The sequence below is a fragment of the Peribacillus sp. B65 genome (assembly GCF_058513295.1).
This window is the reverse complement of record NZ_CP195840.1, coordinates 5,017,320-5,074,990: the sequence shown is the minus strand read 5'-3', so window position 1 is coordinate 5,074,990 and position 57,671 is coordinate 5,017,320. Positions and strand designations below refer to the sequence as shown.

Below are 57,671 nucleotides of genomic sequence, written 5' to 3'. Positions count from 1 at the left end.
TAAAATATGTAATAAACAACAACTTAAGCACAAGCCAACATTGTTGAAGCTTTTACTTTAGGATATCCTGATTACCACCCTTATCTAAGAAATCTACCAATACATCACTAGTTATATTCTCTTCAAAAAATCCTGTTTAGTCCAATATATATTTTCATCATGTGTGCTATTGGGATAGTCAACTTTTTCAAGCTAGATTAAACAAATCCTGTTGGATAATTATTCGAGATATTGTATAGGTTAATATTAGGATATACTTATCTACTTCTAGAATAGTATTCAAAAAAGTTGCATCAGTAACATTTACTCCAATAATATTCTCAAATTTTATTTTCATTATGTATCCTTCTTCATTATCCAACTCTAAATAAATCATCTTAGTTATTGAATCTACACGATGTATTAACCCTGTTACTCCAAATCAACCCCCTCTTCCCATACAATAAACTTTACGGGGGAAGCAAACTCCATTGCAGTGTGTATCTTGTTTTCAAACACCTCTACTTGGTATTCGTCTAATATTGGTTTAACTTGTCTAAAATAATCTTTGTTTATTTCTTTTTGAATAGCTTTATGTTCGGGTAAAATCAAAGCTGCTTGCCACTTAATAATTCCTCTGTCACGAATTTTCATTTGAACATCTCCATTCATACTGTAATTTATATTATAGAACGAACGTTCTTAATTATACATAAATTTTATACTAAATACCTAACTCCCCAATGCATCATTCTACCTCAAAAAAAACACCGCGAGAAACGGTGTTTAACTCGGATCACTAAGATTAAAGCCTTTACAATTTCATAATTTTCACAAGAGGGGTAACCCGATTTCATCAGAGTTTTAGACAGATCAACATCATTTAACTTGTCGTATCTTTATGCAAAGCATTCGAAGCTTTGTTAAAGTAGGTATTATCTAATTCGAAACCAATAAAGTTACGATTTAGATTTATAGCAGCTTGTCCTGTTGATCCCGAACCCATAAAACAATCTAATACTGTTTCACCTTTATTAGAATGCGTTGCAATGATTTTTTCGAGAACAGCAACTGGCTTTTGACAAGGGTGAAATCTCACTTTTCCACTAACTATAGGTGCTTCATAAGAAGCCCTATCATAATATGAATTAAACGTTCTTTTTGTCCCTTTAGTATAGGAAATAAAATACTCTCTGGAATTTGACAAATAATTCACTTTCGCATTAATTGGGACCGGATTCGTTTTTTCCCAAATCCCTATTCTTTGTTGTTTCAACTTCAGCTTATCTGCAACTTTTGATATATCAGTTATTTTAAAAAATTAAGCATTAAAGGCCAGATAAACTGAACCTGCCTTCTTTAAACGAACACGATACAAAAAAAGGTAAGAGCATACAAGTAGCTCTTACCTTCCTTCATATTATTTTTCACTATTATTATTCTTCACTTTACTCTTCCTTGCCTGCTGCCATATTCATGTTCGCTTCGACATTCTCCTGATTGATGGTGGGAAATGGTAAATTGCGCTTTCCTGAAAAATTCTCAAGCAGATCTTTAACATCAATTCCCGAAGATGCCTTTAATGACTCCTGCAATGATGCCATTAAATCCGTTGCATAGCCAGTCACTTTATTGGCCCCGCCATTCGCACCGCTTCCACCTGTATCCACTACATTGTAACAGGGTTATATTATGGGAGAAATAAAAGAATCTTTATATGGTGTATGGAGTACTCATTAAACCCAAGTGTTTCTGGGAGAAATAAAACCTAAAGTTGTATCTTCTTTATGTATGATTCTAGCCAGTATTACTATAATAAAACTAGCCGTACCATATTAGAAAGATTCCTGTTACTTTTTGTTAATACCTTACTTTATCTCAGGTCTGATAAAGCTATAACTCGGTATATTTCCCCACCTGTATCAAAGAAAAAGAATCGTACAATGAAATCAAAATCAGAGTTTTCCTCTCCTTATAGACGTGTTGGAGAGAAAATTACCATTACTTCTGCTCAACGGAAGGCTTATAAAGAAGCGAACACTTTGTTATAAGGCGTGAACAGAAAGCATAATAAGCCATCTCATCAATGGATTGTAAGAGAGCATTGGAGGTTCAGGCGTATGGTGAGGGATTAAAAGATAGAAAACTCATATGGATTCAACCATATGTAAAAGGAGCAGGCCCACTAGTACAGAAAGATTATGTAATTAAATAAATACAAAACAATATAATCGGGTGCTTTTCTAGAGTAATATAATTATTTATGGGATGATCGTTTTTTACCGTTCAGTCTATGTTTTATCAATAAGTTTTACCGTTTTCAACTACAGCCCCGTTAGTTGAACAAGTAAAAATACACACTAGAGTCATTAAATGCTTTCATAACACAAAACCACAATTACTCAATAACAAAATTAAAAATGTAAATAAAAAAAGACAATTTCCCAAACTTTGAAAATGTCCTTTGATATTTAACGGCTACTACAATAAAAAAAGAACCTCATAAGAGATTCATTAAGGTGTATCTACTAATTTATCCACTACATTTCCATTTTCATCATAAATCACAAGAAAGGGTTTCCCAGTTGTCCAATCTTCACTTGCAGGAATCAAAAACAATGAAAATATTAAAACTATAGATAACCTTAGTAAAATTTTCATTTACATCCCCCTTTTTAATATTTTTCTATATTTTACCATAAACTATCCGGAAACAATTTGAACATTATGTAAGATACAAAAAAGAACCACTAAAGAGATCCTAAATTATATTTTTAGTTGTTTAATTTTAAAAAAGTAATTATGCGGAATTAAAACGTCTAATTCTATTTACTGTAATTTTTTGCATATACTAATAATTAATTACGTCTAATCTGAGTCCGAAAAACGCTCCCGTAGAATTCTCCACAAACCTTGCTGCTAATTTAAATCATTACAGGAATGCTATTCTGCATAAAGAAAGAGCTGCCTTAAAGACAGCTCCGATTTTAGCCTGTTAGTTCTATAAGAAAAGCGAACCTTATTCAAGAATCGCGCCCGAGAACGAATATAAAAACTTGGTGGGCAGGTTTTCCCAAATTAATACATGTCTACTTCTATGGGCGCAATGCACTGTCACTTTTTATTAATAAAGAAAGTTTCATCTCCATATGGTGGTTAGAAGTTTCTCTTGTCTCCATTCTGGAAATTTGGGTGATTATCGTGGAATTTCTAAAAGAAGTGTTGAAAGGGATTGTTTCCAGGCAATCTCATATCTCTTTCTCAGCAAAGAAAACCACCCCGCGTAGGAAACAAAAGGGTGGTTCCCGATCAATCTTTATTCACCAAACATGGATCCTATTTTGCATTCTCATCAGCTTGATGAATTCCGAATATATTCCCTTCGGTATCAATATAGTATCCTTGCCACGCCATTCCAGGCAGTGCATATTTGGGCAATGCGACCTTGCCGCCATTCTCAAGAATTTTGGCTTCCGCTTCGTAATAATTATCGACACCCATTGTACAAGAATCCCCATTGAGAGCTTGGCCAGCTTCCGGCGGAGGACTTTGACGCTGCATCAAAGCACCATTTCCCAGGTTCATTCTCATCGCCAGTCATGCTCCCAAGTAAGGCATTCCTGCGAAATCACTCCAATCTTGAAATGACCATCCAAATACCTCACCTTAAAATTCTTTGCCCGTCCGTTCCATGTCATCCACATGAATTTCGAGGTGAACTAATCTTCCCTTGATTACCTCCTAGTTTTGTTCAAAATTTTTCCTCTTTCCGTAAGTTGATACCTTATGTAGCTTCATGCCTATGGTGTTTATTTATTTTTTTAAGTCTAAGATGAAGCAGGCTTTTCAATTTGAGTTAAGTCACTTCTTTATCATAGGACAGTTGCGGGAATATCTGACAAAAAAGGCAGCTCCCTGATGGGGGATAGCTACCTTCGTTTACGATTACTATGAAAAGGTAGGAGCAGGGAATTCATCAATTCTCATACGAAGTAAACTATATGGTTTTTCCCGCAGGTCTCTTCCATAATGAAATCTCGCCTGCCGATGTAATTGATTCACAATGACATATAAGTATTGATCGGGGCCAATCGAAAAAGTATCCGGCCATAAAATTCTCGGGTCATGTGCGATGGTTTCCATTGCGCCATTCGGCAATATCTTCCGGATACTATTGTTTTCATAGTCTCCCGCATAAACGGTTCCTTTTGCGCCGGTGATCATTCCATCAGACGCACCTTTTTCCCCCCAATACAGCACATATTGGGATAAATTCAGGTCCTGTATCCTTCTGTCTCTTAGAGCTTCTGTTGAAATCGAGAACAGCTGACGGCTGGTTAGCGGAGCATAAAATAAAACCTTTCCATCAGGAGAAATCGCTAAACTATCGGAAGCCAATCTAAATGGGAAAGTCGAGCCGTCCGGGTTTCGATTCATCAAAATTTCACCTTCTACTTTCGGTAAAAAATAGGGATCAGGTGAAGTTGATATTGCCCCATTTAACCGTCTAAACGCGTTCCCATTTTCTAAATCTACGACGATAATAGCCCCTGGCCCTCTGGAAGAAGAATCCGTTATATATGCATAGCCTGCTCTTCCAACCCGAAAATCCAAACGGACATCATTCAGATAAGTTGTTGGCAAGACAACATCTTCTGTAAAGGTATATACTCTCCTTATTGTATTCGTGCTTAAATCAACAGCAACTAATTTTGCTCCCCCTTGAATAGGTTCAGAAAAATTTGGTGCCCCTGTATCTAGTACCCAAAGTGTTCCACTTCCATCAGCAACGATACTTTGGACACTGACGAAAGACATCGTAATATTCCCAGTATTAACTAAATTGGTTTCTACACTGGGATAAGCCTGCAATTCACCCTCAACAATTTCCGCCACAGTAAATTGAACGTCGTCTCCCCATTTCGGAAAGCATACAAAAATACGACCGGTTTCGGAAACGCTGACACCTGTAGGCATAGCCCCATAAAAAGCATGCACCAGTTCAAACTGCCCAAAATATTTTTCCATAGGTAACATAGGTTGCATGATATCCTCCTCATCAAATCCGAACGGATATCACCTATATATGATGAAAATTTTTTGTAGTGCCTGGTTCTTGATAAATTTTTCTATCGTGATGGATGCTGTGGGTTTATTAGTCCAGGAGAAACATGGGAGTTTCGATAAAGTGATTCAAACTTCCACTGGCTCTTCAAAGACGGGGAATGAGAGCATCTGAATTTACGTTTGCAGTCAATTTTAGAACTAACATAAAAACTATTATGATTTGCTCCCGTCCAGCAACCTGGTTAGAAAATAAATCTGTCTCCTTTAAAGGGGAGTATTTTTAAGTTTAGTGTAACTTTTTCATCCTGAGCATATGTAAGAATTTTTAGAAGCCTATAAAGTGGGCGGATATTCATTTAATATAGATTATTTAAGAACCTCATTTACTTATGATACGGTTCCTCGTAACGAATCTAAATGAGGTTATAAAACCATGATATATTTTATTTTTCATTTAAAGATCTACTTTACCACAGTCAAAACTAATACCTGTTTCATTTTATTTGCCATTTTCCAACGTTGAAGTCTTTTACTTTTGAGTAAATAATTTTGGTGTCTAAAAAAGTTTTAAAAATTCATTTGCTGCTTTTGATAAATAACTATTCTTCCTCCAAATTACTTTGGGTTCAGATATTAAGGTCTGATCCTTTAGCTGAATGACTCTCAATCCTCCTAATGAATGGAGGGATAATAACGAGAGCGGTAAGATCGTTGCACCAAACCCCGATGAAACGAGACCAAATTTCTCAATTTAATGCTGAGAAATTGGGCTTTTTAATATTGGTATTTCCTTAACGTTGTAAATTCGCGTTTTGCTGGTGGTACCCCTGTAAGTACGCACTTTATAATTAAATAGTATCAGTAAAATTACATAGTGTAATAAAGTATACCAATTACTGGGTCTTTGTATAATATTCCTAGAAATAGACACTCCTTCATTAAGCTAACCGTACACCACCCTGGCTAGAGATTTGCACCCATGCCGGGTGCATGTGAAAAAGCCAAGGTCAGCGACTATACAAAAATCGCTAACCTTGGCTTTTAATAACTGATTATTAAATGTTATGCTTTTCTCTACCTTAATTTGATACGTGACCATATCAAGGTAAAGAAAAAGGAGAAAACATCTTTGAATAAGGAAGAAGGGATAGTTTTTCTACTTGATATCCTCTTTTCTTTTTACTTGGTCCCCAACATTTTTCTCCATATAATTTTTACCCCAATTATACATCGAATCAAGAATCGGCATCAGGCTTTCTCCTTGTTCTGTCAGAGAGTATTCCACTTTGGGAGGTACAATTGGATAGACTTCGCGATGAACAATAAGATCTTCTTCCAGCTCTCGAAGCTGGTTAACGAGCATTCTTTGAGTGATGCCCGGCATAAGAGCCTTCAGTTCACCAAAACGCTTGGTCCCCTGCTTGCCTAGGTGCCATAAAACAAGCATCTTCCATTTCCCCCCAATAACAGAAAGGGTCAATTCCTTCTCACAATTGAATGTTTTATTCTGTAGCCTTGTCATTCAAACCACCTCCAAATATAAATCCTAAATCACATAGTATACTTTTTAACACTATGTAAAATTAAAGTGCGTACTTACAAAAATATTATACTTAGTATACGATACATTGTACAGTCGATATGAATTTCTTGCGGTGCAATGATTGAGTGCCAGAGGGACATACTTACTGTGCAACAAACTAAAACATACTATTAGGAGTGAAGGATAAATGGAATTACAATTGGCACTGGATTTAGTAAACATTCAAGAAGGTATTGAATTGGTTAAACAAGTGGAGGAATATGTTGATATCGTAGAAATCGGTACACCTGTGGTTATTAATGAAGGGCTTAGGGCTGTTAAAGAAATGAAAGAAGCTTTCCCTTCTTTGAAAGTATTAGCCGACCTAAAAATTATGGATGCAGCCGGTTATGAAGTGATGAAAGCATCTGAAGCTGGCGCTGATATCATCACGATTCTTGGTGCAGCTGAAGATATGTCCATCAAAGGGGCTGTTGAAGAAGCTAGAAAACAAGGCAAAAAAATCCTTGTTGATATGATCGCTGTGAAAGATCTTGAAACTCGTGCTAAAGAAGTGGATGCATTTGGCGTCGACTACATCTGTGTGCACACTGGCTACGATCTTCAAGCTGTTGGAAAAAATTCTTTTGAGGACCTTCAAACCATTAAACGTGTTGTAAAAAATGCAAAAACTGCTGTAGCAGGCGGCATAAAATTAGATACACTTCCGGAAGTCATTAAAGCACAACCTGACCTTGTCATTGTTGGTGGAGGTATCACTGGACAAGCTGATATTAAAGGGACAGCTGCCCAAATACAAAAATTAGTAAAACAAGGCTAATATCCATCATGCAGACTTCTCAATATTTAGCTGAAATCATAAAAGAGCTAAATCGTTCAGTAGACTTAATAGCTAACGAAGAAGCTGAAAAACTGGTTAATGGGATTCTTGAATCAAAGAAAGTTTTTGTAGCCGGTGCAGGCAGATCAGGATTCATGGCCAAATCCTTCGCCATGCGGATGATGCATATGGGAATTGATTCTTATGTAATCGGTGAAACTGTAACTCCCAACTTTGAAAAAGAGGATATCTTAATCATCGGATCCGGATCCGGGGAAACGAAAAGCTTAGTCTCCATGGCTGAAAAAGCAAAAAGCATTGGTGGTAAAATTGCAACTGTCACGATATTCCCTGATTCCACTATTGGACAGTTAGCAGATATCACCATTAAATTGCCTGGATCCCCGAAAGACCAATCAGAGGGCGATTATAAAACCATCCAACCAATGGGCTCACTATTTGAGCAGACCCTTTTACTTTTTTATGATGCCGTCATCTTGAGATTCATGGAGAAAAAGGGATTAGATACCAATAATATGTATGGCAGACATGCCAATCTTGAATAAAACATAGTCCTAAGAATGTAATAACCAAAAGACCGCAGACATACTAAAGAAACTTTGCGGTCTTTTGGTTAGTCTTTAAAATATTATTTTGTTATTATTAACAATTATTCTAAAATTTTTTAAAAAGGAATGATAGCATGATTTCATTAAAAGGAAAAACTGCTTTAATTACTGGGGCAGGCAGAGGAATCGGGCGTGCTACTGCGATTGCTTTAGCAAAAGAAGGAGTTCATTTAGGATTGATTGGATTAACGATGTCAAATCTTGAAAAGGTAACCGCGGAACTAGAGCAATATGATGTGAACGTTTCAGCAGCAACAGCAGATGTAGCCGATCTTGAAGCAGTTCATCAAGCTGTTGAACACATCAAATCAGACCTAGGTTCTATTGATATTTTAATCAACAATGCAGGTATAGCTAAATTTGGCGGTTTTCTTGATTTAACTCCTGAAGAATGGGAAAACATCATCCGAGTAAACTTGATGGGTGTATATAATGTAACAAGAGCCGTTTTACCTGATATGATTGAAAGAAAATCAGGAGATATTGTGAATATCTCCTCAACTGCGGGCCAAAAAGGAGCACCTGTTACAAGTGCTTACAGCGCTTCTAAATTTGCTGTTTTAGGACTAACGGAATCACTCATGCTAGAGGTAAGAAAGCATAATATCCGTGTAACGGCTTTAACACCAAGTACAGTTGCAACTGATTTGGCCATTGAAACCAATCTTATTAGTGGAAATCCTGAAAATGTTATGCAATCAGAGGATTTAGCAGAGCTGCTTGTAGCCGGGTTAAAGCTTCATCCAAGAGTCCTAGTAAAGACTTCAGGATTATGGTCAACTAATCCTTAATTTGAGAAGCGATCGTCTCTTCTTGTCTATATTGGTTAAGAAGTAGGCTTGTTGTAAAGTGTACCCTTTGTAAAGGAAATTTTTAAAAAAGGGATTAGGCAGCCTAAAGAAGATAATCTCTGTATTGTGGAGTGACCCCAGTCAAATAGACAGAAATAAAAAAGACCAATTAAGCAACCTGAGTTCTATATTGATATGGACTCAGGTTGTTTAATTTTTTCTGGAAGCGATGATGGTTATAGAATCGAATATACATACTTACAGCACCTCGAACCTCTTCAGAGGTACCGAAGGAGTTCATCTAGAAACACTCCTGTTTAAAGTGGCTGAAGAAATTCTCCATACAAGCTTTATCCCAGCAGTATCCCTTTCTTGACATACTGGATTGCATTTTATATTTTTTCAAATAGGTTATTGTATTGGTGGGAAGTGTATTGGGTACCCCTGGTCGCAATGCAGAAGAATTCCTTTAACATTCCGTTTTTTCTTTGCTTTTTTTATTGTTACTATTACAAGTTTTAAGACGTTTCTCCGGCTGACTTGATAAGAAATGATTTCATTGTTATAGTGGTCTTTTATGGCGGATAGGAAAAGTCTCTGTCTATTAAAAATCAAATATGTAATGTCAGTTACCCATTTCTCATTAGATCTGGATGCATGAAAATCCCTATTAAGAAGGTTTTTAGAAATGACTTATGCTTCTTTCTTCCCGTAATAAGGTTTCCTTTTCCGAAAAGAGACTTTAACCCTAGCTCCCGCATAAGACGCTGGACACGCTTGTGGTTTAGGTTTAATCAGGCCATACATTTTCCTCTTCGATACCCATAGATTCCTTTGAGTTTATTGTAGCATCCTATAATTTTTTTCTTAATCTCTTATCATCCAGTTAAGCTGTAGACTAAAATAATCACAAATGCTGCTAGTGTCTTAAAAAATTGTAATCACAAAGATATCTCCATATGATTGTTTGTGTGTTAAGCCTGTTACCGCAAGTAAGGTAATAACAGCGCCGTTATGAGGTAACTAATCCATCCCGCTTGATGCCATCACTATGACACGGTGCATTACATCGGGAGGAATATTATATTGATTAATAGTTTGTATATACTTATCTCCCATCGCACTAAGCGCAATTCCCATTCCACCAGACGAAGAACCAGTAATACCAGATAACTCGTTTGTTGTAACGGCCCCATTTACAAGTGGATTCGTAAAAGTGTGTGAAATACCATCACGTACAGTTGCGAATCCTGGTAATGAAGCAATCCCCCCCCAAATTCAGAAGCAGTATTCATAGCTGCTAGTAACGCTCCACCAATACTGGCATTAATGCCTTGTTGAAACCCCGTTGTAACACGTCCCCAATCGTAAGCAACTGTTGCAATAATACTAATACTAGAGCTAGTTCGACAGACCAAATACCTGTTACTGTCGCAAGATCTACTTTCCCAAACAAATCTAATCCTATCTTTGAAAAGTCAAATCCCTCTGGATACCATTTCGGAATAGAAATAGTAAAAAATTTATTCGCCAAACCCACTAAAACTAGCGGTATAAATGCAAATATTTGTCGTACTGGACTTGTATTAACAACTAAAGGAACCGGTAATGGAATTACTGTTTCTGCAGCAACTGCCGTTAAGTGTACTTTTACGAACAGCGTAATTATAGCAAACAGGAAAGGCTTATCAAGTTAGGGATGATGGCATCCATATGGGTCTAATATTTTCTCTTCTTCAGCATCATAGTAAAATCCTCTTTCTCCGTTAATACATTTGAATCAAGTTCCGGTTCTGTTTCAATTATTTCCACAAAGTCTTTTCTAACATTACCTTTATCTATAAACTCTTCGGTAAACTTGTCAATTTTATATCTGAAACATTCATCTTTGCACCTTCCTTTGTCACAATTAAGCGAATTTGCATGTTACCAATTCAAAAATTCAGGATATTTTATATTTGTCTTAGGATGTAAAGCAACCTGGCATAGGTTCTGTAACTGAGGTTTGTTAATCAATGGGGAGCGTGTGTTGAATTAAGTCTTTTTATGAGGTAAATAAGGAAAGGCTTAAGGATTCTACTTCACCTTAAGCCTTTTCTTGCCCTATTTTAAAAACCCATCGATATATATTTTTCTTCTAAATATTCTTCAAGGCCTTGATGGCCGCCTTCCCTCCCCATGCCGCTTTCTTTCATGCCGCCAAATGGTGCTTGTGCAACGGTGGGAATGGCGTCGTTGTAGCCGATGATGCCGAACTCCAGAGCTTCGGATACTCTGACTCCCCTGCTTATATTCTGTGTGTAAAAATAAGCAGCCAGCCCGTACTCTGTATTGTTGGCAAGCTCGATCACCTCTTCTTCCGTATCAAAAGGGATGATTGGGGCGACCGGTCCAAATGTTTCCTGGTATGTGATGAGCATATCTTTGTTCACTCCGCCAAGAACGGTCGGTTCATAGAATAATCCATCAGCCAATTCCCCTTCAACTCTTTGTCCGCCACAAAGAAGGCTGGCACCTTTTGCCAAGGCATCTTGTACATGTTCCTCTACCTTTTCCAGGCCATCACTGCTGACAAGAGGTCCGACTTCAACCGTTGGATCGATGCTATTTCCGACTTTTAGAGCTTGTACCTTTTCAACAAAAAGTGCAGAGAATTTATCGATGACAGAACGGTGGACGTAAATGCGATTGGCGCATACGCACGTTTGTCCGGTGTTCCTGAATTTGCTTGCAATGGCACCAGCTGCTGCGGCTTCCAAATCAGCATCCTCAAAGACGATGAACGGCGCGTGCCCTCCAAGCTCAAGGGAAAGTCTCTTGAGCTGCGGGGCTGACTTGGTAACCAGCAATTTGCCTACTTCAGTAGATCCGGTAAAAGAAATTTTCCTTACTACCGGGTTTTCAAAAATTTCATCCGAGATAGGTCCGGCACTCCCTGTTACGATACTGACCACTCCAGCAGGCACTCCCGCCATTTCAACCAATTTACCAAACGCTAACGCACTAATAGGAGATTGTTTTGCAGGCTTGACAATGACTGTACATCCAGCGGCCATGGCAGGTCCCACTTTCCGCGTCATCATGGCCAACGGGAAATTCCAAGGGGTAATGGAAGCGACCACTCCAATCGGCTGGCGAATCACCGATAGCCGTTTATTTGCAGCAGAAGCAGGGATCGTTTCCCCATAAATCCGGCGGCCTTCTTCAGCAAACCATTCCAGGTAGCTTGCAGCAAAATCCACTTCGCCCCGGGCTTCCGTTAAGGGCTTGCCCATTTCCATACTCATGATTTCTGCTAATTCATCTTTATATTCATGCATAAGGTCATGCAATTTCTTTAGATATTTACTGCGTTCCTGTGCCGTCAGTTTTGACCAGGATTTAAACGCTTCCTCAGCAGCTGTTATTGCCGCATTCGTTTCTTGGCGTCCTCCATTTGGAATCCTTGCCACCACTTTCCCTGTTGATGGATTTGTTACTGGTAAAGTTTCTCGGTTATGTGCTGCAGTCCATTCACCGTTTACATACATTTTCAGTTCAGATAAATTGACTAATCCACTAGTTTTCAGCATGAATATGTCTCCTTTTTTGTTGGATTTGCAAAGTGCTTCATTATATACACAAAAAGATTAGAGTCCTGAAACTTTAGTTCCTTCGTCAATGTCCGTGTTAATGGAAATCCTTTCATTTTTAAGAACGAAGGTATACCCCACAGCAGCAATTAGGCAAATGACTACAGGTATGATCAGGGCTATATTGAAATTATTGAACTTCGCTACTAAGACCCCTGTTGCGACTGGAGCAATCCAGCCAGCGAGGTTTCCCACGAAGTTTTGCAGCCCGGCAAGCTTTCCTTCCGCACCCTTTGGAGCAACATCCGAAACAGTGGCCCAGAGAATGCCCGCAGCCAATCCTTCACCGCCGATTGCTATGGAGATATACGTAAGTGCCATTATGGCGCTGTCTGTATAGATCGTCGGGATTATGGCTAATGGAAAAAGCATGCCTATGGTTAAAACCGTTTTTCTTGCTTTGATGGAATTCCAGCCTTTTTTAATCAAGAAATCCGACAACACCCCTCCTAGAATATTTCCCAGAAAGGACATGATCCAAGGCAGCATCGTGAAAAATCCGGCTTTTAAAAGAGTCATTTGCCTTTCGACTACAAGGTAAGTGGGAAGCCAGGTCATCATTAAATAAGTAAGATAGTTATGGGCAAACAAGCCATATAACATAGGGTAAACACTTTTGAATTTGAAGAATTTAAATGGCGAGATGTTTAGTGTCGCCGCTTTTTCGGTTTGAGTTTGCTCTTCTTTGATATAGGCTACTTCGGCCTCGTTTGCAATCTTACTTTGCTCGGGATGGTTTTTGAAAAAGAATAACCAGAATGCCAGCCATACAAAACCGATGGATCCAATGACCACAAAGGATGCTTGCCATCCCCAAGCCTGGATGATCCATGCTAAAACGGGTGTCGTTATGCCAATCCCGATAGCTGTACCAGAATTAAAGATCCCGTTTGCAATGCCCCGTTCGTGTGACGGCAGCCAGTCTGAAATAACGCGCGTATTGGTCGGAAACGCTGGCGCCTCTCCAATTCCCATTAAAACGCGGATACCGATCAGTCCGCCAAGTGAACGTCCCATTCCAGTAAACACCGTACAGAGCGACCACCATACGATGGCAATCGAATACGTTAAGCGTGCCCCCAATTTATCAACGATTACACCGACCGGAATCTGCATTAAGGCATACGACCAAAAGAACGCTGACCCCAATATCCCGAATTCGACTGCCGAAAGCGAAAGATCCTTCATCATCGAGGGTCCTGCAATGCCAAGAATTGCCCTATCCATATAATTGATTGTTGTTGCGACGAAAAGGAGTACCACTACAAGCCATCTTCCATTGGTCTTTTTCATACGTCACCTCATTAGATAATTATATTCAGGTAGAAAAATACTGCGGGAAATCCATGTGTCCGAAAAAAGTTAAAAAGGGGAAACTGATTCCAAATCCCCTGAAATTCCAGGTGATTTTCAAATTGAATGGTTTTTATACATTCACGATGGCCGTTTCTGATTTTTTTGCACTGCTTGCATTTCGATTACCATTATTAAATCCTTCAAAGTCACCCTCATAAGCCTTCTCTATAATCAGTTGGATATCCGATGCCTTCGTCAGCCTTGGATTAACGACCACGTTACCGCTTCGCATGGAATCTTCCACTAATTTCGGCAAAACGTCCAATGAGACTCCAAGCTCTTTAATATTTAGAGGAATATTCATGCTCCTATTCATTTCGATGATGGTTTCGATTGCTTTCTCGGCTGCTTGCGCATTGGATAAACCGCTTACATCCTTTCCTAAAGCTATTGCAATTTCTCTATACTGATCCTCACATGCTGGCAGGTTGAATCTCATGACGAATGGCAATAGTGCTGCATTTGCGATGCCATGCGGGATATTAAAGACTCCTCCAAATGTATGGGAAATGGCGTGTACATTACCCAGTCGGGATTGTGAAAAGGCTGCACCAGCTAACAGGGAGGCTACAAGCATGTTTTCTCTGCTTTCCATGTCCGTTCCCACAAAGTACGATCGTGTTAAATTTTCACCGATCATCTTCATGGCCTGCATCGCGAAAGCCTTGCTGACAGGGTTGGCAGATTTGGAGGTGTAAGATTCAATTGCATGAGTCAGAGCATCCATACCAGTCGCTGCAGTAATCTCTTGAGGCAAATTCAATGTAAGGGCAGGATCCAATATAGCTAGCTTTGGAAACAGAAGTGAACTAAGTACACCTAATTTAAAAGAGGTTTCCTTATTCGTTACCACTGTCGAATTAGTAGCTTCACTGCCAGTTCCAGCCGTCGTCGGGATTGCTATGATCGGGAGCGGGGGATTGGAAATCTTTCCAACTCCTTCATAATCCAGGATATGGCCGGGATTAGTAGCCATTGCCGCGATGCCTTTGGCAGTGTCAATGCTGCTTCCTCCGCCTACAGCCAGAACCGCCTCCATCTTTTGTTGCTTAAGATACACTGTCCCCTGTTGGATTGTTTGAGCTGATGGATTAGGCTCCACCTCATCGTAAATCTCAAAATAAAGATTTGCCGAGGAAAGGGATTTTTCAATGCCTTGTAAGAGACCGGCTCCTCTAACCCCTTTATCTGTTACGATCAGCACACTCGATACACCTAAATTCTTAATTAGTTCCCCTGTTTTTCCAGATATTCCGTTACCGCATTCCACCCGTGTCGGCATACTATATGTAAAAGGCATAAGAGACATTTTCATCTTCCTCTCCATTTATATTCTATTAGATGGTGAAATCCTTTCCGTCCCGGTCTGCAGATCCATCATGAATGGTTATGATGCTTAACCTTCAATGGATCCATTCCTTTTAAAAACAATCTATAAAGCATTTCTAAGTAATTCTTCTAAACTGTGCTGCGTTGGCACTCTTGGGTTATTCCGTATCAGGCGATCGATTTGGAGGGTCTTCTCAGCAATTTCGGGAATATCCTCTTCTTTGATCCCGATCTCCCTCAGCTTTGTAGGCAGTCCAATTTCCACAAGCAGGGTAAGCACAGCTTTTGAAGCAGCCAAAGCAGCTTCCTTATCGGAGAGGCCATCCGAGTTCACATTAAACGCCTGGGAAATCCTCACCATTTTTTCTGTTTCTACAGCTGCATTATATTCCATGACATATGGAAGCAAGAGCCCGGTCACCTCTCCATGTGGTGACTTTACAAGCCCTCCGATTGGGTAAGCCAATGCATGGGCTGCTGCTGTACCTGCATTTGAAAAGGACATTCCAGCAAGCAGGCTGCCCATTAGCATATTGGAACGGGCCTCGAGATTGCTCCCTTGCTGCACCGAAAGCGGCAGGTTTTTTGCAATCAATTCAATAGCTCTGTAGGCGAGTGCATCGCTTATGGGGATTGAACCTTGGAATAAAATGTTTCCTTCTGCCTGGATATATGCAGAAGGTTTGGCTGTGTATGCCTCTATCGCATGTGATAAAGCATCAATTCCGGAACAAGCTGTTACATAAGCGGGAAGCCCTAACGTTAATTCTGGATCAAGCAGAGCAACGGTTGGTCTTAAGTAGTTATCCGAGATACCAACTTTCAGGTTATTTTCCACATCGGTCAATACCGCTACTGATGTCACTTCTGAACCGGTTCCAGCAGTCGTCGGAATCGCTACTAGAGGGGCGATTGGTCCAGGAACCTGGTTTTCCCCGCCATAATAGTCCAGGGGATGTCCGCCATGGGCGACCAACAAAGCGACAATCTTCGCCATATCAATGCTGCTTCCTCCGCCAAGGCCAATTACTGCATCAATATCCATTTGAGATTTAGCAAACTTATAGCAGTCCATCGCCGAATCAACTGGCGGCTCCGGTACGACCTGATCATAGATAACCGTTTCGTAATTTGCTTGCTCCAACAACGATGAAATTCTGTCCACGATACCAGCGTTTTTAATCCCTGGGTCAGTAACAAGCAAAATGTTTTTCGCCTTTAACCTTTGCAGGATTGAATCCAATTGCCCGATCGCCCCGTTTCCAAATACGATTCTTTCAGTAGAATAAAAATCCCATGTGTTTCTCATATCCCTTACCTCCAAAGTCTAAAGATTGATGACGACAAGTTTTTCGTCTGTCATCTCTTGCACAGCATAATGCGGTCCTTCTTTGCCAATTCCGCTGTCCTTCACGCCCCCATACGGCATGATGTCGGCACGGTATGTAGAAACATCATTGATGATCACACCGCCAAAATGAAGTTCCTGTGTTGCCCGCATGGCTAAAGTGATATCGGATGTAAATAAACCAACTTGTAAGCCGAACTTCGTATCATTGGCCTGACGGAAAGCCTCCTCGATGTTATCGAAAGGAATGATGCTGATCACCGGCGCGAACACTTCGTGGCAGACTACCTTCATTTCCGGTTTCACATCTATTAATATAGTAGGTTCTAGAATCGAATCCCGCCTTTTCCCTCCATAAACCACTTTGGCACCTAGACCCTCAGCCTCCTGAATCCATTCTTCCGCACGCCTTGCTTCCTTCTCGGAGATCATGGGACCAATGTCCGTGGAAGGATCTGCAGGATTTCCGACCTTCAAGCGCTGTGCCACCTTGACTGCCTTCTCCACAAACACATCGCAGATATCTCTATGAACGTAGATGCGCTGCACAGAGATGCAGGCTTGCCCTGCATTCACATACCCCCGCGTGACACAGAGTTCAACTGCTCTGTCTAAATCAGGGACATCCTTGTGAATGATATTTGGGGAGTTATTCCCTAATTCCAAGGTAATCTTACGAATTCCCGTACTGCTCTTAATGTGCCGGCCTACGCCGGGACTCCCAGTAAAAGTGAACATCGCAATTCGTTCATCCTCCAAAAGGTATTGACCTGTTTCCTGCCCGAACCCGTTGACCACATTGAGGAAACCTGCGGGCAATCCAGCTTCGGAAAAGATTTCTGCTATCTTACATGCAATGAGCGGCGTCATTTCAGCAGGCTTCAACACGATTGTATTTCCCGCTGCCAACGCAGGAGCCACCTTGTGGATGGTGAGATTGAACGGGAAGTTAAACGGGGTGATCGCACCGATAACTCCAACAGGAACCCTGATGGTGAAAGCCATCTTATTGTCGTTTCCAGACTGCCCCAAAGGAACACCTGTACCGGCAATCCGTTTTGCTTCTTCCGCTGATGCAATCATCGTTTGAATTCCTCTATCGATTTCCCCCCTGGCATCCTTCAATACTTTACCGACTTCCTGAACCAGAATCATCGCCAGCTCTTCTTTTCTTTCTTTCGCGATTTCCGCTGCACGCATTAAAATATCGTAGCGTTGATCGGAATCTAGCTTTCTCGTATTAAAGGTTTCCAAGGCATTGGTCACCGCTTCAGAAACAATTTCGCGGGATGCCCTGCCAATCAGGGCAATTTCTTCTTTGTTATATTTGTTCATAACAGCGATTGTATGTTGATCGGATATCCATTGCCCATTTATGAAATGGCCATAAAATGCATTTTTTTTACTAATCGATATGCTCATTGAAGATTCCTCCTTTAAAAATAACGATCACATTTTTTCACTTCACAGTTATTTCTGCTAATTCAATAAATTTCAATCAAGAAAAAGGCAAGCATAAAGCGCTTCCATTTTAAACTTAAGATTTTGCCTGCCCATCAATACTCTTTAATTGTTGTCTATAGAATCCTGCTCAAAATAGTATGTAATCATTTCCGAAAATATATCACATAATATATGATTATGTAAATATTTAAAATTAAAAAGATTCTGTTTTTTTGAATAAAACCTTACTAATAAAGGATTTTTATATTTAAATAATATCGATAGATTAATTAGTTCATGTTAATTCGGATTATTTTATATATAATTTTTTACAAAACTCACGAATATAATATATAATTATCAGTAATGAGGATATTTTTTTGTAGCTATCCTGCAAACTATCGGTCCCCTTATAAACTCTCTATTCTTGATATCAATATGGTTTCGCCTTATCTTATTGATAGAGGGAACAATAAGAAAGCTACTTCAGTAATAATTTAAGTTGTTACATCTATATGAAATAACACTCGTTCTCATAGAAATTTTTTTAAGTTAGGGGCATTTCGATGATAAAGGAAAAAGAACGCGGGGAGACAACGGAATATGTCTACAATTTATTAAAAGAAAAGATTTTTGAATGGGATTTATCGCCGGGACAAAAAATCAATATCAGCCATTTAACCCGGGAAATCAACATTAGCGCCATTCCTCTCAGAGAAGCATTATCTCGTCTGAACTCTGAGAACTTAGTCATCTTAGAACCAAATAAGGGGTATCGGGTCAGTGACATATTAGATACTGAAAATATGGCGAAAATGTTGGAGGCCCGGATATTACTGGAGACGCATGCGGTCCGTAATATTATCCGCTTAAATAATGTAAGCGTGACGGAAGAAATGGCCGCGCTTACAGATGAAATGTTTTCCACAAACACAGGTGCTTCCAACAAAAAAATACTAGATTTTACTCATTTAGATCAACAATTTCATCATGCCATCATGAACTCTGGAGGAAACCCGTTTTTATTTGAAGCATATAAAGGCATGCACTGTCATCTTCATATAGGCCGGTTTTATCACGTCAAAGGTAAGATCGACCAAAAAGACGCACCATCGGAACATATGGAAATCATTGAGGCCATCCGGACAAGGGATGTATACAGAGCCGAGATTGCGATCTCCAGCCACATACAGGATTCCATAGATCGTTTATTGGAGAGGACAAAAAGATAATACTTGGAAGCTATTGAGGATAATCTTCTTCGGATATCAGTCATCGTAATCGCTTTGATCAAATTTCCGGAATATTCAAGTGGGTGTAAACAGACATTCCCATCTCAAATGCTTGAAAAAAAAGGGACAGAAAAACATGTGAAAGATTTATGCACCAAGAAGAAAACAAGTGTGATCAAAGGGATGAAACCGAAGACAAAAGAAAAGAAGCCTTTTGATGCTTCTCTTGTTTTGAAAGATTATGGATCGATTGGATTTGAATTTGCAAAAAAACCTTTGCTAAATCAAAATAATAAACGAAAATCCCTATCACAGTTGATAGAGATTTTACTATGAAAGAGTATATGCCGAATGATTCGCTGAATGAATCCACTTACTGCTATAACCTTTGCTGATTTTGATATCCAAAGAAAAGAAAGAGTATATGTAATAAATCCAAACGAAAAAAGTAAAAAATAACAAAAACCCTATAACTAATTTGCCACTTATAGTTTTTGTAGGTCGTGGGTTTTACTTAATGAAAAAACCTCTTTGAAAAATAGATAGCTTAGAGCACCAAAAAAACGATTTTCCCTTAACGTGGGCAAAATCGTCTTTTCTGGTGCTAAATTTGAATAAGGTAAATGTAGCTCTCAAGACAGGGGTGTTCACTTTTCTTTAATCTTCTTCTATGCGTATTTCATCCAGAAGTAAAAATTAATCCAAAAAGTTAAAAAAGGGTTTGATATCTTCCCTTCTTACTCATAGTCCATATCCATAGTTGTAAAATCTATTTTTCCAAATGAAAACAACCATCTTTATGGCTTAAGGACAACTTTAATACATCCATCTGTCCTTGTATCAAATACTTCATACCCATGCTTTGCTTGGTCAATTGGAAGTACATGGGTTACAACATCGCCAGGATCTACTTTTCCTTCTGATATTAGTTTATAAAGGTAGGGCATATAAGGAATAACAGGAGCCTGTCCGGTTTTAATATCCACGTTTCTTTGGAAAATATCTCCTAGGGGGAATCCATTATAACGGCCGCCATAAACGCCTGTTATTTGTATAGTTCCCGCCTTACGCACGGCTTGGGACGCAATTACAATCCCTCCCATGGCTCCCCCATGTAATTTAAGACCCGATGCAAGATATTCCATCGGAGTCATTTTGCCACTCATCCCGGAACAGTCAATAACGATATCTGCGCCACCTTTAGTGATTTCTTTAAGGTATTCCCCAGTGTTTTCATATTGGGCAAAATTTACGGTTTCGACTTTATTCGTCCTTTTTGCATGCTCTAAACGATAATCGAGATGGTCGACAGCAATCACTCTTTTCGCCCCTTTAAACCAAGCGAATTTTTGAGTAAGTAGACCTACAGGACCGCAGCCTAAAACGATAACCGTATCGCCAGGTTTAACACCTGCGTGATCTACACTCCAGAATGCTGTGGATGCTGCATCAGCGAGCAACACCAATTTTTCATCTTCTACCTCGCAGTCTTCTGGGATTTTGAATGGGGTAAAGTTTCCATAAGGAACACGCATATATTCAGCTTGCCCGCCCGCATACCCACCAGTTGTTTCTGAGTATCCAAAAAAACCACCCATTTCTCCATGAGGATTTGAATTATCGCACTGACTTGTAAGGTCGTGGTCGCAATACCAGCAGCTCCCGCAGCTCACGTTAAAGGGGATAATGACCCGGTCTCCCTTCTTTAACTTAGTTACCCCTGGTCCAACTTCCTCAACAACCCCCATCGGCTCATGACCAATCACATAATCTGTAGGCATATTGGGAATTAATTGATGAATTAAGTGCAAATCGGAGCCGCAAATCGCTGAAGTAGTGACTTTTACAATAATATCATCCGAATTTTTGATGGTTGGGTCTTTAACTTCTTTAACCTGTACATTTTTATTGCCCTGGTAAGTTACGGCTTTCATATGCTTTTCCTCCTTTATTTATTCGGCGTTGCGAACATGCCGAGTCTGTCAGTATCATTCGGGAAAAGATTCATCCCAGCGATACTAACCGCCATATCGGCTGATTTCAAATCTAACTCCACCTGTTTACCTACATCGTTCGGATAAAGCCAGCCCTTCCTGATCATTAAATCGGATAACTCACCATGTAAGTCAATAGATTGCTCCATTTGCTGGTACAATGCTTTTCTCAATGCGGGATTCGCTGTTTCAGATAATGCAATACCATAAGTATGAATCCCACTTTTGATAGAGAGTAGAAAATCTAGCGCGAAAGAGGAATCAGCCATTTCCGGCATATGTTCAGCGCCTTGAGGATCTAAAAAATCCATTTCCATTTAAATTTCACCTCATTTTTCATAGTTTGTTCGGGCTTGTGTATAAAATCCCTTTAGCTCGTTTATAGCAGCTATAGATTGTTGTACGTCTTTTTCCATTAATGCTTTTAAGTCATTGTCAAAGCAAATTCCTTGCATTAATTTTGATCTCATTAAACCTATTGTTTTAAAATTTAAAATTTCATGCGTTTCCATGGTTTCATGAAATGCCAAGCTTTCATTTTCCATACGTTCACCTCCCTAATCTATATAACAAAAATAACTTCCCCAGTTCATTTGTTAGTTATACGGATTATTGACAGATAGGTAGTTTATTTCGCAAAATACACGTTACCTTTGCAAATGATGATGTATAAAAACTTTTGTATTACAAAAGATATGTAGGTGAATTCTCAAAGAAAAGGAGTGAAAAATCATGACGAAGAATTTAGGTCTGCATGAGACTTTAGAGGCGCACGAAATTTTAACTTTCAAGAGTCTTTGTCTAACAAAGTCCTCTACAATGAGCAGTTTAGTACAGGATACAGAACTACAAAATATTCTATTAAAAGACATGAGCACTGGTACACAAGATATTCAAAAACTGCAGGAAATTCTGACGAATCGAGGGGAACAGTAATGACAAATTTTTTGCAAAATATGGCGGGTATGGGTGGCATGACTGATCAGGTTATTGCAACGGACTTCTTAATATCCGCAAAATCAGGAATTAGAAATATTGCATTTGCCATTACGGAAACAAAAACACCTGAATTGAAAGCAGCCTTAAGAGAACAGCTTCGTGTAGCTGTAGAAAGACACGGAGAGATAAGTAACTATATGATTTCAAAAGGTTACTATCATCCACATGATTTAAGTGAACAATTACAAGTTGATTTAAATACAGCAAATACAGCCCTAAACCTTCCGCAACAATAAAGTCAACTCATGGATGTGAAAACAGACAGATTACACAGAGGTACGGGCAAATAGAAAAAAAGCAATGAATTTCTCAAACTAGAGATACATTGCTTTTTTTAGTGGTATATTATAGCAAGTTCTTATAATAGTAATGTAGATGATCCAACTTATAATAAGCTGTTGTGTTTTACTAATTTTACTTCTTTCTTAATATGTTTAAATCGATTTCTTCATGCCACACATACATAGTTCTTAACCGCACTTTCAAACTGAGCTTTACCGCAATTGTCACAGCGACCACTAACGTATAATCTTCGTAGTCATAAATAATTATGGTGTCCTTTTTTTCCTCTAGAATTTCTTCAGACAAAGTAAAATCTCCCTGTTCAATAGCCCTACGATGATACTCAACACTCAACACTTTAGGGACTTCATCTAGCTGAGAGTGTACAACGACTATCTTTTCCATCTTAGACCCTGGAGAAGATGAGACTTTCCCCCTTTGAGTAGACGTTATAGACCATGTTTTTTCATTTTGCGGATTAAGGTCGTATGCGAAACGCCCAATACCTTGGCAGCCTTGCGAATACTCCCTTCCCGCTGAATCATGCTCTCGATTAGATTTTTCTCCACAGACTTAAATAAGTTACTTTTGGTATCCTCATTTCTTAAGAGTTTTGATAGACTGACTCCCGTATGTTGTTTTGCAATAGGCAAATCCTTCGGTTTTATTACATCGCTTTTAGTGGTTAGGACAAGTCGTTCAGTAATGTTTGACAATTCTCGGATGTTGCCTGGCCAGTGATATGCGCAAAGAATATCCATAGCATCCATCGTAAATGATTTATTCTTATTATATTCCTCATTAAAATTTTGGAGAAAATGGCCGATTAACAAGGGGATATCATCCTTTCGTTCCCTCAATGCTGGAGTCTGGATTGGGATGACATTCAATCGGTAATATAGGTCTTCCCGAAATTCCCCTCTCAGGACCATAGATTCTAAATCCCTATTTGTCGCTGCCACAATTCTTACATTGACCTGAATCACCTTCGTTCCACCGACCCGGGTAAACTGCTGGTCTTGTAGCACACTTAAAAGTTTTGCCTGAAGATATAAGGGGAACTCCCCGATTTCATCCAAAAATAAGGTTCCTTGATCAGCAAGTTCAAATAATCCTGGCTTCCCATCCTTCTTTGCACCGGTGAAGGCACCGGTATCATAGCCAAAGAACTCAGATTCCAAGAGATCCTTAGGGATGGCCCCACAGTTCACTTTGATGAAGGCTCCGGAATCTTTCCGCTTACTTGTTTCATGAATTTCCCTAGCCAAGACATCTTTTCCTACTCCAGATTCACCCAACAGAAGTACTGTTGAGTCAGTTGGACCGATATGGTGAATAAGGTCGATAATTTCCTTCATCATCCGGTTAGAGGTGATGATCCCCCTTTTGGAATGGTGTTGTCGAAGTGATAAAAGTTCCATATAATATTTTGCTGAAAGCCTCTCTATTTCTTCTACCTTTTTCTTCATAATTATCTGATCGGTTATATCATGGGTGATGGATAACACCCGAATCAAACGGTTTCCTCCATCAAAGATAGGAATTGCAGTAACCAAGACAGTCCTTCCGTTCTGATACTGTTGGAAATCGGTCACCGTTTGTTTTTCCTGAATAGCCCTCAATGTGACAGATTTTTTTTGGAAGATTCCACTTTCCACAATATCCCTTATATTCCGCCCAGCATAAGCTTCGCGAGGTAAACCACTTAATTTAAGCATGGACTGATTGACCAATAGAATTTTCCCTTCCTGATTCATCGCCAAAATTCCATCATGAAAATTCTCCACAATTGTCCGATATAATTCTAAATCAGGTATCCTCGTAAACTCCATGTGCTCCTCCTACGATCCAAATTGTATAGTTATAAACCATTTCCAGTAACGCTTATGTGTCACCTGTTAGCCCTTTCTGAAACGGCATCTCTATACAGTACAAAAGACATGTACGATAAGCAGAACAAAACAACGACGAATATGAATCTCAATATATAACCGGATCCAACACGAACAATAATTAGATAGTAATGTACATAGTTCTTTAGCGTATCGCATTGAGGGTAACCCCAAACTCTTTCATCTTTTTGAGAACCATTGTATGAGTGACACCTAGGGCCTTACCAGCTTTTCGCACTGATCCATATTTTTTCAGGGCTTGGATTAGCGCTTCCTTTTCCAGATCGACCAGGTTGCCTCCTTCTGCAGGACCGTAACAAGACAGCTTGAGGATTTGCAAGTCTACCTCAGGTTTACCTTCTTGAATCTTCAGTTTATTTTCTTTCTCGTTATATTCACTTACTATATTTGGAAGATGTTTCAATTTAATGACCTTGGCACGGCAGGTAAGCACTAGTCGTTCCACTATATTGGATAACTCCCGAACATTCCCGGGAAATTTATACATTAACAATTGATCCACAACTTCTTTTGATAAGCGTTTTGAATATTGATGTTTCTCATTAAATTTTTTCAAAAAATAACCAAGTAGCGGAGTAATATCATCCTTTCTTTCCCTTAGTGGAGGAATTGTTATTGGTATGATATTCAACCTATAATAGAGATCTAGCCGAAATGTTCCTTCCTCCACCATTCTTTCCAAGTTTCGATTGGTTGCAGCAATAACCCTTACATTAATTTTAATAGTTTGTGTTCCTCCAACTCGGATAAGTTCCTGTTCCTGAAGAACCCGCAGGAATTTTACCTGCATGTCTAATGGCAACTCCCCAATTTCGTCAAGGAAAAGAGTTCCGTTATTGGCCAATTCAAAAATACCCTGCTTACCTGCCTTTTTTGCCCCTGTAAAAGCACCCTGTTCATATCCGAACAACTCTGCCTCTAATAGATTAGGAGGAATCGCTCCACAGTTTACTTTCACGAATAATCCTTTTTCATAACGCAAGCTGTTTTCATGTAGCACTTTGCCAATGACCTCTTTCCCAACTCCAGATTCCCCCAGCAATAATATAGTAGAATCGGATGATGCAACATGATAGACAAGATCAAGGACATCTAGCATTTCTTGGCTATAGGCTATCACTTCTCCTGAACTTTTTTTTTTTTGGATGCGCACCTGTTTGAGCTCGGTTGGGTAGCGCGAAGGTAAATTCTTGGATTCAGCAAGTTGCTCCTGAAGTCTATTTAAGTCCGAGACGTCCCTGACGTTTGCCAGAACCCGGATCAATTCTCCTTTTTGGTTGCAAACCGGCGTAGCTGTAACCAGAGTATATATTCCAGTATTTTTATACTTCTGAACATTTGTATATGATCTTCCTGATTGTAGCGTCTTCATCACCACTGAATCATTCAGAAATAGGCCTTTATCCACCATATCGTTCATGTGCGCCCCGACCATTACCTCCTTGTTCAGTAAAGTGATCTGTTCAAACTCCTTATTGATATGCAGAATATAACCTGTCTCATCTGTTATCAATATTCCATCATAAGAATTGTCTATAACTAGCATCAACTTATTTAATTCATCCTGCAGGCAACGATGAATCTCATTCCATTTGATACTGCCGTAATAAATCCCTTCCTTTACAACAGGAATAATTTGGTGGGTGTTGGAACACGGTAAGCCGTAAATCACTTCCGTCCCGTCGACTGAAACACAGTCTTTATCAATGTACTCTTCGACGAATCGGTTTGAATCAGTATTTAGTAAATCCCTTGCATGAATTATTCCTATGAAATTTTGACCCGACAAAACAGGAATCTCATTTAATTGTGAAGACTTCATGTATTCAGCCGCTTTCCAGATAGGATCTGCACTTTGAACGACAGGAACATTTTGTTCAATACGATCTAACCAGTTCATGTATATCACCTTTTTATAATTTTCGAACAGATTAAGGATATTTGGAATTGTTTCTAGTTAAATAGATGTGTAGAAATGAAGCTCTTATATATGAGGACGGATATGAAAATTAACCTAATAAACACCATCGTGAATAATATCAGTAGAGTAAACAACCTCTTAAAACAATAATATTATTACTCTTCAAATAGGTATAACTGTATACCATTCGATAGTTCATTGGTCAACTAAGGATAGAAGATTTTTCTTTTTATTATTTTAAATATCCAAAGGTGTAAGTCCCTGTAAGGAAGTCAAAAGGAACAAAAAAAAGATTGTAGAGAGAGTAATACCACGCTTTCTCTACAAGCTGGGAAGAACAGATTCAGGGGTTTCTCAACACCTCAGTTGACTTACTATCCATTATTTACTTTCCTTTAAAAATAGGTTTTCTCTTTTCTACGAACGCATCTACGCCTTCTTTAAAGTCTTCTGTTGTGCGAAGGAGGCCGTAGGCTTTCCCTTCCATTTTCAATCCGACTCCCAGCGGACTTTCTTCAGAAGCGTTCAACACTTCTTTTGCAACACGCTGAGCAAGCGGAGAAAATTGAACAAGCTCCTCAACTAACGAATCCACTGTTTGTTGAAGGTCCCCTTTGGACACTACTTGTGTTAATAGACCCCATTGATATGCTTCATTTGCAGGAATTTTTCTGGCACGCATGATCATGTCCTTTGCTCTTGTTAAGCCCACAATCTTTGCAATTCTCTGTGTACCTCCACTCCCAGGAATCATTCCTAGGTTCATTTCTGGAAGGGCAAGCAGGGTATCTTCCCGTGCAATCCTGAAATCACAGGCCATCGCAAGTTCTAGGCCTACACCGAACGTATACCCCTGCAGCTGAGCGATGACAGGTTTTGGAGAGCGTTCAGGAGCAGCCACGTTTTCGGCTAAATGGGAAAGCTTTTCTTGATGGGTCGCCATAAATTCCGGGATGCTTCCTCCTGCACTGAAGCATACATCTCCTGCTCCTTTGAGGATAATGACACGCACTTCATCATCTTGATTCAAACCATCAAAAATCTCTGTCAGCTGTTCTCTGCCGAGCATACTGATATAATTCATTTTCTCTGGACGATCAAACACGATTGTTGCCGTTTGTTTTTCTGCATTTTTCTCTACCCGAATATGGTCATACGTTTGTTCTGTTATAGTCATATGTTATTTCCCCTTTTCTATTTAAGATGAGATCGCTGTTTTTTTATTTACAATCGTTTTCTCGATGGCATTAATGATACCGTCATATCCCGTGCAGCGGCATAAGTGGCCAGAAAGCATTTCTTTGATTTCTTTGGTAGAGGGATCTGGCTTTTTTTCAAGATAATCTGTTGTAGACATTAAGATACCAGGTGTACAAAATCCACATTGAAGACCGTGGCATTCGACAAAGTTTTTCTGTAGATCTGTCAACTCACCATTATTTGCTAACCCTTCAACGGTTTTAATTTCGTCCCCATCTATTTGTACAGCAAACATGAGACAACTTCTCACAGCTGTGCCATTTACGTGTACGGTACAAGCACCACAAACACCGTGTTCACATCCAACATGTGTTCCAGTCAGTCCGCATACATCTCGGATAAAATCACTTAATAGCATTCGTGATTCCACTTCTTCTTGATAGACTTTGCCATTAATAGTTACTTCCACTTGATGACGTCCCATTTCTCTACCTCCTTGCCCTTTCAAAGGCTTGTGTTAACGTACGCTTCGTTAAAACTTTAGCAAGATGTGTTCGATACTCTGCTGAAGCATGAAGATCTGATTCGGGCTCAACTGCTAATTCTACACTTTCAACTATTTTTCCTAGCAAAGAATCGGACAGTGTTTCCCCTATCATGAAGTCTTCTGCATCCTCTATTAACAAAGGAATGGCCTCAACTCCGCCAAGGGCTAATCTTATGGATGAAATCTTGTCATGATCATCAACTGTCATATAGCAAGAAGCAGCAACTAACGCGAAGTCCCCATGCCTCCTGGCAATTTCCTGAAACGAATACCCTCGTCTACCTCCAATGATTGGAATATTAATCCTCGTTAAGATTTCTGTAGGCATAATATCTGTCGTCAAATAAGTAACAAAGAAATCTTCTGCACTAACGTTTCGAACCTCATCCTTTGATGCAATTTGCACTGAACCGTTCAGTGTTAGCAAGGCAAGCGGGAGCTCGGCACTTGGATCGGCATGAACAATGCTTCCGCCTATAGTTCCCCTATTCCTTGTTTGCACATGTCCAATTTGGGTAATTGCGTCGGTTAATAGACCGCAAGTATTGGCTACCATTTCAGATTCTTCTACTTTACTTTGTCTTGTTAAAGTGCCTATTTGAAGTAGATTTTGATTTTCATCATTTTTAATATAATCTAGTTCTGTTAAGCCATTAATATCAATTAGGCACTTGGGTGAGGCAAGTCGCATATTCATAATGGGAACTAAGCTTTGCCCACCGGCAATGATCTTTCCATCTTCACCGGCTTCTTCTAAAAGATTCAATGCTTCATTTAGTGTGGTAGGTTTATAGTAATCAAACTTTGGTGGTTTCATAATTCCCCTCCCCTTCGGTAATCCTATTTTTATGAGATTCAGAATATTTGTTTAAGGAGCTGTCACTTTTTCCTTTGCCTCACTGAGTAACTTCCAAATGCGATTAGGACTTAATGGTAGCTCATCGATCATAATATCTAAATGGGCTAAGGCATCACTTACGGCATTGGCAATCGCCACCGGTGCACTCATGGTATTCCCTTCACCCAGGCCTTTGGCTCCTAAAGGAGTAAGAGGGGACGGAGACTCCGTATGTTTAATCGTTACATTAGGGATTTCTGGAGCAGTTGGGCATAAATAATCCATAAATGACCCAGTTAAGAACTGTCCATTCTTGTCATAAGCTAATTCCTCGTATAAAGCGCCACCAACACCATGAGCCAGACCACCCATGATTTGTCCATCAGCAATCAACGGATTTAAAAGCTTTCCAGCATCATGAACGGTGAAATAATCTATTATTTTCACTTCTGCTGTATCCGGATCAATTTCCACGGTCACCATATCAGCAACAAATCCGTATGTGACAGAGGAATTGATCAGGTCGTTATCATCCGGTGGTTCTGCAGCCTGAGGTGTATAATAATGAGTTTCATAGATTCCTGGTTCCATTCCTTCAGGTAATGCAAGCGGATTCCAATGTGCTAGACCCGCAAGGCGCTTGATAGGAAACTTTTTAGCAGGATTATCCCTTACGTAAATGAAACCCTCTCCCAGCTCGAGCTCAGAGACGTCTACACCAAGTTGAGAGGCAGTAATGTTAAAAAGTTTTTTCCTTACCTTTTGGGCTGCATAATAAATAGCGCTTGAACCTAACGAGGCAAACCGACTTGAATAGCTTCCTGAAGCGATGGACCAAGGACTAGTCGCTGTATCAAGTTCAGCGATTATATTTATTTGTTCCCTTGGTACCCCTAAAACTTCAGATACAATTTGGGCTGCCACAGTCTCGTGTCCTTGACCTGTTGGTGCAGTGCTAATTCTCACGTTTACACTTCCTAACGGATCCATTGAAACAGTAGCCGCTTCTGATGCCCCTGATTTAGGTAAGGATTTCGCTCTTTCTTCTGGTGTTAAGGCAACCGTGATATATCCCATATTTGATCCGGATGGTTCGACGATACATGCAAGGCCGACGCCTAAAATTTTTCCGCTTTTACGCGCTTCTGCTTGTTTTTTTCTAAAGTTCTCATATTTCCCCGTTAAAAGGGCGAGTTCAAATGAATTCTCATAATCCCCACTGTCGTAAATTCCACCCGATGCTGTTGTGAATGGAAATTGTTGTTTTTTAATCAGGTTTTTTCTAATCACTTCAGAGTGGTCCAAAGAAAGTTCTTTTGCAATAAGCTGCATAATTCTTTCGAGGGCAAAGTACTGCTCCTGTCCCCCGTAACCACGGATTAACCCGGTAGGTGACTTGTTTGTCATGACTGCAAACGCTTCAATATTTAAATTTGGTATATCGTATGCCCCGGTTGAGTTGGCATGGTTACGGTATAAGCAGGCTGGTTCTGGTGCGCGAATATAAGCACCAACATTATCCATCAATTTCATTCTTAAACCGGTGACCTTGCCATCATTTTTGACGGCGGCTTCAATGTAGGTCACGCGATCTGTTCCGCTCGCACTTGATGAAAGATGTTCCTGTCGATCTTCTATCCATTTAACTGGACAGCCGAGAAGTTTACTTGTGATGGAACAAAGAACGATATATGGGAAAAGCCCTGCCTTTATTCCATAACTTCCCCCAATATCCTTTGGAATGATCAGTCTTAATTTATTGCTGGGGACTTGTAAGGATTGAGCCATGATTGCCTGAATAATAAAGGGTCCATGAAAATTAGCATGAACATTATACTGATTATGAGCAGAATCATAGTTTGCAACCACACCATATGTTTCAACAGGGGTAGCCGTATATTTCGGAAACTTATATTTATGCTTGACGATATGATCTGCTTCTTTAAAGGCTTTGTCTACATCTCCATAATGGAATTGACGATGATTGGCGATATTCGACCCAACATTTTCATGTAAGATCGGTGCATCCTCTTGTACCGTTTTCTCAATATCTACAATGGCTGGTAACTGTTTATAAGAAACTTTAATCTTTTCCATTGCGTCTTCGGCAGTATAACGATCCTTGGCAACTACAATGGCAACAGGTTCTCCAACATACCTCACCTTTTCGATGGCAAGAGGAAAATACTTAACTGGTGCCGTAACCCCAACACTAAATGGTTTTACATGGTCTTTTATGTCTTGACCGGTTACTACTCCCTTTACTCCCTGCATTTTTACCGCTTCGGTTGCGTCTATGGAAATTATATAAGCATGAGGATGTGGACTACGTAAAATTGCCGCATAGCCTGTATTTGTTGTGTTACCAAGATCATCAATATAAGTTCCTTGACCGGTTAGTAGCCGTTTGTCCTCCACCCTCGTAGCAGACTTACCTATTACCTTTGTCATGTACAACCCCCCTCTTTTTAATCAATCTTTGATAATCGTCTATTGTGTCAACATCCGGAATAATGTGCTGATTCATTGGTGCATATACAACTTCCCTGCTAAACTTTTGAATAACGGACTTTCCACCACTATCTCCTTCTACCTGAAAAAGATGATGAAACATATCTCGTTTGAATAAAACAGGATGCCCCTTCTCGTTGTTAAAAAAAACCGACTGAACGATGGATGGCCTATTCTTTACTTGGTAGGTTTCAACAATTCTGTTTATTGATCCTTCATCCATTTCAGGCTGATCGCCTAAAAGAATAACCATGGCCTCTACTTGTTGGGGTAAAGCTTCCAGTCCGACTTTAATCGAAGTAGACATACCTAAATGTGAATCATGATTCTCTACCACATGTTTTATACCAGGAACAGATACCGCCTCTACCAACCCATTCACTTTTGGATTTATCACAACAACCACCCCATCAAGTACTGAGTGTAAACACGTTTCGATCACATGAAGAACTAGTGTTTTTTGTTGATAGGGCAAAAGCATTTTTGGAGTACCCATTCTGGTTGATAAGCCCGAAGCTAAAATGATCCCCCAGACTTCATGATTCTTATCATTGATAAGCAATCACTCTCCTATGATCTCTAGAGGTGTACAAAAGTTCCTTACCCTTCGTTTGTTTTAAATGCATCGAATTACCACCACGATGAACATTAACCAATTCTGCAGCAATACTGATAGCAATTTCCTCAGGAGTTTTTGCACCAATATCAAGGCCTATAGGACTATAAATACGGTTTAACTGTATTTCATCAATAGTGAAACCGTGGAGCAACTGGTTTGTTCTGGTTGTTGGTCCTAACACTCCGATATAGGGTACCGATGAATGTAACAACGATTTTAGAACCAATTGGTCTTGAGTAAAATTGTGGCTCATCACAATAGCATAACTATGTTCACTTAATGGAACGGAAGTGGGGTGGTCTCGTTCATAGCATATTAATTCATCGGCTAAGGGAAAATTTCTTTTATTAACAAAGCCCGGTCGGTGATCTAATACATTTACAGTCCAGCCTAAATTTTTAACCGTCTTTACCAATGGAACAGCGTCTGGTCCTGCACCAAATATGTAAAGGGTAGGAACCGGCGTAATATGGTCATAGAAGACTTCACTGTTATCTTTCATCTTGAGATCCATTGGTTCCCCAATTTGTAAATTGGAGTGAACCCATCTCTCACCGATCTTAGATTCTTCTTCATCACGAGTTATGGTTGCTATGATAATGGGCTGACTTGTTGTAAAAGCCTCTCTCATTAACTTGCTTCTTTCATGGTGACCAACAGGATCAAATAGCTCTATAAAAATCTCAATGGCTCCATTACACCCTACACCCAAGCCCCAAATTTGGTCTTCTTCGCCCCTGAAATCGTAATGGATTTTTTTGGGTTTTCCTGTCTGTAAAACTTCTTTTCCGTGCTCAAGGACATCACCTTCCACACATCCTCCACTTAACAAGCCTATTAACTCTCCATCTTCAGCAAAAAAACATTTTGCCCCTTCTTTCTGGTAGGTTGAACCTTCGACACGTATGACAGTGGCCAGAATTCCTCTTTTCTTTTCTCTGACACACCTGTCCATCTCATTTATTATGGTAATCATAACCACCCCTCCCAAAGTGAAAAAATATTTTTTTCAATTGATATCTTTTTTTCTTTCCCAGAAAAAATGCTCTCGATACTGAGTTGGAGTTTTTCCTTCTATTTTCTTGAATGTTGTTGCAAAGTAACTGGAATTTGCAAAACCGGTGTTATTAGCAATAACATCAATTGGTAGTGAAATCATTCTTAACATATTTTTTGCCTTCTGAACACGAATCCAAGATAAGTATTCTACAAATGTCATCCCTATTTCTTCCTTAAAGGATTTACTAAAGTAGGATGGGCTTAAATAAACCCTATCAGCAATATTTTTAAGAGTAAGACATTCATTGTAATGTAACTGAATGTATTGTACGGCACTTTGAATCGGTTTTCTTAAATCTAATTCGAATTCACCTTCATTTTTAACCGTCTGACTTATTTCCATTTTAATTATTGGTTTTAAAACACGATCGAATATGTTCAAAAGCTGGTTTTTAGTAAGCGGTTTCAATAAATAAGCTGAAAAACCCGCATTAATGGCTGATTGGACGATTTCAAACATTTTTAACCCTGTAATTGCAATGATGGGTAAGTCTGGATAGATAAGTAGTACGTTTTTCCCAAAATCTATGCCATCCATGTTCGGAAGTGAAACATCCATTATAAGCGCACTTGGACGGGATTGTTTAAGCATCATCATAGCCCGTTGTGCGTTATTAGCTTCATAAATACGAAGAAAGTTATAGTCGCTATTTTCAACAATATGACGAATATTGCTTATACAGCTTTGGTCTGTATCAACAATTAGCAGCTCTGCCATAGGACACCTCTTTACTTCTATGTAAATCTATTATAAAAATATTCAGAAATAATTAGTTTTAATTTTTTAAGATGAGAGTTATAAAAATTTAACCACTTTGACTAGAGTTAGAAAATACATCTTTTCAACACTCTCAGCGGAGAGATTTATTTTATATCAGCCTACAGAATCGCTTTGATTTTGTAGTGCCTCAAAATCACCCTCACGTAATTTTCGGCGTAGGATTTTCCCAACGGGGCTTTTTGGCATTTCCTTAACAAATGTATACTTTCTTGGTCTTTTATAGTTCGACATGTTAGGATACCTTTTACAAAACTCATCTAACTCTTGTGCTGTAACCGTTTCGTTTTTAGAGACAATATAGGCGGATACGATTTGTCCCAATCGATCATCCTTCTCTCCAATAACGATAGCTTCCAAAACGTTTGGATGTTGTGACAGACAATCTTCAATTTCTAATGGATGAATATTTTCTCCCTCACAGATAATCATATCGTCAAGCCGACCAACAACGAATAAATCGCCGTCTTCATCAAGAAAACCAATATCTCCTGTAAAATACCAACCATTGCGCATCGCTTTAACAGTAGCATCCGGGCGATTCCAATACCCCTTAAATGCTTCATCGGAATCTAAATTTGAAATTATTTCACCAATTTCTTCTTTCCCAACTATATCTTCGGGAGTAGAACGACCGTCGGGATCTGCCTTTACAACACGAAGATTTTGGTGAATACCTGGTTTACCAACACTGCCTGGCTTTTCAGATACATTAGGACAAATAGAAAACGTATATACTTCTGTACTGCCGTAATGATTTACAAATACCTTTGGTTTAAGTAACTTCACACATTGATTTACTAATGTAGTGGTCATTGCAGCACCTGCATATCCAACTTTTTCAAGCTTGGATAGGTCATATTTATTGAAGTCTGGATGTGTTAGCATATCATGATAAAGCGTAGGGATTAAATAAAGGGAAGAGATTCTTTCTCTGTAAATAATCTCAAGAGCATCTCTAGAATCAAAGTCTGGCAAAATAGCAATTTTTCCATTTAATAACGCCATGGTAAGCAGTGAACGAACGCCCATTGTATAATAAAGCGGCATTACTCCTAGTGTACTTTCCCACAACTTGTACTGGTTTTGGACGATATGTGCCATCGCTGAGGCATATTCATTCCTATGGGTACGTGGTACTCCCTTTGGACGTCCTGTTGTTCCTGACGTGTATAACATGATCGAAATATCATTTTCATCTAAAGTAGGCTTTTGATAGCTACCTGGGCTTCGGTCTACTAGTTCAGGATAAGAAATATCTACACCAATATAATTCTCATCACCTATCAAAATTGGCCTTTCAGAAAAGTTCGATCCTAATACGGCATTTTGACTGGCTGATTCATAGACGACAGCTTTCGCTTCAGCATCGTTTACACAATACTCGACCTCTTTAGTGGATAATCGGTCATTAAGCGGAGTATAGATCGCACCAAGTTTTTGTAATGCCCAATAAATGATTACATTTTCAACTCGGTTCTTTAAGATGACTACAACACGATCCTGCTTCTGAATGCCTAGACGCTGCAAAGAGGCTGCAATTTTTTCTATTTCCTGTTGTAATTGGACATAAGTATAGCGTTTTTGGTCTTGAACTAAAGCGATATGGTTTGGGTAGCGCTCAACTGCAAAATCGAATAATGTACCTAAATTCATTTTACATCTCTCCTTTTCCCCTTGAGTTGTGCTTATCTTATCTAAATCACTTTTTACTCGTTTTTTAATTCTAAGAAAGGCCAGTTTTGGTTTTTTAGCATGGAGGCTGTTGCGGGTATTATCCTTGAGTCAGTTGATTCCAAGGCCCCACACCCTTTACGATTATTCGATAAGATATAGATTTACAATCGAGTAGTCACCCTTCACTGCACCACAACTATAGAAATATCAGCTTAATACATATTTTCTATTTTCTTTAACAATCTCTATTTTTTTGCACCCAATGATGCATATTTTAAACACCTCTGGATCTACTCCCTAGACTGTTCAATTTCTGCTGACAATTTTAAACTCCCTATACCTTCTATCATGAATACCCCCTCACTTTATATTACTTTACTAAAATAACATATGATAGAAGAGTTATGTTTCAAAAAATGATTTTAAAATTAAGAATGCATCTTTAAATTTATTAATAGACATAATAATCGATAACTTACTTTTGGTATTCAATATTTCACTTTCCTCATATCAATATTTTCCTTAGTACAAACAATGTACCTATATTGAATCTATTAATACTGCAAAAAACAAGCCAAGTTCCATTTATAAAAAAACCTAGGCTTCCTGTTCCTTATAATTCCATCTAGAAAAGGTAGTTTAGTTGTTTTGATAGTGGTTTTAAAGGAAAAAAACAAAGCATGAAGCCGTTTATTTTTCAAGAGACTTTGCAGGTCTTTTTTACCCAGTGAATCAAAGGCATACTGTTCAACATGAATTCAAAAGTTTGACTAATACTTTTTGTACAGGTTTGCTTACAATCACATTGAATAGAGGAGAATATGAATAATAACTTGTAGGAAATGAGCGAAGTGTTTTTTTGATTACCCATGTTGAAAAGGCTGACACCAAAAGGTCATGCACAAAGCCTTTTGAGTCAGCCACAATTTTTTCATATTTTTTAGAAGTCTATATCTCCTTCAAGATGAACTGATTGAATCAATTTATCAGGATTTATGTAATCATCTAGATTACATTCATTGTAGCCGGGAATTTGAACTCGTAAGTATTGCATTTCTTCACTGTCTAAGGGGATTGTACAGTCAAATCCCATCTTCGAGCCCACTCCATCGCGTGTTGACGGGTCAAGCTTCGAACTTTGTGCTTCATGAACTACCACTAAGTCTCTGTCTGCTTGAAAGCGGGTTGCGATTGCCCATTCCACTTCTTCCATATTAAAAATATCAACCTCTTCATCCGTTACGACGACATGTTTAATATCAAAACTGTTAGCAAGTGCTGCTAAAATTGCATTTTTGGCTTCACCCTCATTTCTTTTATTAATGGAAACAATGGCATGATACCGACATGTTCCACCAGGGCTCATATGAACCGCTTTTACGGATGGAACTGTCTGTCGAATGCTCTGAAAGAGACTTGCCTCACGAGGGATGCCACCAAGCAAAAGATGTTCGTAACCCGCAGGGACAATGGTATAAAAAATCGGGTTGTTACGGTGAGTGACAGCCGTAATCTCAATCACCTCTTTGTCACTGCGTGGTCCATAGTATTTTGGGAATTCTCCAAAAGGGCCTTCAGGCTCTCGAACATGTGGAAGAATTTTTCCTTCTAACACTATTTCCGCGTAGGCCGGTACATCGATATCTACCGTCTCACAACGAACGACTTCCAACGGTTCCCCCCGAAGGGCGCTTGAGATTTCCAGTTCATCTACCCCGAACGGAGTACTTGCTTGTGACGCCAGTAACGTCACCGGATCGACCCCAATGACTATCGCACACTCCAGTGGTCTTCCCGCCTCTTCAGCCTGTTTATACAAATGAAATGTATGGCGAGGCAAGATTAGGGCTCCTATCTTATTTCCCCCGGAGATTTGGAGGCGATGAATCGAAACGTTCTGCTTTCGAGTTACTGGATCCCGAACAATAAACAACCCAGCTGTGATGTAATTACCTGAATCTTTCTCATGGTGTACCGGAATTGGTAACATCTTCATCAAATCGATATTATCCAGAATAATATTTTCTTTAATTGGCGCTTGTTGTTTGTTTAGTGCTCGACAAGGAACGGGAGATGCAACTGCTTCGGTAAATTTTGAAATAACGCCATATTGGTCTGTTTCCAACGCCTCTGCAAAATCTTCACGTGTTGAACAAATTCCTGATACAACCGGAACCTGATAATCTTCTACACTAGTAAAGTATGTTGCTTTTTTGCCATCTAATTTCTTAGCTATTTTTGCGATTTCATACTGTAAGCTAACTTTTCGGTCAATTACAGCCAACCGATGAGTTGCTTGCAGATGCTCAATCCAGGTGCGAAATGTCTTAGCTTTCATAAAAAAAGATCTCCTCCTTATATAGCAACTGAAGTTCCTAATATATCCTTTAGTCTGCGTTCTAACATTTTAGACACTCTTTCACGGCCTCGAACTTCAGGTGGAGTTGGGTATTCCCTACCATCTACAATGACAGGTTGATCATATCGAACCAAGATAAGAGGAAGGTATTCTTCGTATAACGCACGAATTCTCTTGGCATGTTCTGGTTTACGGGCAAACAGCTTTAGCATACGAAGTCCAAAGCCTACATGCCGTCCTTCGTCTTCCTTGATTCGGGCAAATCCTTCACTCAAACCAGGCAATAGGCCCTTACTTCCGTATACACCTCGAAACACATCATATCCAGTCATCGCTTGAACACCTTCTATTATTCCTTGGTAATGGGTTAACCCTTCTACAAGTGCAGCCTCACGTTCCTCTTCTCCTTGTTCAAGAGCATTCAGCATTACTTTTACACGATTATCAAGTTTCTGCTGAACCATATTTTTCACTGAAGGAATTCGCTCACGACCAATTACTTCTTTAAAATAGCGCATAAAAAACTCAGTATGTTTAAATTCCTCGAGCAATTGAGTACTAAGGAATGCCTGTTGTTCTGTAGAGGTGCCTAACATGATCCAGGGACAAAACTTTAAGGCAACATTTTCTTCAGCATCGAGAAATCCTGTACAAAAATGAATAAGATATCCTTTAAGGTCTTCATCAAGCGCTTCAAAATCCCTTTTATCCTGGCTAAGATCGATAGCAGCAGGATCCCAAGTCCCAAAACGAATCGCTTTTCGATATAAGTCCCACGCCACTTCATCCGTCGTCTTATCAATACTAGGGATTAGCTCTTCAGTTTTATCGATATTTTCTGTCATTACAATTACCTCCAATTTTATAATAGAATTAATAGTCTTTAATAAAAAAATCAAACTTTAAAACAGTTCTTTCAGTAGATCCAAAATCTCTTCTTCTGTTGCTAGCCAAGGATTAAATTTCCACATTCCACTTTTCACGGAGTCGTGTGCGATCCCCTTAAGGTGCTCTTCTTTAACCCCCACCTGCTGCAATTTCTGTGGAAGCCCGATATCGTTTCGTAATTTAGTCACATCTTCTATTAATTGATCTGTAATCTTCCAACCAGGTAACGATGGATCAGTTACTCGAAAAACGCTAGCCATTTCAACATGCTTATCGACCAGGGATATCGAATTACGGCGGATAACCTCCGGTAAAAGCAGACCTATTGCCACTCCGTGACTAACATAGGCATATCCGCTTAACGCACTACCAATGGCATGTGTCAATCCGAGAAATGATTGATTGAATGCCATACCGGCCAAGAGACTAGCTTCTGCCATTTTGATCCTTGCCTCTACATCATTTCCATTAAATACGGCCCGACGAAGGTATTTGCTAACAGTTCGCATGGCTGATAATGCAAGTGCGTCACTGGCAGGCTGGGATATCCGTGACACAAATGACTCTGCCCCATGTGCAAAGGCATCAAATCCTGAGGCTGCTGTAATTTTCGTTGGTGCAGTCATCGTCATTTTAGGGTCCACTATACTTATATCCGGTGCGATGAATGGGCTCGTTACCGTAACTTTTCGATTCTCCTCCCAATCCGAAAAAACAGCAAACATGGTCACTTCACTTCCGGTGCCGGATGTCGTAGGTATTGCAATGAGAGGAATATTGGATGATTGCTTGATAAGATTTACTCCAGTATAATCACGAATACTCCCTCCATTTCCAGCTATTACACGAACACCTTTGGCTGTATCGATCGGACTGCCCCCGCCAATGGCGATTAAAGCATCGCATTCTTCCTGTTGAAACCCGTGAGCTGCTTTGTCAACGGTTTCAACGCTCGGATCCGGTTCCACATCATCATAAATCACATAAGAAATGTGATTGTCCTCTAAGATTTTTGTTACATTTTCGATTAACCCTGATTTTAAGACACCGTTATCAGTAACGATAAAGGCACGTTTTACTTTAAAAGGTATATTGTTAAGTTCGTTGATTTTGTTATATCCAAAATAAATCTTTGTGGGAAGATGAAACTCAAATGATCGATACATAATAGATAGATCCCCCCCTATTCTTCTATTTCAATATTAATATGTTTTGTTTCGGTATATTCCATTAATCCTTCAATTCCCCTTGTACGCCCAATTCCGCTCTCTTTATAACCCCCAAATTCTGCCTGTGGGTAATTTTTGTTATAGGTATTAATCCAAACCGTTCCGGCCTCGACCTTTTTAGCAATTCTCACAGCTCTGTTGACATCCTTTGTCCAAACGCCAGCAGCTAAACCGAAAATTGTTCCATTAGCAAGTGAGATCGCTTCTTTCTCGTCCCTAAAAACTTGTATGGCCAGCACGGGCCCAAAAATCTCTTCTTGTGCTATTCTTGATTCAATTGGCACCTGATCAAAAATGGTTGGCTCAATATAATACCCTTTATCGTAATCTCCACCGGTCAACCTATTACCACCCGTAATAAGTTTTGCATCTTGTCTTCCAATATCGCAATATTCCAAAATTTTATTAAGCTGTTCTTCCGAGATGACAGGTCCCATATCGGTTGTTTCAATTAACCCGTTACCAACTTTCAATTTTTCAGCCTGTTTACGCAATCCTTCCACCACTTCTTCATGAATCGACTCATGAACAATCACTCTTGATCCAGCAAAACACATTTGGCCGGCAGTAATAAAGGCTGATTTTGCAACGGCTTGAATCGCTTTGTTTAGGTTTGCATCAGGAAATATTATATTAGGAGATTTCCCCCCCAGTTCAAGAGCAAGTTTCTTCACCTTTTCTGCTGCTTTTTTCATTAAGTTTTTGCCAGTAGTCGTGTCACCTGTAAAGCTGATGGCATTAACATCGGGATTTGTAGTCATTTCATCTCCAATGACCTTTCCCGGACCAGACACGATATTCACAATTCCTGGTGGAAAGTCGCTATTTTCCTCGATTAATTTGACAATGGCAGTGCTGATAAGTGGTGTCCGACTTGCCGGTTTTAAAACCACTGCGTTTCCTGCAGCAAGGGCTGGAGCAACCTCTCGAATCATTAGCATGGCCGGCCAGTTCCAAGGTGAAATAATCCCTACTACTCCAATCGGCTCTTTGTCAATGATGCCATATGACGTGGTGGAAAGATTTATCGACCTACCGAATATACTTCGAGCCATACCTGCAAAATATTTTAACGTATCAATACAGGCGTCCAATTCTATACGAGACTCCTTTATCGGCTTTCCGTTCTCTGTGGTTAAAATTCTAGCAATTTCTTCTCTATTTTCCTTCAATTTATAAGCCCATTGCATCAAAGCATCAGAACGTCGCGAAGAATTTGAACGCCAGTCGGATGTATGAAATGCTGCCTTCGCCAATTTAATTGCCAATTTAATATCTTCTAATCCCGATTTCTGTGACTCTCCAACAATCTCACCTGTAGCAGGATTTACGGATGTCATCGTTTCCCCAGTTTTGGCTTCTTGCCAATCGCCATTAATATAATTTCTAGTAATCTCTAATTTTGCAATCACTATTTACGGCCCCCGTTTCTATTTGAGATTGCCTTTTGTTTCTGGAACGATGAGGCTTCCAATAATGTAGACAAGAAAAATTACAATCACAAAATACATAAGTGTGTACGGTATATTTTCAATCGAACCGCTTGCTAATGTTACGAAAGTTGGCATCATACCGCCAATTGCAAATCCCATATTCCATGAAAGTCCTGTACCCGTAGACCGTATTGATGTAGGAAAGCGTTCATTAAGAAAAATTAACACAGGTGCATAAGCAGCGTTTCCTAAAAACACCAGACCCATCGTATTCAAATAAATCGAAGTCGTTGTAACAGCATCGGCTAATGCTAGATAAAAATATGGAAGTCCGACGATATTTAAACATCCAATAACTAAAAAGGTCTTTTTTCTTCCAATAATTTCACTAAGTTGTCCGAACAGTAAAGCCGAAATTATCGTGACAATACTTGAGACAATGAGAACACCTGATAAAACTTCTGAAGATACATTGTTAACTACTTTTAGAAATGTGGGAATAAAACCAGCTGTAAGGTAATAACCTGAACCACCACCAATAACAATCATTAGATTCACAGCTATAACTCGGAAATATTTTGTAAATAGGGTCTTAATAGGAGACTGCGGTATTACATCCTCTTGCCCTTTTTCTTCATTCTCTTTACGTAATTGTGCCCAAAGCGGAGACTCGTTAAGTGTTCTAAATACAAGTAGACCAGCTACTGCACCTAAAATCCCTGTAAAGAACATGACTCGCCACCCCCAATCATTAAACGCTTCACCAGGAAAAAAAGCAGAAACGATGGTAAACGTTAGTGAAGCGAATAGTGCTCCTAACCCGGCTCCTCCCCCACCTATAAGACCAGACATCAATCCGCGCCATTTAGGCGACGCAGATTCTGTTCCAATTGTATGTGTAGATGCCACGACACCGCCTACAAAGACCCCTTGAACTAATCGTAGAATTAAAAAAAGGATTGCAGCAGTCACACCAATTTGTGGGACAGTAGGCAAAAGACCAAAGGCAGCTGTACTAACACCAACCCCTACCACAGAAACAATCATGGCTTTCTTTCGCCCGTTTTTATCTGCATAAGATCCAAATATTGCCGACCCAAGAGGCCGCATCAAAAGCGTTACCCCAAAAGAAGCATAAACAGCAGCTAAAGAAAGCGTAGGGCTGGTTGTAGGGAAAAATAGTATACTAATTGTGGGAGCCACAAAAAGTAGAAGAAAAAGATCATAAAGATCGAAAGACCACCCTAATAGTGACGCTGTCATTGCAGAGACAACCTGACGTCTGTTAACGATTACATTTTCTTGTTCAGAATGAGCGACTACATTAGACATTAGAGTACCTCCATTTTTTCATATCATGTTCTGAATCATGTTAAACGGGAAAAATAGTATATTAATACCCAAAAAATAATGATTATAGATTGGTTATTATTTCATCTTTATTGAGTCCCGACCACCGTTCAAACAGTCGAGCATCAATACCAAACTGATCTAACACCTTACCTACACTTTGATTAACAATATCATCTAATGATGTTGGCTTATGATAAAAACTAGGAACAGGAGGGAGGATTACCGCACCATTCTCTGCAGCTGATTGCATTAGCCGCAAATGCCCTAAATGCAATGGTGTTTCACGGACCATTAGAACCAACTTCCTTTGTTCCTTCAAAGTTACATCAGCAGCTCTAGTGATTAAATTATCATTAAAACTGTTTGCGATAGATGATAGAGTTTTAATAGAACACGGAGCAATGATCATCCCGTCAACATGAAAGGAACCACTTGAGATGCTTGCACCTATATCATTTGAGTCATATACAAAACTGCACAGTGATTTTACTTGTTCCACCGAGTATTCTGTTTCATATTCGATGGTTTTTTCAGCAGAGGAACTAATAATTACATGACTTTCAATTTGAAGTTTGTTTAATGTCTCAAGACATCTAATACCGTAAATGGATCCACTTGCCCCTGATATACCTATAACAATTTTTTTCACTCTGTTTCCTCCTACATTTGAAAACGACTTTTTGGATCATGCACTTTGAAGCGGGTAATCAATCCACTTTTGTTAACTGCACGCTTTTCAAAGTTCCCCCCTTTCAACTTTCAATATTCATCTTTTATATTTGCAAGTTTCATGCCATTAATAAACTGTTTAAAATTCACTCTTTCCTACCCATTAACCATCCAACTGGAACGAATGACGTTACAACTGGAACCCCTGCAGTTCCGCTTTTCTTGAAGACTAGGGTAAGGCTCGAACCTTACTGGATGGCAAATTTCAAATAAACAAAAAAACGTTTGCTCCATTCTGAAACGTAGACCCCGTTCAGATGGGCAATAATTTTACCTTTTACACCTTGTGAACTGCGTAATATATAGTACTGATTCCGAGTCGGTACCTTTCAAAATTGAAGTAAAAAGGATATCCAACTGTGATTGTTTAATGTAAAAAGCCCTTCTCTTAATCGAGAGGGCTTTTATTAGAGATTAATGTTTATTATTTATTTCAAACTCCTTGAGAAACGTTAGAATCTGTACTATTTTTACTTTGTTGAACAATGATGGTTTTAAAATCAGGCTTTTCAATAATTAGAGAAACAGCAACACCACCCAATATCGCCCAGAATGGAGAGCTTATATCATAAAAATGGACTCCTGACATCGCAATGATAAGGGCAAAAAATGAACCAAATTGGAATTGGGGTTTAGAAAACGCTTCCTGTAATGAACTTAAAAGAACTCCCATCATAGCCAGTCCTGCAACAGTGCTGATTAATACTTTCGGCATTGCAGCTACAAAAGGCATGACTATACCTGCAAACAATCCAAAGGTAGAAAATAACACACCACATACAACCACTGCTGCATATCTTCCTTCCATTTGACCAGCTTCTTTTGATGCGCAGATTGCTGTCATTGACCCCGCAATATTCGCATTATGACCTCCAAAAAAAGATGTAATAACCCCGCCAATTCCGCTTAAAATCGTCATCTCATTAACCGGTGGTTTATATCCTTGGGTGTTTAACACACCTGTAGCCTGGGCGTTTTCAGCACCAATTACTAAAAGTGCAAGTGGGATGCCCATTGAAATAATCGCGTCAATATTGAATGATGGAGTCACTAGTTGAGGAACGACAAAAACGGAACTCACATCTTTCACTTGGAATTCTCCCATCCAAACCGATAAAATGATAGCAACAGCAAATGATATTAAAATAGGTGGAAATTTTTTTATATAACGGAATGAGAGAAGATACACGAGGATGGATGAACCTGCAATTATTGGTGCTTTTTCGAGGGATGCAATCATCTCAGTCCCAAAACTAATCATTGTTCCAACGACCATCGACATAACAATTGGAACCGGAATCCAGTCCATAACTTTACCAATAACCCCTGCTATCCCTAACATAAAGACAATGAGACCTGCTGCCAAATAAGCACCCGCAGCTTCATTTAAAGAATAGTTTGACAGTGAACCTACAACAAGTACTGCACCTGGAATTGAATAAGCGCCAGCAATCGGCTGCTTATTTCTTACGGAGATGAATATTCCTAATATCCCACCAAAAAAATATATGGCAAATAACCAAGAAATCATTTGTGTTTGAGTTAATTCGCCATTTGATGCTCCGTTTATTATAATTAGCGACGGACCAGTACAGCCAAAAATTGCTGCCAGCGCTCCTGCACTAACCGTTCTTACATTTAAATGACTTAATAAACCTTTCTTGTTTTCAGAACCCTTTTTTAGCTGCATACCTTCAATCCTTCCCTATCGTTCTATTAACTTCCCTGAATCAAACATGATTTAAAGCGACTTTTCTTGATCTAAAATGAGAATCACCGGCAGAGGCTGCCGGTGACTCTCATTTTATTACTTCCCTGTAAAAACTGGTTTTCTCTTTTCGACGAACGCATCTACGCCTTCTTTAAAGTCTTCTGTTGTGCGAAGGAGGCCGTAGGCTTTCCCTTCCATTTTCAATCCGACTCCCAGCGGACTTTCTTCAGAAGCGTTCAACACTTCTTTTGCAACACGCTGAGCAAGCGGAGAAAATTGAACAAGCTCCTCAACTAACGAATCCACTGTTTGTTGAAGGTCCCCTTTGGACACTACTTGTGTTAATAGACCCCATTGATATGCTTCATTTGCAGGAATTTTTCTGGCACGCATGATCATGTCCTTTGCTCTTGTTAAGCCCACAATCTTTGCAATTCTCTGTGTACCTCCACTCCCAGGAATCATTCCTAGGTTCATTTCTGGAAGGGCAAGCAGGGTATCTTCCCGTGCAATCCTGAAATCACAGGCCATCGCAAGTTCTAGGCCTACACCGAACGTATACCCCTGCAGCTGAGCGATGACAGGTTTTGGAGAGCGTTCAGGAGCAGCCACGTTTTCGGCTAAATGGGAAAGCTTTTCTTGATGGGTCGCCATAAATTCTGGGATGCTTCCTCCTGCACTGAAGCATACATCTCCTGCTCCTTTGAGGATAATGACACGCACTTCATCATCTTGATTCAAACCATCAAAAATCTCTGTCAGTTGTTCTCTGCCGAGCATACTGATATAATTCATTTTCTCTGGACGATCAAACACGATTGTTGCCGTTTGTTTTTCTGCATTTTTCTCTACCCGAATATGGTCATACGTTTGCTCTGTTATAGTCATTTGTTATTTCCCCTTTTCTATTTTAAAATTTTTATTGGCTGATAGCTTCACTTTCATTGTGAGGTGCATCAATATCACCCTCGCGCAATTTACGGCGAAGAATTTTCCCTACAGGACTTTTTGGAATCTCTTTTACAAACGTATACTTACGAGGCCTTTTGAAATTTGATAAACTGGGTAGATTCTTGCAAAATTCATCCAGTTCTTGCTCTGTAACAGATTGGTCTTTAGCTACAATATAAGCGGTAACAATCTGCCCCCAGCGCTCATCAAGCTCCCCAATTACGGTAGCTTCCCTAACTTTTGGATGTTGAGTCAGACAATCCTCGACTTCTAATGGATGAATGTTTTCTCCCCCAGAGATAATCATATCGTCAACCCGGCCAACAACGAATAAGTCACCGTCTTTATCAATAAAGCCAATATCTCCTGTAAAATACCAGCCATCTCGAATAGTTTTTTCCGTCGCCTCCGGGCGATTCCAATACCCTTTAAAGGCTTCAACGGACTTCAGATTCGCAATAATTTCGCCGACTTCTCCTCTCCCAACAATATCATCAGGAGTAGAATGACCGTCTGGATCTGCTTTTACCAGGCGAATATTTTGATGAATCCCCGGTTTACCTGCACTGCCTGGCTTTTCATGTACATCAGGGCAGATGGTAAACGTATATACCTCCGTACTGCCGTAATGATTTACAAACAGTTTTGGTTTAAGTAACTTCACACATTGATTTACTAATGTAGTAGTCATTGCGGCACCAGCATACCCGATTTTTTCAAGCTTGGTAAGGTTATACCTGCCAAAATCCGGGTATGATAACATATCATGAAAAAGCGTCGGAACTAAATAAAGGGATGAAATTTTTTCTCTTTCTACAATTTCAAGCGCCTCACCAGCATCAAAGTCTAAGTTTGATAAAAGAGCAAACTTTCCATTTAAAAAAGTCATAGAGAGCAACGAACGAACACCCATTGTATGATAAAGTGGCATAACTCCTAATGTACTTTCCCACAACTGGTACTGGTTTTGGATGATATGTGCCATAGCCGAGGCATATTCATTCCTATGCGTTCGTGGTACTCCCTTTGGACGTCCTGTTGTACCGGATGTGTATAGCATTATCGATATATCATTCTCATCTAGAATTGGCCTTTGATAGCTTCCTGGGCTTCTGTTTACTAGTTCCGGATAAGAAATATCCACACCATTATAATTTTCAACACCAATCAAGATTGGTCTTTCGAGAAAGTTCGCACCTGACACAGCACTTTGACTGGTTGATTCAAAGATGATAGCCTTCGCTTCAGAATCGTTTACACAATATTCGACCTCTTTGGCGGATAAGCGGTGGTTTATTGGAGTATAGATTGCACCAATCTGTTGTATTGCCCAGTAAACCATAACATTTTCCTGTCTGTTCTTTAAGATGACAACAACACGATCCTGTTTTTGAATGCCTAAACGTTGCAGAGAGGCAGCAACTTTTTCTACTTCCTTTTGTAATTGGGCATAAGTATAAGATTTCAGGCCTTGTACTAGAGCGATTTGATTTGGATAGCGTTCCACCGCAAAATCCAATAATGTACCTAAATTCATAAAAAATCTCTCCTTTCTCCCCTTGAAGGTTCATTACTTATTTAATTGGTAACTTCAGCCTTTTTTAATTCTTTCCCAAATTTTTTGAAGAAGTCTTTAATAACCAGTTTAGATACGCCTCCTAGCATTCGTTGACCGACCATCGCAACTTTTCCTCCCACTTCTGCTTCAAAGCTGTAAGAGAGAACAGTGTTGTTTTCATCTACTGATTCAAGAGTAATATCTGCGACGGCTTCTATGCTTCCAGGTCCTCCCTCACCTTTAACGATCATTTGATAAGATATCGGTTTATTAATATTCGCTAATTCAATTGTTGTAGAATAATCACCTTTCACTGATGCAACACCCATTGATATATCAGCTTCATATTTATTTTCTTCAACTAACTCCAATTTTTTGCACCCCATGATGCATCTCTTAAGCACCTCTGAATCTAATAACACATCCCAAGACTGTTCAATTCCTGCTGGCAAATTCAAACTCCCTTTACCTTCCATCATAAACTCCTCCTATCCTATCTTTAACAACGTTTTCAAGAAAGCGGTTTCAAATGATAAATAATAAATGAAAAAAAAGTATTGCATTAATAATATGGATTGTTTTAATTGTGATTTCACCTTCCATTACTAGCATAATAATCTATAAACTTACTTTCCATTTTCAAAATCTTGTTTAAATCACTTAAAATATTTCTTATTATTTCGAATATTCAATATTCCCCTTCTGAAATTGCGCACAGGCTTTTAATTTTTTTTAACTTAATATAAACTTGGAGAATACCATTTACGCCAAAGTTTTTTACTATGCCAATATGTTCCCATACCTTCAAATATGTTGACTGATAAATTAATATGGTCATCTATTAGGTAATTCTATTTTTTCTACACATTGTGTAAATGGAAAGACGCTTAGTATAACAATTTCACCCTAATGTCATTTTCTATTTCTCCATTGGCTTCCATTACATCCTCCTCTTTTAAAAAAACTAAAGGTAACAGAATCAATGTCTCAAAAAAGAATATTAGGATAATTCAAATAGTAATTATTTTGTCATCTTAAAGATGTAATGGATCATAAGTCACGTGAGAACTTAATGAAATACAACAAAGGCAGACCATTTAGATACGATTATTATTTGAGAGAAACCAATGGAAATTAAAGAAAAGACTCCAGTTCAAATACCATGATCCATATTCTTATAGAGTACCCCTTTTTAATTTGTCCCTTATAAGGGATATAGTCCAAAGGGGAGCTTCATAAATCCCAAACCCTTTATATTACTATGCAATCTTTGCTCCATCTTTTTTTGAATCCATTTTACTTTTTGCTTTGCTGTAGTCCTCTCGATCAAGTAATAATGAAACGACAAATCCTACCAATAGAGCCCAGAAAGCGGCACCAACAGTAAATACTGTTACATTAGAAATGGCTATAAGAAATGCTACCATGGCTCCATTTTTAAATTTCCCGTTGAAAGCCCCGGCAAATGTACTTATAAACACGTTAAAAATAGCAAGACCACCGAGCACAGAAAGCAATTGACCAGGAACCACCGTCGAAACCGCAATAACCATCCCGGCTACTAAACCAAAACATATCCAAAGTAATCCATCAAAAGTTGCCGCTACATATCTCAAATTTTTATCCTCACCTGCTGCATCGCTAGAAACCATTGCAGTACTTGGTCCAGCTATAACAGTTGGGTGTCCTCCAAAAAGAGAGTTAACGATTGTACCAATACCTGGAATGGTAAACATAGCATTGATAGGAGGTTTATATCCTGTAGCAAATAGCACCCCGACAGCCTGCATATTCTGAACACCAATTATCAATATAATTAAGGGCAACGTTAGTTCTAATGTAGCTTGAATACTAAAATGAGGTACTACAAATATAGGATGAGCAAATGAAGGTTGTATCGCCCCCCAGTTCGTTTGCCCAAGGGCTGTTGCGATTATCCCTCCTATTATTATTGCTCCTAGAATAGGCGGGAATTTTCTTGAGAATTTTTTCATCGCCATTAAGAGGAAGAAGACTGCAAAAGAACTCCCTGCAACTGCTGGTGCCTCTACCACAGCCTGTATTGCTTTGATACCAAAAGATAGAAGGACACCAGCAATCATTCCAAGCATAACCGGAAGAGGAATTAATTCTATTACCTTCTTGATTACCCCTGACAATCCAAGAATTGTAACTACTATTCCAGCAACAATAGATGCACCAATTGCCTCATTAAAGGGTATATGCTTTAAGGCATTACCTATTAATATTGCACCAGGTATGCTATAGGCCACCACAATAGGTATGCGATAGCGGAGTGACAAGATAATCGTAAATATACCTCCCGCCGTATAAATAATAAACAACCAAGAAATTGCCTGCTCAACAGAAAGATTACCTTCTTTAGCTGAATTCATTACAATTAAACCTGGCCCCATAATGCTAAACAATGCAGCAACCAAACCAGTTCCAAGAGCAGCGGGAGTTAAATTACCAAAAAAATCCATAATGTTTTTCCTCACGTCTGTACCTCTTTCGATACTCATTTTGGAAACCTCCTTTTTTATCATCTCATTGGATAGAAAAAGATTCTGTCTCTGGCCAACTCCTAGGACGGAATCTAAAACGGAATACTATTACTTTTGGTATTAGCTAACGAGATAATGGCCAGAGATTTACGTTTTCCTTTTATCGTCCACGTTGTCATCCCTCCTATTTTATGAATCAAATCCCCCAAAGAAAGCGTTTACAAATAAAGGTAAGGAGAATCTTATAAAGATATTTGAAGTAGAGTTAACTTTCCCTAATAACAGAATAATCAATTAATATATATCAGTCTTTTAAAATCTTACTTTTCTTATTTCAAAATAAATCTGTCAAACAAACTTTCCTCTTCTTTAGTACGCTATTACTGACAGTACGTGAAAAACATACTTCTCGCTTTGATCAGAGCAAACTCTAGTAATAAAGGTTTTTCCTATTACAAAGCTTCTTATCATAGTATTAATAGACAACTTCTTGAATTATTGAGTTATAAATTATTAAGTAAATACCAGTTACATGTATATCTAAAGGCATTATAAAATGGTACTCAGCGGACGTAATTACATATTAGCTTTTTTTCTTCGTCTACCATTTTGATATCCCATACCATTGTAGTACGACCCTTATGCAACGAATCAAGATAAAATTAAAAGGCATGAGCCCGGTAGATTACCGGGTTCATGCCCTCAAGGCTGCTTAAGTAAATAAAGTATCTAACTTTTTGGGTTCACATCATTTTTACTGGTCGACCTTATAATACGAACGCACACGTTAGTTTAAGTAGATTTCTTCTCAATCTTTTTAGTATTTCAGTTAATACAGTAATGCTGCCCCGATAGTTCAAAAAAGAAAAAGCTGCCTTAAAGACAGCTCTGATCTTCAGCTAACGCCCGTTAGTTTAAGTAACAATCTTAACAAGATGAATTATACATCCATTTTCCCTTTAAAGTAGAAGCTTAAAGTGTAAACGGGTTTAGTAATTATAATTACAGGGTAATTAAAGTTTTGGTATATAAAAAATAGGGGGATTATATTATGAAGGAGTCACTAGATACATATAAATTACTGGAATTCATCCAAGAAAATAAAACGGATTTTGAAAATTCATTATTAAACGAAGCATCTAATGTAAAAGAAAAAATTGAAGAAATTTTAACGGTCGGTAATATTGACCTGGTAAATAATGCCCATAGGCTGATTCAATACATTATTGAGGCTAAAGAACAGGAGCTTCAATCATTTGCTACACAAGAAGGTATAGCTTGGGCGACACACGCAATTCCATTAACTTTCAAATTAGAGTGGGTGCAAGCAATTCGAAGAACCTTGTGGAGGTTCCTACAAGAATATAACAAGGTAAATAATAAGGTTATTACTGAAGAATTTTTTTCGGTAGAAAAACAAGTTAATAATCAGGTAGACAGATTTTTAAATGTTTTTTTTATCACATATTCTCAATACAAAGATTCGTTGATAATGGCTCAAAAAGAATTGGTTGAAAATCTTTCGGTGCCCATAATCCCAATAACACCCACTATATGTATTTTGCCTCTTATTGGTGCGGTTGATCTTTACCGAACGAATATCCTCGAGGAAAAAGTTTTAATGGAGATTGGAAAATTACGTATTCAAACATTGATTATGGACTTATCTGGAATTATGGAAATCGAGGCCGAAGTAATTGATCATTTAATGAAGATTATAGACGGCACTTCATTAATGGGATGTACCACTGTGATTACCGGGTTAAGAGCTGAAGTGGTTAGAAGTATGATAAACTTAGGAATAAGATTAAATGAAAAAGCACAAACATTAGGAACTTTACAACAAGCATTGAATAAATTCTTATTAAGTTAAACACGGAGAATTTTAGAGGAGAGTCGCTTTGCCGACTCTTTTTTCTTATTCAATATATTCTGACCAACTGTCTAAATATTTGTTCCTGCCCGGCAGTTACGCCTTGGTATAAGCTATAATTAGGGTATTTAGTATTTAATTCAACACTAATTAATTCATTTTTTTCTTCAACCAAAATGCCCGGTATACAAAGAATGTACTGCCTTAAAAACAGCTCCTGTTTTCAGCTAACGCACCCGTTACCATCTATGAAGCGCAAAAATCAGCGTTTCACCACAGAGAATGAAAATTGGTCTCTGTGTCGATAATGTTTTAATGGCTGGCGAAGAACGTCGTTGAACTATGGTGCCTTTGAGCCCATCCGTTAGTCTGACTCCGACGACTACGGTGTACTACCGACTGTCGCGCCCTTTATGGGTAGCACTCATGGGGAGATTAATCCTTTTTTGATTGTCGCGCTAGCCTTTACTTAATTTGCAATGATTGGAGGTTTTTATTTAACGGTTTACCAAACTCAATTAGATCACTCATAAGGCTCAGCCTATTTTTTAAAAGCATTTTTACTGTGTCTATTTTGCTGTGGTTTTTTCTGGATTTTGAGCTTTTTTAATTTTTATGGGAGCTCAATTAGAAAATACGATACCTCTTATTGAAGTATCGCACTCTTAGTTTAAGAAGTACACATCATTAATCAATCAAATTGTTCTCTTCAATTTTCTTTTCTAATTTAAATCTGTAATTAATATTAAAACTAAGATTCTTCGGCTTATTCCAAATATAATTGCACCTACCCTACTTACTCCCATTCCTACAAACCCCCTAATTAACTTCAACCACCAAAATGCGTTATGATACCTAAATTTACAAAAACCAATGGAGAATTATATAATGGTAAGCTTGATTTGTGTTAGAACATCAGTGTGACAAAATCCCCGACGCAATAAGGCGAACTAAAACCTCACTTAGTTTAGGATTATCCATTGTAATTTCTGTGATTTGGAATGGTTCACCTTCTCAAATGTAACTGCAGACCTTTTCTGTTGAATCCTTACAAAACGATCTGCCCAGTTTGTATTATAAGTTTCTAGAAGCTTTCTATCCTACTTAGTTATTTTATGCTTAATATGAATGTACAAAAAGAGAAAAGGGATATATAAATACACAAAGTAAAAAGCAATGTTTGAATACATTTCATTCAATCGCTCTATTTGACTCCTCTCTTTGAGCACATTAGCTATAATAAAGAATAGGACCAGTACAATGAACAGACTTATACGTTGTTTCACATTTATTACTTTCTTAATAGCACGACAACCTGCCCATATTTTCACACTGATATTGGGTAATATGAGAAGTAACCAAATCGAAACAACGATAAATTCGACTCTTTCTATTAGAGGGAATTTCGCAATTTTCATTTGATCTAATGTGGGCCATATTGTATGGTTTAATTGTCCTTCACTAAAGAAAACAAATGTGATGAGTGCTACTATTAGATAAAGTAAGCTTGAGAACAAAAGTCCAAAATGGGCCCATTTTTGTGATCTGTCTGGATTTTTAATGAATGGGTAGAACATGAATAAGGTCTCAAAGCCAACATACTGAAACAACATAGCTTTAGAGGATGATACGATTTCCTTCAGAGAGTGGTTAAAGACGGGTAATAAATTGTGAAAATTGGCAAATTCCAACGAAAAAAAATTAAGGGGAAACAGGATAATAAAAGGTATAATAGTTCCCCAGAAACACATTCCAGTAATCACGCGGAATCCACCGGATACAACGTAATAAATGAGGACTAGAAGAATGAGGCTTATTTGCCAGGTCTTCATTAAGGGAAACAGCCAAACTTGAACAACTTCAATATAAACACGGAAAACAATTAACGCTAATATAAGAAAGTAGAAAATCACAAAAATGTTGAACAGTCCGCCAATCCATTTTCCAAAGCAAAATTTGTGAACATGTATGACATCATTTTTAGCAATTCCAAGAATACGATAGATCATCCAAACTAGTATATGAATGCTTATACTTGATAAAATAATGGAAATCCATGCATCATAACCTGCGTCCTTTGTTATATCTCGTTGAAAACTCATGATTCCTATGCCAATAATATTCGTGTAGATCAGAAAGAAAACGTAAAAGGAAGATACTAAATGTCGTTCGTCTAGTAATGATTTCACGTGGCTCCTCCTCTTATCATGCAGACTTACTCTTCAATACCTGTATTTAGGATGTCAATATTTGTGTGTACAGTGGTTTTTACTTTTGGGTATATGTCCATAAACCGTTGATAGTCCCAATTTCTTGAGTTGGCTCTAACCTTTTCTCCCAACCCAATGGGATCTACATTGTATCCTTGTGCCAGTGAAATTAAACGTTGGACCTCTTCCTTAAAGTGTTCATTTAAAATTCGTTCCAATTTTACAATATCTTTATTTTTTTTCAAATCAAACCAGGATGATGCTTTTTCAATCTCTGCATGGATGGTTAAATCGATGAATATACTCGGAATGCCTTCGCTTTTCTCAACCGTATATGTAGTTTTTGCATCCAGGTTTTTCAAGAGAATAAAACCTTCCTTTTTATTTTGCGTGATTTTGGTTTTATATTGTCCATTTTGAGACCCATCAATTAATGTTTTTAGAATTAAGGACTGTCTTAAATTAATATGATTTATGTACTTCCCGTTTTTTAATAAAGCTAACCCGTCAATTTTAATTTGATTTTCCTCTAGGATAAGGTAAGGTAAAATTTGATCCCTCCCTTCTTGATGAAAATTATTCAAAAACATGTGCAGATTCATTTTTGGCAAATTACCACTTTCAATGTTTTGATTGATTTTTTCACTTAAATGGAATGAAAGATTCACATGTTTACTGGATTGAAGTATATCTTCGGCTGTGTTTTCAGCAATGCCCAACTGCATTCGACTCGCTGTATTTGGATTTCGGGCAAAATTAGTGATAACATCTTCAATCCCTTGTGTGGCGTATTCCTTGCCAAACAATAAAAAATCTAATTTTCCTGTCTCAATAGGATAGGCTGATTTTGCATTCATTCTCGGGAGTATGTCTTCATATGAATTAGACACCGTTTTATAAATCTTCAATTTGACATTTCCCTGCTCTGCGAAAGTAGGATAAATAGCAATTCCTTTAACTTTGCCTTCTTCCCGATCATATCCTAGAGCTTCAATTATCTGAACTTCATCAATGATCCTCTCATGTATACCACACCCTGATAAAAAGAAAGTTAAGCTAAAAGTTAACAGAAAACATAATTTCATGAAATTCACCTTTATTATCCTTTCCTGATTACTCATCAAAATCACTTTTCTTTTTTTTGTGATTATGTGGGTGGTATCTCCAAATTGATTTAGGACGTAAATAATTTGGCCTTTTGGATGTTTTACTATAAGAGGAACGGATCAGGCTGTCCGTTAAATCCTCATGCCTAAAAGGATAAAATGGAACTGTATAGGGTGTTCCTAAAGATTCTAACCGTGTAAGGTGAATGATTAAAAACGCAATCCCAATAACGATACCTAGTCCCCCCCAAATAGATGCGAAGAGAATTAAAGGAAAACGTAAAAAACGTATAGTGTTCGACATTTTATAAATTGGGGTAGTAAAGGAAGCTAAGGCAGATAACGCGACTATAATGAGTAAGACATTACTTGTAAGGGACGCCTCAACTGACGCTTGGCCGATAACAATACCGCCCACTATTCCCAATGTTTGTCCTACCTTTGTAGGTAACCGGACTCCCGCTTCACGTAATAGTTCAATCGTGAATTCCAGAAAAATCACCTCTAATACCGGCGGAAACGGGACATTATAACGAGAAGTACTAAGTGAACCGAATAAATCGTTTGGAATCATCTCGTAATGGTAAGTGATAACGGCTATATAAATAGATGTTCCAAAAATGGAGAAAAGGACACTGAATACCCGTATTAAACGAAAAAAAGATGCAAGAATCCATGGGAGAAAGTAATCTTCAGGTGAAATAAAATAATCAATGATCGTAGAAGGACCTGTAATGACATATGGCGACCCACTACTTAAAACAGCTACTTGTCCGTTAATAAGAGCTTGAACCGCCCTATCCACACGTTCAGTTGGCAGAAGCAAAGGAAACGGTGTAAGGGAATTATCTTCTATAAATTGATGCAGCTGAGAAGTATCAAAAATGACATCAAAATCAATATCTTGAAGCCGTTGGGTCATGGTATTAACGTGCTGCTCACTCGTAATCCCATCAATATGGGCAATAATAACTCGAGTATTTGAAGTAGAACCAATGTTTACTTCCTTCGTAATTAGATCAGTTGTATTTATTTGTTGTCTTAATAAATGTATATTTACATCAATATTCTCAAGAAACCCAATTTGTGGCCCCACCACACTAAACTCATTTTCAACATTATTTTGTTCACGCAATCCAGCTTTATCATTAGATAAGAGAATTAAAGCAACCCTTTGATCATTTTCCTTCATTTGAAGTATCGCATACCCTTTAAGTAACTTTGATTCAGCTTCGTTCCGATTATCCGTTATTACAATATCTTCTATTGCGATGATTTTCTTTATGTCATCAATTTTCTCTAGCCTGTCTAGTTCAAAAGGGGTCTCTCGGAAAATCATTAAAATTTTCTGTTGGAGTTGTTGTTGATCGACCAGTGTATTGTAGTAAGAAATGATTAAATGTCCCGATTCATCCGTAAGTGGAAATTGTTTAAAATCACTGGATTTTTTAACCTTAGCAAACAGCTGGCCAAAATCTTGTGAATTCTCAGTCACGGCCTGTTTGTCTTTATTATTTCTAATCTTTCGTTTTTTGAAGAACATCTAATCACCTCCCTATTACAATGGAATTCATATCCTTCTATATTATGTAAAGTCATCCCCATATTTATGTAAATTCGTTTTATAATAAGTGAAAATTTTATCCTCTCCAGTTTACATAAAATAAATATAGCTTAGAGTAAGCAAAGGACCATGATCCTAATAGAAATAATCCCTGTAGGGCGAGGGTAGGACAGCACAACACAAATTTACAAAGTTAAAACTTTTTCAAAATAAAAAGAGCCAAAAGGCTCTCTTAAATCATCGAATGGAGTTTAAACTCTAATGCTCCCCTCAATTTTATACCTAATTCAGGATACTCATTTAAACCGTCCATACATTAACCCAACCCTCATATTGTTCAAATAGTTTGCTTATTAGTTTATCATCATTTTCTTTCAAACCTTTTTTTAAACTTCATTGATTTATGCCCTCATTATCTACTATTTCAATCTTAATATCAGTTTCTTGATCATTCTATTCAAGCTGAATTAAATATGGAAATATGGATGTCATAAATTTTATACGAAGATCAAATTTGCTTTTTATTTACCTCAAGTGTACAACATTCAAAGTCTTTTAAAAAATAATAAACTTGCAATTAGATTCAGAGGTCACTTTCGAAATCTTAAAAATTCCTTTAAAAAAATTTAATACAAACAAATATAGGAAATAATCTAAACATAATAATAGGCTGATGAAATTTATGGATGATCA

The 57,671-nt window shown here is 38.6% G+C and carries 49 protein-coding genes and 3 pseudogenes; 8 read left to right on the top strand and 44 right to left on the bottom strand.

What is annotated here, in order from left to right:
• Positions 1 to 411: 411 nt before the first annotated feature.
• From ACSR9O_RS24745 to hxlR, 8 genes and pseudogenes are all read right to left on the bottom strand, one after another.
• On the bottom strand, positions 412 to 633 hold the full coding sequence (locus tag ACSR9O_RS24745) for a YolD-like family protein (RefSeq protein ID WP_491725278.1): 222 nt from the start codon (positions 631 to 633) through the stop codon (positions 412 to 414).
• Between the two features lie 229 nt (positions 634 to 862).
• Entirely contained in the window at positions 863 to 1,255 is a 393-nt protein-coding gene (locus tag ACSR9O_RS24740; RefSeq protein WP_230163188.1) for a DNA-methyltransferase, read from the bottom strand.
• Positions 1,256 to 1,427: 172 nt separating this feature from the next.
• Positions 1,428 to 1,652, bottom strand: a pseudogene (locus ACSR9O_RS24735) (flotillin family protein); the annotation flags it as partial.
• Positions 1,653 to 2,493: 841 nt separating this feature from the next.
• A complete protein-coding gene (locus tag ACSR9O_RS24730) occupies positions 2,494 to 2,640 on the bottom strand; it encodes a hypothetical protein (RefSeq protein WP_179891087.1) in 147 nt (48 codons plus the stop codon).
• 675 nt (positions 2,641 to 3,315) lie between these two features.
• Positions 3,316 to 3,672, bottom strand: a pseudogene (locus tag ACSR9O_RS24725) (VOC family protein).
• 255 nt (positions 3,673 to 3,927) lie between these two features.
• Positions 3,928 to 5,025, bottom strand: a complete 1,098-nt coding sequence (locus tag ACSR9O_RS24720; RefSeq protein ID WP_491725277.1) for an L-dopachrome tautomerase-related protein — start codon at positions 5,023 to 5,025, stop codon at positions 3,928 to 3,930.
• A gap of 577 nt (positions 5,026 to 5,602) precedes the next feature.
• Positions 5,603 to 5,797 carry a LysR substrate-binding domain-containing protein gene (locus ACSR9O_RS24715; protein ID WP_434169682.1) on the bottom strand — a complete coding sequence of 65 codons (195 nt, stop codon included), beginning with the start codon at positions 5,795 to 5,797 and terminating at the stop codon, positions 5,603 to 5,605.
• 405 nt (positions 5,798 to 6,202) lie between these two features.
• On the bottom strand, positions 6,203 to 6,568 hold the full coding sequence (hxlR, locus tag ACSR9O_RS24710; RefSeq protein ID WP_491725276.1) for a transcriptional activator HxlR: 366 nt from the start codon (positions 6,566 to 6,568) through the stop codon (positions 6,203 to 6,205).
• A gap of 208 nt (positions 6,569 to 6,776) precedes the next feature.
• Here hxlR and hxlA point away from each other — a divergent pair, with 208 nt between their 5' ends.
• The 3 genes from hxlA to ACSR9O_RS24695 all read left to right on the top strand — a co-directional run bounded on the left by hxlA (position 6,777) and on the right by ACSR9O_RS24695 (position 8,829).
• Positions 6,777 to 7,409: a 3-hexulose-6-phosphate synthase gene (gene hxlA / locus ACSR9O_RS24705; protein WP_098371994.1), complete on the top strand. Its 633-nt coding sequence runs from the start codon at positions 6,777 to 6,779 to the stop codon at positions 7,407 to 7,409.
• Positions 7,410 to 7,417: 8 nt separating this feature from the next.
• Positions 7,418 to 7,975, top strand: coding sequence for a 6-phospho-3-hexuloisomerase (gene hxlB / locus ACSR9O_RS24700; RefSeq protein ID WP_230162645.1), 558 nt, complete (start codon positions 7,418 to 7,420; stop codon positions 7,973 to 7,975).
• 137 nt (positions 7,976 to 8,112) lie between these two features.
• Positions 8,113 to 8,829 carry a 3-ketoacyl-ACP reductase gene (locus ACSR9O_RS24695; RefSeq protein ID WP_063593819.1) on the top strand — a complete coding sequence of 239 codons (717 nt, stop codon included), beginning with the start codon at positions 8,113 to 8,115 and terminating at the stop codon, positions 8,827 to 8,829.
• 169 nt (positions 8,830 to 8,998) lie between these two features.
• Here the strand turns inward: ACSR9O_RS24695 and ACSR9O_RS24690 are convergent, their stop codons facing one another.
• The 8 genes and pseudogenes from ACSR9O_RS24690 to ACSR9O_RS24655 form a co-directional block, all read right to left on the bottom strand.
• A complete protein-coding gene (locus tag ACSR9O_RS24690; RefSeq protein WP_354002229.1) occupies positions 8,999 to 9,130 on the bottom strand; it encodes an IS3 family transposase in 132 nt (43 codons plus the stop codon).
• A gap of 110 nt (positions 9,131 to 9,240) precedes the next feature.
• Entirely contained in the window at positions 9,241 to 9,519 is a 279-nt protein-coding gene (locus tag ACSR9O_RS24685) for a DDE-type integrase/transposase/recombinase (RefSeq protein ID WP_491725508.1), read from the bottom strand.
• Between the two features lie 188 nt (positions 9,520 to 9,707).
• Positions 9,708 to 10,438 (bottom strand): annotated as a pseudogene (locus tag ACSR9O_RS24680) (GntP family permease); the annotation flags it as partial.
• A gap of 499 nt (positions 10,439 to 10,937) precedes the next feature.
• The gene (locus tag ACSR9O_RS24675) at positions 10,938 to 12,401 is read right to left on the bottom strand and encodes an NAD-dependent succinate-semialdehyde dehydrogenase (RefSeq protein WP_491725275.1); all 1,464 of its coding nucleotides are present in this window, start codon (positions 12,399 to 12,401) and stop codon (positions 10,938 to 10,940) included.
• 57 nt (positions 12,402 to 12,458) lie between these two features.
• A complete protein-coding gene (locus tag ACSR9O_RS24670; RefSeq protein ID WP_491725274.1) occupies positions 12,459 to 13,754 on the bottom strand; it encodes an MFS transporter in 1,296 nt (431 codons plus the stop codon).
• A gap of 133 nt (positions 13,755 to 13,887) precedes the next feature.
• Complete coding sequence (locus tag ACSR9O_RS24665; protein WP_491725273.1) at positions 13,888 to 15,099, bottom strand: iron-containing alcohol dehydrogenase; 1,212 nt, start codon at positions 15,097 to 15,099, stop codon at positions 13,888 to 13,890.
• Positions 15,100 to 15,249: 150 nt separating this feature from the next.
• Positions 15,250 to 16,455: a hydroxyacid-oxoacid transhydrogenase gene (locus tag ACSR9O_RS24660; protein WP_491725272.1), complete on the bottom strand. Its 1,206-nt coding sequence runs from the start codon at positions 16,453 to 16,455 to the stop codon at positions 15,250 to 15,252.
• A gap of 18 nt (positions 16,456 to 16,473) precedes the next feature.
• Entirely contained in the window at positions 16,474 to 17,916 is a 1,443-nt protein-coding gene (locus ACSR9O_RS24655; RefSeq protein WP_491725271.1) for an aldehyde dehydrogenase family protein, read from the bottom strand.
• 587 nt (positions 17,917 to 18,503) lie between these two features.
• On the opposite strand from ACSR9O_RS24655, the gene ACSR9O_RS24650 reads away from it, so the two are divergent.
• Complete coding sequence (locus tag ACSR9O_RS24650) at positions 18,504 to 19,169, top strand: GntR family transcriptional regulator (protein ID WP_491725270.1); 666 nt, start codon at positions 18,504 to 18,506, stop codon at positions 19,167 to 19,169.
• Positions 19,170 to 19,172: 3 nt separating this feature from the next.
• Entirely contained in the window at positions 19,173 to 19,505 is a 333-nt protein-coding gene (locus tag ACSR9O_RS24645; RefSeq protein WP_491725269.1) for a topoisomerase C-terminal repeat-containing protein, read from the top strand.
• Positions 19,506 to 19,966: 461 nt separating this feature from the next.
• On the opposite strand, the gene ACSR9O_RS24640 is transcribed toward ACSR9O_RS24645, so the two are convergent.
• Genes ACSR9O_RS24640 through ACSR9O_RS24630 form a run of 3 tightly spaced genes read right to left on the bottom strand, consistent with a single transcriptional unit; the run spans position 19,967 to position 21,708 of the window.
• Positions 19,967 to 21,103 carry a zinc-dependent alcohol dehydrogenase gene (locus ACSR9O_RS24640; RefSeq protein WP_491725268.1) on the bottom strand — a complete coding sequence of 379 codons (1,137 nt, stop codon included), beginning with the start codon at positions 21,101 to 21,103 and terminating at the stop codon, positions 19,967 to 19,969.
• 14 nt (positions 21,104 to 21,117) lie between these two features.
• Complete coding sequence (locus ACSR9O_RS24635) at positions 21,118 to 21,480, bottom strand: spore coat protein (protein WP_048682441.1); 363 nt, start codon at positions 21,478 to 21,480, stop codon at positions 21,118 to 21,120.
• Positions 21,481 to 21,492: 12 nt separating this feature from the next.
• Entirely contained in the window at positions 21,493 to 21,708 is a 216-nt protein-coding gene (locus tag ACSR9O_RS24630) for a spore coat protein (protein ID WP_137020448.1), read from the bottom strand.
• A 187-nt stretch (positions 21,709 to 21,895) separates the two neighbouring features.
• Between ACSR9O_RS24630 and ACSR9O_RS24625 the strand changes: the two genes are divergently transcribed.
• Positions 21,896 to 22,099 (top strand): hypothetical protein, encoded by a 204-nt coding sequence (locus ACSR9O_RS24625; RefSeq protein ID WP_098371985.1) that lies wholly within the window; start codon positions 21,896 to 21,898, stop codon positions 22,097 to 22,099.
• Positions 22,099 to 22,398 carry a spore coat protein gene (locus ACSR9O_RS24620; RefSeq protein WP_095394806.1) on the top strand — a complete coding sequence of 100 codons (300 nt, stop codon included), beginning with the start codon at positions 22,099 to 22,101 and terminating at the stop codon, positions 22,396 to 22,398. Before ACSR9O_RS24625 ends, ACSR9O_RS24620 begins: the two co-directional genes overlap by 1 nt.
• A gap of 178 nt (positions 22,399 to 22,576) precedes the next feature.
• Here ACSR9O_RS24620 and ACSR9O_RS24615 read toward each other — a convergent pair whose 3' ends face one another.
• The 22 genes from ACSR9O_RS24615 to ACSR9O_RS24510 all read right to left on the bottom strand — a co-directional run bounded on the left by ACSR9O_RS24615 (position 22,577) and on the right by ACSR9O_RS24510 (position 50,243).
• The gene (locus ACSR9O_RS24615) at positions 22,577 to 22,849 is read right to left on the bottom strand and encodes a hypothetical protein (protein ID WP_491725267.1); all 273 of its coding nucleotides are present in this window, start codon (positions 22,847 to 22,849) and stop codon (positions 22,577 to 22,579) included.
• A 44-nt stretch (positions 22,850 to 22,893) separates the two neighbouring features.
• Entirely contained in the window at positions 22,894 to 24,276 is a 1,383-nt protein-coding gene (locus tag ACSR9O_RS24610) for a sigma-54 interaction domain-containing protein (RefSeq protein WP_491725266.1), read from the bottom strand.
• Between the two features lie 205 nt (positions 24,277 to 24,481).
• Positions 24,482 to 26,257, bottom strand: a complete 1,776-nt coding sequence (locus ACSR9O_RS24605) for a sigma 54-interacting transcriptional regulator (protein ID WP_491725265.1) — start codon at positions 26,255 to 26,257, stop codon at positions 24,482 to 24,484.
• A gap of 406 nt (positions 26,258 to 26,663) precedes the next feature.
• Positions 26,664 to 27,455: an enoyl-CoA hydratase/isomerase family protein gene (locus ACSR9O_RS24600; RefSeq protein ID WP_101225175.1), complete on the bottom strand. Its 792-nt coding sequence runs from the start codon at positions 27,453 to 27,455 to the stop codon at positions 26,664 to 26,666.
• A 21-nt stretch (positions 27,456 to 27,476) separates the two neighbouring features.
• On the bottom strand, positions 27,477 to 27,962 hold the full coding sequence (locus ACSR9O_RS24595; protein WP_101225176.1) for a (2Fe-2S)-binding protein: 486 nt from the start codon (positions 27,960 to 27,962) through the stop codon (positions 27,477 to 27,479).
• A gap of 4 nt (positions 27,963 to 27,966) precedes the next feature.
• Positions 27,967 to 28,842, bottom strand: a complete 876-nt coding sequence (locus tag ACSR9O_RS24590; RefSeq protein ID WP_491725264.1) for an FAD binding domain-containing protein — start codon at positions 28,840 to 28,842, stop codon at positions 27,967 to 27,969.
• Between the two features lie 51 nt (positions 28,843 to 28,893).
• Positions 28,894 to 31,314 carry a xanthine dehydrogenase family protein molybdopterin-binding subunit gene (locus ACSR9O_RS24585; protein ID WP_491725263.1) on the bottom strand — a complete coding sequence of 807 codons (2,421 nt, stop codon included), beginning with the start codon at positions 31,312 to 31,314 and terminating at the stop codon, positions 28,894 to 28,896.
• Positions 31,295 to 31,936, bottom strand: a complete 642-nt coding sequence (locus ACSR9O_RS24580; protein ID WP_491725262.1) for a nucleotidyltransferase family protein — start codon at positions 31,934 to 31,936, stop codon at positions 31,295 to 31,297. Before ACSR9O_RS24580 ends, ACSR9O_RS24585 begins: the two co-directional genes overlap by 20 nt.
• Entirely contained in the window at positions 31,923 to 32,969 is a 1,047-nt protein-coding gene (locus ACSR9O_RS24575; RefSeq protein WP_491725261.1) for an XdhC family protein, read from the bottom strand. The genes ACSR9O_RS24580 and ACSR9O_RS24575 overlap by 14 nt, the downstream gene beginning before the upstream one ends.
• Before the next feature lie 33 nt (positions 32,970 to 33,002).
• Positions 33,003 to 33,770 (bottom strand): response regulator transcription factor, encoded by a 768-nt coding sequence (locus ACSR9O_RS24570; RefSeq protein ID WP_095395893.1) that lies wholly within the window; start codon positions 33,768 to 33,770, stop codon positions 33,003 to 33,005.
• Positions 33,771 to 33,926: 156 nt separating this feature from the next.
• Positions 33,927 to 35,486 (bottom strand): AMP-binding protein, encoded by a 1,560-nt coding sequence (locus ACSR9O_RS24565; RefSeq protein ID WP_491725260.1) that lies wholly within the window; start codon positions 35,484 to 35,486, stop codon positions 33,927 to 33,929.
• Between the two features lie 961 nt (positions 35,487 to 36,447).
• On the bottom strand, positions 36,448 to 37,845 hold the full coding sequence (locus ACSR9O_RS24560; protein ID WP_095395888.1) for a UbiD family decarboxylase: 1,398 nt from the start codon (positions 37,843 to 37,845) through the stop codon (positions 36,448 to 36,450).
• A 17-nt stretch (positions 37,846 to 37,862) separates the two neighbouring features.
• Complete coding sequence (locus tag ACSR9O_RS24555) at positions 37,863 to 38,711, bottom strand: R2-like ligand-binding oxidase (RefSeq protein WP_063575932.1); 849 nt, start codon at positions 38,709 to 38,711, stop codon at positions 37,863 to 37,865.
• Between the two features lie 57 nt (positions 38,712 to 38,768).
• On the bottom strand, positions 38,769 to 39,920 hold the full coding sequence (locus ACSR9O_RS24550; protein ID WP_101225184.1) for an iron-containing alcohol dehydrogenase: 1,152 nt from the start codon (positions 39,918 to 39,920) through the stop codon (positions 38,769 to 38,771).
• Positions 39,921 to 39,937: 17 nt separating this feature from the next.
• Positions 39,938 to 41,395, bottom strand: a complete 1,458-nt coding sequence (locus tag ACSR9O_RS24545) for an aldehyde dehydrogenase family protein (RefSeq protein WP_491725259.1) — start codon at positions 41,393 to 41,395, stop codon at positions 39,938 to 39,940.
• Between the two features lie 18 nt (positions 41,396 to 41,413).
• Positions 41,414 to 42,748: an MFS transporter gene (locus ACSR9O_RS24540; protein ID WP_095395881.1), complete on the bottom strand. Its 1,335-nt coding sequence runs from the start codon at positions 42,746 to 42,748 to the stop codon at positions 41,414 to 41,416.
• Between the two features lie 82 nt (positions 42,749 to 42,830).
• The gene (locus ACSR9O_RS24535; RefSeq protein ID WP_491725258.1) at positions 42,831 to 43,418 is read right to left on the bottom strand and encodes a UbiX family flavin prenyltransferase; all 588 of its coding nucleotides are present in this window, start codon (positions 43,416 to 43,418) and stop codon (positions 42,831 to 42,833) included.
• Between the two features lie 513 nt (positions 43,419 to 43,931).
• A complete protein-coding gene (locus ACSR9O_RS24530) occupies positions 43,932 to 45,188 on the bottom strand; it encodes a benzoate/H(+) symporter BenE family transporter (RefSeq protein WP_260357860.1) in 1,257 nt (418 codons plus the stop codon).
• A gap of 117 nt (positions 45,189 to 45,305) precedes the next feature.
• Positions 45,306 to 46,097, bottom strand: a complete 792-nt coding sequence (locus tag ACSR9O_RS24525) for an enoyl-CoA hydratase/isomerase family protein (RefSeq protein ID WP_101225186.1) — start codon at positions 46,095 to 46,097, stop codon at positions 45,306 to 45,308.
• Positions 46,098 to 46,128: 31 nt separating this feature from the next.
• Complete coding sequence (locus ACSR9O_RS24520) at positions 46,129 to 47,697, bottom strand: class I adenylate-forming enzyme family protein (protein WP_260357861.1); 1,569 nt, start codon at positions 47,695 to 47,697, stop codon at positions 46,129 to 46,131.
• Between the two features lie 41 nt (positions 47,698 to 47,738).
• Positions 47,739 to 48,197 (bottom strand): SRPBCC family protein, encoded by a 459-nt coding sequence (locus ACSR9O_RS24515; protein WP_230175739.1) that lies wholly within the window; start codon positions 48,195 to 48,197, stop codon positions 47,739 to 47,741.
• Between the two features lie 780 nt (positions 48,198 to 48,977).
• On the bottom strand, positions 48,978 to 50,243 hold the full coding sequence (locus ACSR9O_RS24510; protein ID WP_095394981.1) for a benzoate/H(+) symporter BenE family transporter: 1,266 nt from the start codon (positions 50,241 to 50,243) through the stop codon (positions 48,978 to 48,980).
• A 1,033-nt stretch (positions 50,244 to 51,276) separates the two neighbouring features.
• Here ACSR9O_RS24510 and ACSR9O_RS24505 point away from each other — a divergent pair.
• Positions 51,277 to 52,098 carry an STAS domain-containing protein gene (locus ACSR9O_RS24505; protein ID WP_260357863.1) on the top strand — a complete coding sequence of 274 codons (822 nt, stop codon included), beginning with the start codon at positions 51,277 to 51,279 and terminating at the stop codon, positions 52,096 to 52,098.
• 1,100 nt (positions 52,099 to 53,198) lie between these two features.
• Here ACSR9O_RS24505 and ACSR9O_RS24500 read toward each other — a convergent pair.
• From ACSR9O_RS24500 to ACSR9O_RS24490, 3 genes are read right to left on the bottom strand one after another with little or no spacing between them, the layout of a single operon-like run.
• Positions 53,199 to 54,287 (bottom strand): GerAB/ArcD/ProY family transporter, encoded by a 1,089-nt coding sequence (locus ACSR9O_RS24500; protein ID WP_098371984.1) that lies wholly within the window; start codon positions 54,285 to 54,287, stop codon positions 53,199 to 53,201.
• A gap of 26 nt (positions 54,288 to 54,313) precedes the next feature.
• Positions 54,314 to 55,393, bottom strand: coding sequence for a Ger(x)C family spore germination protein (locus ACSR9O_RS24495; RefSeq protein ID WP_230175738.1), 1,080 nt, complete (start codon positions 55,391 to 55,393; stop codon positions 54,314 to 54,316).
• Between the two features lie 28 nt (positions 55,394 to 55,421).
• A complete protein-coding gene (locus ACSR9O_RS24490) occupies positions 55,422 to 56,957 on the bottom strand; it encodes a spore germination protein (protein WP_491725257.1) in 1,536 nt (511 codons plus the stop codon).
• Positions 56,958 to 57,671: the final 714 nt, after the last annotated feature.

What these genes read in the sequence shown, in the direction of transcription:
- ACSR9O_RS24745 (WP_491725278.1), bottom strand. Translation starts at nt 633, where the DNA reads ATGAAAATTCGTGACAGAGGAATTATTAAGTGGCAAGCAGCTTTGATT.
- ACSR9O_RS24730 (WP_179891087.1), bottom strand. Translation starts at nt 2,640, where the DNA reads ATGAAAATTTTACTAAGGTTATCTATAGTTTTAATATTTTCATTGTTT.
- ACSR9O_RS24720 (WP_491725277.1), bottom strand. Translation starts at nt 5,025, where the DNA reads ATGCAACCTATGTTACCTATGGAAAAATATTTTGGGCAGTTTGAACTG.
- hxlR (WP_491725276.1), bottom strand. Translation starts at nt 6,568, where the DNA reads ATGACAAGGCTACAGAATAAAACATTCAATTGTGAGAAGGAATTGACC.
- hxlA (WP_098371994.1), top strand. Translation starts at nt 6,777, where the DNA reads ATGGAATTACAATTGGCACTGGATTTAGTAAACATTCAAGAAGGTATT.
- hxlB (WP_230162645.1), top strand. Translation starts at nt 7,418, where the DNA reads ATGCAGACTTCTCAATATTTAGCTGAAATCATAAAAGAGCTAAATCGT.
- ACSR9O_RS24695 (WP_063593819.1), top strand. Translation starts at nt 8,113, where the DNA reads ATGATTTCATTAAAAGGAAAAACTGCTTTAATTACTGGGGCAGGCAGA.
- ACSR9O_RS24690 (WP_354002229.1), bottom strand. Translation starts at nt 9,130, where the DNA reads ATGAACTCCTTCGGTACCTCTGAAGAGGTTCGAGGTGCTGTAAGTATG.
- ACSR9O_RS24675 (WP_491725275.1), bottom strand. Translation starts at nt 12,401, where the DNA reads ATGCTGAAAACTAGTGGATTAGTCAATTTATCTGAACTGAAAATGTAT.
- ACSR9O_RS24670 (WP_491725274.1), bottom strand. Translation starts at nt 13,754, where the DNA reads ATGAAAAAGACCAATGGAAGATGGCTTGTAGTGGTACTCCTTTTCGTC.
- ACSR9O_RS24665 (WP_491725273.1), bottom strand. Translation starts at nt 15,099, where the DNA reads ATGCCGACACGGGTGGAATGCGGTAACGGAATATCTGGAAAAACAGGG.
- ACSR9O_RS24660 (WP_491725272.1), bottom strand. Translation starts at nt 16,455, where the DNA reads ATGAGAAACACATGGGATTTTTATTCTACTGAAAGAATCGTATTTGGA.
- ACSR9O_RS24655 (WP_491725271.1), bottom strand. Translation starts at nt 17,916, where the DNA reads ATGAGCATATCGATTAGTAAAAAAAATGCATTTTATGGCCATTTCATA.
- ACSR9O_RS24650 (WP_491725270.1), top strand. Translation starts at nt 18,504, where the DNA reads ATGATAAAGGAAAAAGAACGCGGGGAGACAACGGAATATGTCTACAAT.
- ACSR9O_RS24640 (WP_491725268.1), bottom strand. Translation starts at nt 21,103, where the DNA reads ATGAAAGCCGTAACTTACCAGGGCAATAAAAATGTACAGGTTAAAGAA.
- ACSR9O_RS24635 (WP_048682441.1), bottom strand. Translation starts at nt 21,480, where the DNA reads ATGGAAATGGATTTTTTAGATCCTCAAGGCGCTGAACATATGCCGGAA.
- ACSR9O_RS24630 (WP_137020448.1), bottom strand. Translation starts at nt 21,708, where the DNA reads ATGGAAAATGAAAGCTTGGCATTTCATGAAACCATGGAAACGCATGAA.
- ACSR9O_RS24625 (WP_098371985.1), top strand. Translation starts at nt 21,896, where the DNA reads ATGACGAAGAATTTAGGTCTGCATGAGACTTTAGAGGCGCACGAAATT.
- ACSR9O_RS24620 (WP_095394806.1), top strand. Translation starts at nt 22,099, where the DNA reads ATGACAAATTTTTTGCAAAATATGGCGGGTATGGGTGGCATGACTGAT.
- ACSR9O_RS24615 (WP_491725267.1), bottom strand. Translation starts at nt 22,849, where the DNA reads ATGGAAAAGATAGTCGTTGTACACTCTCAGCTAGATGAAGTCCCTAAA.
- ACSR9O_RS24610 (WP_491725266.1), bottom strand. Translation starts at nt 24,276, where the DNA reads ATGGAGTTTACGAGGATACCTGATTTAGAATTATATCGGACAATTGTG.
- ACSR9O_RS24605 (WP_491725265.1), bottom strand. Translation starts at nt 26,257, where the DNA reads ATGAACTGGTTAGATCGTATTGAACAAAATGTTCCTGTCGTTCAAAGT.
- ACSR9O_RS24600 (WP_101225175.1), bottom strand. Translation starts at nt 27,455, where the DNA reads ATGACTATAACAGAACAAACGTATGACCATATTCGGGTAGAGAAAAAT.
- ACSR9O_RS24595 (WP_101225176.1), bottom strand. Translation starts at nt 27,962, where the DNA reads ATGGGACGTCATCAAGTGGAAGTAACTATTAATGGCAAAGTCTATCAA.
- ACSR9O_RS24590 (WP_491725264.1), bottom strand. Translation starts at nt 28,842, where the DNA reads ATGAAACCACCAAAGTTTGATTACTATAAACCTACCACACTAAATGAA.
- ACSR9O_RS24585 (WP_491725263.1), bottom strand. Translation starts at nt 31,314, where the DNA reads ATGACAAAGGTAATAGGTAAGTCTGCTACGAGGGTGGAGGACAAACGG.
- ACSR9O_RS24575 (WP_491725261.1), bottom strand. Translation starts at nt 32,969, where the DNA reads ATGATTACCATAATAAATGAGATGGACAGGTGTGTCAGAGAAAAGAAA.
- ACSR9O_RS24570 (WP_095395893.1), bottom strand. Translation starts at nt 33,770, where the DNA reads ATGGCAGAGCTGCTAATTGTTGATACAGACCAAAGCTGTATAAGCAAT.
- ACSR9O_RS24565 (WP_491725260.1), bottom strand. Translation starts at nt 35,486, where the DNA reads ATGAATTTAGGTACATTATTCGATTTTGCAGTTGAGCGCTACCCAAAC.
- ACSR9O_RS24560 (WP_095395888.1), bottom strand. Translation starts at nt 37,845, where the DNA reads ATGAAAGCTAAGACATTTCGCACCTGGATTGAGCATCTGCAAGCAACT.
- ACSR9O_RS24555 (WP_063575932.1), bottom strand. Translation starts at nt 38,711, where the DNA reads ATGACAGAAAATATCGATAAAACTGAAGAGCTAATCCCTAGTATTGAT.
- ACSR9O_RS24550 (WP_101225184.1), bottom strand. Translation starts at nt 39,920, where the DNA reads ATGTATCGATCATTTGAGTTTCATCTTCCCACAAAGATTTATTTTGGA.
- ACSR9O_RS24540 (WP_095395881.1), bottom strand. Translation starts at nt 42,748, where the DNA reads ATGTCTAATGTAGTCGCTCATTCTGAACAAGAAAATGTAATCGTTAAC.
- ACSR9O_RS24530 (WP_260357860.1), bottom strand. Translation starts at nt 45,188, where the DNA reads ATGCAGCTAAAAAAGGGTTCTGAAAACAAGAAAGGTTTATTAAGTCAT.
- ACSR9O_RS24525 (WP_101225186.1), bottom strand. Translation starts at nt 46,097, where the DNA reads ATGACTATAACAGAGCAAACGTATGACCATATTCGGGTAGAGAAAAAT.
- ACSR9O_RS24520 (WP_260357861.1), bottom strand. Translation starts at nt 47,697, where the DNA reads ATGAATTTAGGTACATTATTGGATTTTGCGGTGGAACGCTATCCAAAT.
- ACSR9O_RS24515 (WP_230175739.1), bottom strand. Translation starts at nt 48,197, where the DNA reads ATGATGGAAGGTAAAGGGAGTTTGAATTTGCCAGCAGGAATTGAACAG.
- ACSR9O_RS24510 (WP_095394981.1), bottom strand. Translation starts at nt 50,243, where the DNA reads ATGAGTATCGAAAGAGGTACAGACGTGAGGAAAAACATTATGGATTTT.
- ACSR9O_RS24505 (WP_260357863.1), top strand. Translation starts at nt 51,277, where the DNA reads ATGAAGGAGTCACTAGATACATATAAATTACTGGAATTCATCCAAGAA.
- ACSR9O_RS24495 (WP_230175738.1), bottom strand. Translation starts at nt 55,393, where the DNA reads ATGAAATTATGTTTTCTGTTAACTTTTAGCTTAACTTTCTTTTTATCA.
- ACSR9O_RS24490 (WP_491725257.1), bottom strand. Translation starts at nt 56,957, where the DNA reads ATGTTCTTCAAAAAACGAAAGATTAGAAATAATAAAGACAAACAGGCC.